Origin of the sequence: Streptomyces sp. NRRL F-525, assembly GCF_000716605.1 — a bacterium.
GTDB lineage: Bacteria > Actinomycetota > Actinomycetes > Streptomycetales > Streptomycetaceae > Streptomyces.
Genome location: NZ_JNXE01000034.1, coordinates 57,672 through 107,057, shown reverse-complemented (window position 1 = coordinate 107,057; position 49,386 = coordinate 57,672). Strand labels below are relative to the sequence as shown.

General features: G+C 71.8%; 36 protein-coding genes, 1 tRNA gene and 1 riboswitch. Of the genes, 12 read left to right on the top strand and 25 right to left on the bottom strand.

The features are described from left to right. Positions 1 to 526: NPCBM/NEW2 domain-containing protein (locus OO69_RS36375; RefSeq protein WP_033285165.1), on the top strand; the 526-nt coding region annotated here is incomplete at its 5' end. Here the strand turns inward: OO69_RS36375 and OO69_RS36370 are convergent. Beyond that, positions 513 to 3,779, bottom strand: coding sequence for a BTAD domain-containing putative transcriptional regulator (locus OO69_RS36370; protein ID WP_051801456.1), 3,267 nt, complete (start codon positions 3,777 to 3,779; stop codon positions 513 to 515). The two genes, OO69_RS36375 and OO69_RS36370, sit on opposite strands and share 14 nt — an antisense overlap. A 224-nt stretch (positions 3,780 to 4,003) precedes the next feature. Here OO69_RS36370 and OO69_RS36365 point away from each other — a divergent pair, with 224 nt between their 5' ends. Then, a complete protein-coding gene (locus tag OO69_RS36365) occupies positions 4,004 to 7,021 on the top strand; it encodes an AfsR/SARP family transcriptional regulator (RefSeq protein WP_033285180.1) in 3,018 nt (1,005 codons plus the stop codon). Between the two features lie 85 nt (positions 7,022 to 7,106). On the opposite strand, the gene OO69_RS52155 is transcribed toward OO69_RS36365, so the two are convergent. From OO69_RS52155 to OO69_RS36310, 11 genes are all read right to left on the bottom strand, one after another. Next, on the bottom strand, positions 7,107 to 7,262 hold the full coding sequence (locus tag OO69_RS52155) for a hypothetical protein (RefSeq protein ID WP_158713467.1): 156 nt from the start codon (positions 7,260 to 7,262) through the stop codon (positions 7,107 to 7,109). A 40-nt stretch (positions 7,263 to 7,302) separates the two neighbouring features. After that, positions 7,303 to 8,286: an ATP-grasp domain-containing protein gene (locus OO69_RS36360; RefSeq protein WP_051801452.1), complete on the bottom strand. Its 984-nt coding sequence runs from the start codon at positions 8,284 to 8,286 to the stop codon at positions 7,303 to 7,305. Next, positions 8,283 to 8,498: a tautomerase family protein gene (locus tag OO69_RS36355; protein ID WP_033285164.1), complete on the bottom strand. Its 216-nt coding sequence runs from the start codon at positions 8,496 to 8,498 to the stop codon at positions 8,283 to 8,285. Before OO69_RS36355 ends, OO69_RS36360 begins: the two co-directional genes overlap by 4 nt. A 1-nt stretch (position 8,499) precedes the next feature. Continuing rightward, a complete protein-coding gene (gene cysK / locus OO69_RS36350; RefSeq protein WP_033285163.1) occupies positions 8,500 to 9,459 on the bottom strand; it encodes a cysteine synthase A in 960 nt (319 codons plus the stop codon). 27 nt (positions 9,460 to 9,486) lie between these two features. Further along, a complete protein-coding gene (locus OO69_RS36345) occupies positions 9,487 to 10,752 on the bottom strand; it encodes a hypothetical protein (RefSeq protein WP_033285162.1) in 1,266 nt (421 codons plus the stop codon). Then, entirely contained in the window at positions 10,753 to 11,493 is a 741-nt protein-coding gene (locus tag OO69_RS36340) for a hypothetical protein (RefSeq protein WP_033285161.1), read from the bottom strand. Next, positions 11,490 to 14,000 carry an ATP-grasp domain-containing protein gene (locus OO69_RS51535; RefSeq protein ID WP_106971169.1) on the bottom strand — a complete coding sequence of 837 codons (2,511 nt, stop codon included), beginning with the start codon at positions 13,998 to 14,000 and terminating at the stop codon, positions 11,490 to 11,492. Before OO69_RS51535 ends, OO69_RS36340 begins: the two co-directional genes overlap by 4 nt. Positions 14,001 to 14,056: 56 nt before the next feature. Next, positions 14,057 to 15,328, bottom strand: coding sequence for an MFS transporter (locus OO69_RS36325; RefSeq protein WP_033285160.1), 1,272 nt, complete (start codon positions 15,326 to 15,328; stop codon positions 14,057 to 14,059). Then, on the bottom strand, positions 15,325 to 16,260 hold the full coding sequence (locus OO69_RS36320) for a PLP-dependent cysteine synthase family protein (RefSeq protein ID WP_051801450.1): 936 nt from the start codon (positions 16,258 to 16,260) through the stop codon (positions 15,325 to 15,327). The genes OO69_RS36325 and OO69_RS36320 overlap by 4 nt, the downstream gene beginning before the upstream one ends. 43 nt (positions 16,261 to 16,303) lie before the next feature. Then, positions 16,304 to 16,894: a serine O-acetyltransferase EpsC gene (gene epsC, locus OO69_RS36315; RefSeq protein ID WP_033285175.1), complete on the bottom strand. Its 591-nt coding sequence runs from the start codon at positions 16,892 to 16,894 to the stop codon at positions 16,304 to 16,306. Positions 16,895 to 17,076: 182 nt separating this feature from the next. Next, positions 17,077 to 17,652: an NADPH-dependent FMN reductase gene (locus OO69_RS36310; protein ID WP_051801449.1), complete on the bottom strand. Its 576-nt coding sequence runs from the start codon at positions 17,650 to 17,652 to the stop codon at positions 17,077 to 17,079. A 162-nt stretch (positions 17,653 to 17,814) separates the two neighbouring features. Between OO69_RS36310 and OO69_RS36305 the strand changes: the two genes are divergently transcribed. Continuing rightward, positions 17,815 to 21,657 (top strand): amino acid adenylation domain-containing protein, encoded by a 3,843-nt coding sequence (locus OO69_RS36305; RefSeq protein ID WP_033285159.1) that lies wholly within the window; start codon positions 17,815 to 17,817, stop codon positions 21,655 to 21,657. 90 nt (positions 21,658 to 21,747) lie between these two features. Here OO69_RS36305 and OO69_RS36300 read toward each other — a convergent pair whose 3' ends face one another. Continuing rightward, the gene (locus OO69_RS36300) at positions 21,748 to 23,826 is read right to left on the bottom strand and encodes an asparagine synthase-related protein (protein ID WP_033285158.1); all 2,079 of its coding nucleotides are present in this window, start codon (positions 23,824 to 23,826) and stop codon (positions 21,748 to 21,750) included. Between the two features lie 671 nt (positions 23,827 to 24,497). Between OO69_RS36300 and OO69_RS36295 the strand changes: the two genes are divergently transcribed. From OO69_RS36295 to OO69_RS36280, 4 genes are all read left to right on the top strand, one after another. Next, complete coding sequence (locus OO69_RS36295; protein WP_026151123.1) at positions 24,498 to 25,922, top strand: hypothetical protein; 1,425 nt, start codon at positions 24,498 to 24,500, stop codon at positions 25,920 to 25,922. A 119-nt stretch (positions 25,923 to 26,041) separates the two neighbouring features. Continuing rightward, the gene (gene lhgO, locus OO69_RS36290) at positions 26,042 to 27,328 is read left to right on the top strand and encodes an L-2-hydroxyglutarate oxidase (RefSeq protein WP_051801447.1); all 1,287 of its coding nucleotides are present in this window, start codon (positions 26,042 to 26,044) and stop codon (positions 27,326 to 27,328) included. A 102-nt stretch (positions 27,329 to 27,430) separates the two neighbouring features. After that, positions 27,431 to 28,219: a tRNA (guanosine(46)-N7)-methyltransferase TrmB gene (gene trmB, locus OO69_RS36285; RefSeq protein WP_033285156.1), complete on the top strand. Its 789-nt coding sequence runs from the start codon at positions 27,431 to 27,433 to the stop codon at positions 28,217 to 28,219. Positions 28,220 to 28,268: 49 nt separating this feature from the next. Next, entirely contained in the window at positions 28,269 to 29,576 is a 1,308-nt protein-coding gene (locus OO69_RS36280) for a PrsW family intramembrane metalloprotease (RefSeq protein ID WP_033285155.1), read from the top strand. Positions 29,577 to 29,588: 12 nt separating this feature from the next. On the opposite strand, the gene OO69_RS36275 is transcribed toward OO69_RS36280, so the two are convergent. The 6 genes from OO69_RS36275 to OO69_RS36250 form a co-directional block, all read right to left on the bottom strand. Then, complete coding sequence (locus OO69_RS36275) at positions 29,589 to 30,533, bottom strand: aldo/keto reductase (RefSeq protein ID WP_033285154.1); 945 nt, start codon at positions 30,531 to 30,533, stop codon at positions 29,589 to 29,591. A gap of 43 nt (positions 30,534 to 30,576) precedes the next feature. Then, on the bottom strand, positions 30,577 to 31,587 hold the full coding sequence (locus tag OO69_RS36270; RefSeq protein ID WP_033285153.1) for a M23 family metallopeptidase: 1,011 nt from the start codon (positions 31,585 to 31,587) through the stop codon (positions 30,577 to 30,579). An 11-nt stretch (positions 31,588 to 31,598) separates the two neighbouring features. Next, positions 31,599 to 31,755: riboswitch (cyclic di-AMP (ydaO/yuaA leader) on the bottom strand. 233 nt (positions 31,756 to 31,988) lie between these two features. Further along, entirely contained in the window at positions 31,989 to 33,146 is a 1,158-nt protein-coding gene (locus tag OO69_RS36265; protein WP_033285152.1) for a PP2C family protein-serine/threonine phosphatase, read from the bottom strand. Between the two features lie 124 nt (positions 33,147 to 33,270). Beyond that, positions 33,271 to 33,344: transfer RNA gene (locus OO69_RS36260), tRNA-Met, on the bottom strand. A gap of 52 nt (positions 33,345 to 33,396) precedes the next feature. Further along, positions 33,397 to 34,602 (bottom strand): alginate lyase family protein, encoded by a 1,206-nt coding sequence (locus tag OO69_RS36255; protein ID WP_033285151.1) that lies wholly within the window; start codon positions 34,600 to 34,602, stop codon positions 33,397 to 33,399. Between the two features lie 174 nt (positions 34,603 to 34,776). Then, the gene (locus OO69_RS36250) at positions 34,777 to 35,916 is read right to left on the bottom strand and encodes a dihydrofolate reductase family protein (RefSeq protein WP_033285150.1); all 1,140 of its coding nucleotides are present in this window, start codon (positions 35,914 to 35,916) and stop codon (positions 34,777 to 34,779) included. Between the two features lie 84 nt (positions 35,917 to 36,000). Between OO69_RS36250 and OO69_RS36245 the strand changes: the two genes are divergently transcribed. The 5 genes from OO69_RS36245 to OO69_RS36225 all read left to right on the top strand — a co-directional run bounded on the left by OO69_RS36245 (position 36,001) and on the right by OO69_RS36225 (position 42,578). Next, positions 36,001 to 36,498 carry a MarR family winged helix-turn-helix transcriptional regulator gene (locus tag OO69_RS36245; RefSeq protein WP_033285149.1) on the top strand — a complete coding sequence of 166 codons (498 nt, stop codon included), beginning with the start codon at positions 36,001 to 36,003 and terminating at the stop codon, positions 36,496 to 36,498. Positions 36,499 to 36,627: 129 nt separating this feature from the next. Further along, complete coding sequence (locus OO69_RS36240; RefSeq protein ID WP_033285148.1) at positions 36,628 to 37,269, top strand: GTP cyclohydrolase II; 642 nt, start codon at positions 36,628 to 36,630, stop codon at positions 37,267 to 37,269. A gap of 150 nt (positions 37,270 to 37,419) precedes the next feature. Beyond that, the gene (locus OO69_RS36235) at positions 37,420 to 39,624 is read left to right on the top strand and encodes an MMPL family transporter (protein ID WP_033285147.1); all 2,205 of its coding nucleotides are present in this window, start codon (positions 37,420 to 37,422) and stop codon (positions 39,622 to 39,624) included. Positions 39,625 to 39,795: 171 nt separating this feature from the next. After that, positions 39,796 to 40,749, top strand: coding sequence for an SGNH/GDSL hydrolase family protein (locus OO69_RS36230; RefSeq protein WP_033285146.1), 954 nt, complete (start codon positions 39,796 to 39,798; stop codon positions 40,747 to 40,749). A 149-nt stretch (positions 40,750 to 40,898) separates the two neighbouring features. Continuing rightward, positions 40,899 to 42,578 (top strand): carboxylesterase/lipase family protein, encoded by a 1,680-nt coding sequence (locus OO69_RS36225; protein ID WP_033285145.1) that lies wholly within the window; start codon positions 40,899 to 40,901, stop codon positions 42,576 to 42,578. 13 nt (positions 42,579 to 42,591) lie between these two features. Here OO69_RS36225 and OO69_RS36220 read toward each other — a convergent pair whose 3' ends face one another. The 6 genes from OO69_RS36220 to OO69_RS36195 all read right to left on the bottom strand — a co-directional run bounded on the left by OO69_RS36220 (position 42,592) and on the right by OO69_RS36195 (position 49,042). Then, positions 42,592 to 43,788 (bottom strand): FtsX-like permease family protein, encoded by a 1,197-nt coding sequence (locus tag OO69_RS36220; RefSeq protein ID WP_033285144.1) that lies wholly within the window; start codon positions 43,786 to 43,788, stop codon positions 42,592 to 42,594. Then, entirely contained in the window at positions 43,785 to 44,498 is a 714-nt protein-coding gene (locus OO69_RS36215; protein WP_033285143.1) for an ABC transporter ATP-binding protein, read from the bottom strand. Before OO69_RS36215 ends, OO69_RS36220 begins: the two co-directional genes overlap by 4 nt. Before the next feature lie 52 nt (positions 44,499 to 44,550). Further along, complete coding sequence (locus tag OO69_RS36210; protein ID WP_234444620.1) at positions 44,551 to 46,227, bottom strand: hypothetical protein; 1,677 nt, start codon at positions 46,225 to 46,227, stop codon at positions 44,551 to 44,553. 5 nt (positions 46,228 to 46,232) lie between these two features. Then, on the bottom strand, positions 46,233 to 46,697 hold the full coding sequence (locus tag OO69_RS36205; protein ID WP_033285142.1) for a hypothetical protein: 465 nt from the start codon (positions 46,695 to 46,697) through the stop codon (positions 46,233 to 46,235). Between the two features lie 258 nt (positions 46,698 to 46,955). After that, a complete protein-coding gene (locus OO69_RS36200) occupies positions 46,956 to 47,675 on the bottom strand; it encodes a leucine-rich repeat domain-containing protein (RefSeq protein WP_106971168.1) in 720 nt (239 codons plus the stop codon). 92 nt (positions 47,676 to 47,767) lie between these two features. Then, positions 47,768 to 49,042, bottom strand: a complete 1,275-nt coding sequence (locus tag OO69_RS36195) for a serine hydrolase domain-containing protein (protein WP_033285141.1) — start codon at positions 49,040 to 49,042, stop codon at positions 47,768 to 47,770. Positions 49,043 to 49,386: the final 344 nt, after the last annotated feature.

Sequence of the window (49,386 nt, the reverse complement as noted above, 5' to 3'; positions counted from 1 at the left end):
CCCGAAGTCCACCCCGACTCCGAAGCCGACCCCCAGGCCCACCCCGACGCCCACGCCCACCCCGACCCCGACGCCGACGCCCCCACCCGCGCCGACGATCTTCCAGGTCAGCGAGCTCTCGTACAACGTCAACGGCGACGGCACCGCGCCGGAGATCCAGCTCGGCCAGAGCAGCTGGGTGTGGCAGCGCTACGGCGTCTCGATCGGCGGCACGCGGTACGCGCACGGGGCCACCGTGCACGGCCGGTCCTCCGTCACGATCGACCTCAACCGCCCGTGCGTCTCCTACGACGCGACGGTCGGCGTCGACGACATGATGCTGGGGATCGGCAAGGTGTACTTCGCGGTGTACGCCGACGGGGTGCGGCTGTGGCGGTCCGGGGAGATCGACGGCGGGGATCCCGCGGTGCCGGTGCATGTGGACATCGCCGGGCGCAAGACTGTACGGCTCGTGGTCGAACCGCACAGCTCCTTCGACGACCTGGCGCTGGCGGACTGGGCGGAGTCCAAGTTCACGTGCACGTAGGGCGCGGTGTCGGGAGCGGTGCCGTGGTGGGCAGGTCGGCCAGGACCTCGTCCAGGGTGAGGGTCTCGCCGCGGGCGCGTTCGGCGGCGTAGCGCCCGGGGCCCAGGGCGGTGCGGGCCGCGGTCTCGGTGTGTTCGACGTGGGCGCGCTCCGGCATGGGGCGCGGGTGGCCGCCGCGCCAGTGGTCGCCCGCGGCCAACAGGCGTACCGCGCGCGGGAGTTCGCCGAGGTCGGCACAGAGCAGGGCCGTCTGGTCCACCAGCATCGCGATCACCGCGTCGGCGCAGCGCTCCTCGACGGCCTCGCGCAGGGTGGCGACCATCAGCTCCAGGCCGTGCGCCGGGCCGGACTCGGCGGCGGTGACCAGGGCGGCGACCGCGTTCAAGCCGGCCCTGAACTGCGGTGGGGGCGTGCCCTTCTCGCTCTCCGTCCGGGCCAGGTCGCTCAACTCCCGCGCGCGTGCGATCTCCCCGTCCTCCAGGGCGATGTGCGCGCGCAGCATCAGGACGAACGCGCGGGCGTCCACCACGCCGTGCCGGTCGGCCTCCTCGGTCGCCCGGTCGAGGCCGGCCATCGCACTGTCGCGGTCGCCCTCGCGGAAGGCGAGTTCGGCGAGGCGGGCGATGAGGAACGGGGTCTCGGTGTAGGCGCCGACCTCGTAGGCGAGCTCCAGCGCCTCCTCGTAGGCCGTCCGCGCCTCCTCGAAGCGGCCGCGGACCATGGCGGCCTCGCCGACCGCGCTGGACACCTGGGCGCGTACCCAGCGGTCGCCGACGCGGCCGCAGAGTGCCTTCAGCGTCTTCAGGTCCTCGTCGATGCCCGTCATGCCGCCCGGCGAGTCGACGAGGAGGTGGGTGCGGAACATCAGCATGACGGCGTTCTCCCAGTCGCCGCCGTGGGCGCGGACGTTGACGACCGACGCCTCCATGGCGGGCCGGATCTCCATCGACTCGGTGAGGAAGTAGGCGGTGAGCGGCCAGATGAGCCCCGGCATACGGGCCGACCGCGGGCCGCCGGCGGCGAAGTAGCCCTGGATCAGCTGCATGTACCGCCGCATCCGCTCGTCCGCCAGCTCGTCGTCCGTCCGGCCCAGGAGCTCGGACTCGGCCCTGAGGAAGAGGTTCAGCAGCCGGAGGTCCATCCGCAGTGCGTGCAGGGGGTGTCGGGCGTCCGCCTCCGGGTCGGCGACGTAGGCCTCGTACGGGTCCTGGGCGGAACCCTCCGGGGTGGCCAGGTCGAGGACGCGGATGACCCATTCGGCGCCCTCGGGGCGGAAGTTGCGCAGCCACCAGAACCAGCCGAGGGCGACGGCCAGGGCGCCCGCCTCCGCCTCGTCGCGCGCGGCGAGGGAGCGGGCGAGGGCGGCCCGGATGTTGTCCAGCTCGGTCTCCAGGCGGGCTATCCACGGGAGTTGGTCGCCGGAGCGGAGGAGCGGCTCGGCCTCCTCGGCGAGGGCGCGGACCCAGGCGCGGTGCCCGCGCTCGGCGGCGGCGCGCAGGCCGGGGGTCTCGGCGGCGCGCTCCACGGCGTACTCGTGGATGGTCTCCAGCATGCGGTAGCGCATGCCGCCGTCCGTGTCGCCCGGGGTGGCCACGATCAGGGACTTGTCGACCAGGGAGCCGATGAGGTGGGCCGCGGGGCCGGTGCACACGGCCTCGGCCGCCGCGAGGTCCCAGCCGCCGGCGAACACGGAGACCTCGAGCAGCACCGTCCGCTCCGCCTCGTCGAGCAGTTCCCAGGACCAGTCGACGACGGCCCGCAGGGTCTGCTGGCGGGGCAGGACCGTGCGGCTTCCCGAGGTGAGGAGGCGGAAGCGGTCGTCGAGGCGGTCGGCGATCTGGCGCGGGGTGAGCAACCGGAGCCGGGCGGCGGCGAGTTCGATGGCCAGGGGCAGGCCGTCGAGGCGGCGGCAGATCTCCGCGACGGCCTCGGTGTCCTGGAGCACGGCCCGCGCGTCGGGGCGGACGGCGGTGGCGCGCTCCGTGAAGAGGCGGTGGGCCTGGTCGGGGACGAGGGGTTCGACCGGGCGCACGGACTCGCCGGGGACGCCCAGGGGTTCACGGCTGGTGGCGAGGATCGTGAGCCCCGGGCAGCGGGTCAGGAGGGTCTCGGCGAGGTCGGCCACGGCGCCGATGACATGTTCGCAGTTGTCAAGGATCAGGAGTCGGCCGCGCGAGGCGCAGTACTCCACCAGCAGGGCGACCGGGTCGTCCTGCGTGCTGAGCGACTCGGTGGTCAGCAGCGCGGTCTCGCGCAGACCGAGGGCACTGACCACCGCGCCCGGCACCGCCTCCGGCCGGTCGAGCCGGGCCAGCTCGACGAGCCACGCCTGCGGGAGCCCGGCGGCGGCTTCCTCGGCGAGACGGGTCTTTCCGGAGCCGCCCGGTCCGGTGAGGGTGACGAGGCGGGCCCTGTGCATTTCGGAACGGATGGCGGCGATCTCGGGTTCCCGGCCGACGAAAGAGGTAAGCCGTGGACGCAGGTTGCCGTTGCGTTCGGGACGCCCAGGCGCCGGGGGCGTCGTACTGGCGGGTGCCGTCGACGCGAGCAACTCCCCGTGCAGGGCACGGAGTTCGGGCCCCGGGTCGGTGCCGAGCCCTTCGGCGAGCGCGCGCCGGGCCGCCTCGTACGCGGCGAGGGCGTCGGCCCCGCGGCCGCAGGCGCGCAGGGCGCGGATGAGGAGGGCGTGCAGGGGTTCGTCGTAGGGATGCGCCGTGGTCAGTTCCCTCAGTTCCGGTACGACGTCGGCGGCGCGGCCGAGCAGCAGGTCGGCCTCGGCACGCGCGCGTGTGGCCTCCTGGCGGAGCGCGTCGGGGCGGGCGGCGGCGGAACGGTCCGGGAGGTCGGCGAGCGCGGGGCCGCGCCACAGGGCGAGCGCCTCGGCGAGGTCGCGGGCGGCGGCGGTCGCGTCGCCCCGGTCCAAGGCGGCCGTACCTCTGCGGGTGAGGTGTTCGAAGACGAACAGGTCGACGTCGTCGCGGGTCGCCGTGAGGCGGTAGCCGCCGGGGTCGGAAACGATCGCTTCTTTACCGAGGGTGCGGCGCAGGCGGCCGACCAGGGCCTGGAGGGCGGCCGGGGCGTCCTGGGGAGGGTCGTCCGCCCACACCTCGTCGATCAGGGTGGCGAAGGGGATGTTCCGGCCCGGGTGCAGGGCGAGCGCCGCGAGCAGGGCGCGCAGGCGCGCACCGCCGAGGGGTACGCCGGTGCCCTGTTCGTCGTCCGCCCGGGTGCTGCCCAGGATTCTGTACCGCACCGGACCATTCTCGCCGGGCGGGCGGGGCGGGGGCACGGGGTTTCGCGGCGGGGCGGTCGGATGGGGTGGTTTGGGGTGTGCTGCCCATCACCTCCCGGATCTGTGCAACGACTATGTGTGAACAGTTAATGTCCGTATACAGCCAAAGCCTTCACAGGGGCCTAGGCTGCGCAGCCGAAGCCCCTACCTGGACTTCGGCACGTTTCATGGGGGCAGGGGACGCGTTGACCGGAGCAGCACCGCAGGCTGTGCACTTCAACATCCTGGGCGCGCTGGAGATCTGGGCCGACCAGCAGCGGCTGCGGCTCGGCGGGCCGATCCAGGAACGGGTCCTCGTCACCCTGCTGCTGGAGCCCGGACGTGTCGTGCCGGTAACGCGTCTCGTCGAGGCCGCGTGGAACGAGGAGCCGCCCGCGACGGCCGTCCACCAGATCCGCAAGGCCGTCGCCGACCTCCGCCGCCGGATACCCGGCGGGGCCGGACTGCTGGTCACCGACGGGCCCGGCTACCGTGCCGCCGTCGCCGACGAGCAGGTCGACCTCAGCCGCTTCACCCGGCTCACCGGCGAGGCCCGCGAGCAGTTCGCCGCCGGGGCCGCCGCGCAGGCCGCCGATCTGCTGCGCGGGGCGCTCGCGCTGTGGCGCGGGCCCGTCCTGGCGGGCTCCGGCGGAACCACCCTCGCCGCCGCTGCCACCGCCCTCGACGAGCGCAGGCTGGCCGCCGCCGAGCAGCTCTTCCAGCTCCGCCTCGACCAGGGCGAGAGCCGCGAACTCGTCGTCGAGCTACGCGAGTTGATCGTCGAGCACCCGCTGCGCGAGACCCTGCGCGGCCAGCTGATGCTCGCCCTGTACCGCTCGGGCCGCGCCGCCGAGGCCCTGGAGGAGTACGGCCGGGTCCGCGACCTGCTCGTCGCGGAACTCGGCATCGACCCGGGCCCCCGGCTGACCAAGCTGTACGAGGCGATCCTGCGCGACAGCGACGAACTGACCGGCCCGGAGCCGCAGTTGCCCGCCGCCGCGGGACCGCAGGCCCCCGCCACCGCCCCGTCGCTGTCCACGCTCCCCTACGACCTCTCGGACTTCACCGGCCGCGAGGAGGAGCTGCGCACCCTGCTGCGGCACGCCGCCGAGCCCTGTGACGGGACGCGGATCGTCGCCGTCGACGGCATGGGCGGCAGCGGCAAGACCTCCCTCGCGGTGCGGGCCGCCCACCAGCTCGCCGAGCAGTACCCGGACGGGCGGCTCTGCTTCGACCTGCGCGGCTACTCGCCGGGCGAGGAGCCTCTGCAGCCGACCGCCGTGCTCGGCGCGCTGCTGCGCACCCTCGGCGTCCCCGACCAGCGCGTCCCCGAGGACGAGGGCGGCCGGGCGGCCCTGTGGCGGGCCACCCTCGCGGGCCGGCGGGTGCTGCTCCTGCTGGACAACGCCAGTGACTCCAGCCAGGTCCGGCCGCTGCTCCCGGCCTCGCCCGGCTGTCTGGTCCTGGTCACCAGCCGGGCGCGGCTGATGGACCTGGACGGCGCCGAGTGGATCTCGCTCGGGGTGATGCCGCCCGAGGAGAGCCTGACCCTGCTCGCGGAGACACTCGGCGAGCGGCGGACCGCGGCGGAGCCGGAAGCCGTGGCCGAACTCGCGGAATTGTGCGGCCACTTGCCGCTCGCCCTGCGCATCGCGAGCGCCCGGCTGCGCAACCGCCAGCGCTGGACCGTGCAGTACCTGGTCGACCGGCTCTGCGACGAGACGCGGCGGCTGGGCGAGCTGAGTTCCGGCGAGCGCAGTGTCGCGGCGACCATCCAGCTGTCGTACCAGGCGATGGAGGAGGAACACCGCCGGGCCTTCCGGCTGCTCGGGCTGCATCCGGGGACCGAGGTCGACGTGCACTCCGGCGCCGCGCTGCTCGGCACGGACCGGCGGACCGCCGAGGACATCCTGGAGCGGCTCCTCGACGTGCATCTGGTGCAGCAGCACACGCTCGGGCAGTACACGCTGCACGATCTGGTGCGCAGCTTCGCGCAGAGCCTGCGCACCGACGCCGCCCGGGCCACCGACCACGCCGCCCTCGAGCGGGTCCTCGACTACTACGTGGCCGCCTCCGAGCAGGCGTGCGCGGTGCTGTTCCCGCGCCGGGCCCGGCACGCCACACCGGCCCCCGCCGACGTGGCCGAACTGCCGCCGCTGCAGGGGGTGGAGCAGGCGCGCGGCTGGTTCGACCAGGAGCACTCCGCGCTGCTGTCCGCGGTGACGGTGGCCCATGAGCAGGGCCTCGACGTGCAGACCGGGCAGCTCGCCCGCAACGCCATGTTCTATCTGAACCTGCGCGGCTCCTTCGACGAGTACGAGAACGTGGCCGTCCTCGCGGTGGCCTCCGCCCGCCGGCTCGGCGACCCCTCCGCCCTGCGCGCCGGCCTGTCGAACCTGACGTCCTCGCACTGGAAGCTCGGCAAGTTCCGCGACGGCCTCGCCTCGGCCGAGGAGGCCCTGCGGATCGCGCGGTCGGCCGGCGACCTCCACGGACAGGCCGTCAGCCTCGACCAGTTGGGGCTGCTGCACAGCTGCCTCGGCCATCTGAAGGAGGGCCGGGACAACCTGGTCCGCAGCATCGAGCTGCACGAGAACGCCATGCGCAAGGAGATGGCCCTGTGCAACCTCAGTACCGTCTGCGCCTGGCTCGGCCGGTACGAGGAGGCGGCGGCCGCGGCCGAGCGGGCCGTCGAGCTGCGCCGCGCGCACGGTGAGCCGGTCAGCCAGATCCCGGCCCTGAACGACCTGGCGATCGCCCTGCTCGGCCTCGGCGAGCCCGAGCGGGCCAGGGCGTGCCTCGGCGAGGCGATGTCCGTCGGTGACGAGTCCTCGTTCCCGGAGGACCTCGCGCTCACCCTCGCGCTCGCCGCCGACGCCGAGCAGCGTCTCGGCCGGCAGCGCTCCGCGTCGGCGTACGCGGAGCAGGCCCTGGACCTGGTGCGGGAGCGCGGTACGGCGCTGCGGTGCTGCGACGTCGAGAACATCGTCGGCCGGATGCACCGGCAGCGCGGCGCGCACGCGCAGGCCCTGGAGCTGCACCGGAGCGCCGCGCGGCGGGCCGGTGCCATCGAGTACCGGGTGGAACTGGCCCGCGCCCACGACGGGATGGCGCACGCGGCCGCCGCGCTCGGCGACGGCGCGACGGCGCGCCTGCACCGGACGCAGGCCGACGAGCTGTTCGCGTCGATGGACATGCCCGCCATGTCGGAGGGTCCTGGCTGACCTTCAACTGCCCACGACGGAGCTACGGTTGTGCCCCGCACCCGGACGTACGGGCGCGGGGCACTGTCGTGCCGTAGGCGTGCCGTCAGCCGGAGATGAAGTCCGGGCCGCCGTTGTTCAGCGGGGCCGCCACCGTCGCGTCGGGGCCTCCGTTGTTCGCCGGCAGCTCGGTGGCCGTCCCCCAGCCCAGTACCAGAACCGCCGCCACGATCCCTATGAGCCCGACCGTCTTCCTGCGCATCGCTCTTCCCCCCTGTGGTGGTGATGTCGTTCGACGTCCCTCATGGTGCCGTCGAGCGATCCCGAAGCGATACCGTGCGAGTACCACTGGTCACCGGCTGTTCCTGGGCGAGGGCGCGGAACAGCCACAGATCGGGATCGACCCCCCCGCCGACGCGCGGGAGTTGCGGTTCACGACAAACTAGGGACGCCTCGGCGGCGACCACGCGGGCGCCCCGTTCGGTGAGCACCAGCCGGGTGTACGCGGGCCCGGAGCGGTAGTCGGCCAGGTCGAGCAACGCCCGTGCCGCCGCCCGCAGTTCGGACCGCACGTGGGTGTCGAGCGGCGCCGGGTACAGCTCGGTGACGGGCCCGCCCGCGGGGTGCCGGGCCGTGAGGGCGAGGACGTGGTGGGCGCCGTCGACCGTCAGGGTGTGCACGCCGAAGACGGGCCCGGCGAGGTACTCCTCCAGCAGATAGGGCCCCGGCGCCGCGTCCGCCTGCCGACGGGCCGTCCAGGCCGCCAGGTCTCCCGGGCAGTTGATCCGGGTGACATGGTGACCGCCCGCCGCGTCGGTCCGCTTGACGACCAGCGGCAGCCCCAACGCCCTTACCAGAGCCGGGACTTCCCCCACCGAACGGGCCTCCCGGGCCCGCACCGCCGAGCGGCCGTCCTCGTTCAGCAGACGGCGCATCGCGGTGCGGTCGCGGATCCGCCGCACGGACTGCGGACTGGTCGCCGACGGCCCCGCCGCGTCGGCGGCGGCGAACGCGGCGGCTCTACGGCGCCGGTCGCCCAGGTGCAGCACCTGGGCGATGCCGTGCCGGCGGGCGGTCCTGCCCAGCAGGGCGGCGAGGGCCACCGGATCGCCGGTGTCGGTCAACAGCAGTGCCTGCGAGAGCCGTTCGGTCTCGGCGAGGCAGTGCGGTGCGCACAGCGCCGGGTCCTGCACCGACCAGACCCGGAACCCGGCGGCCACGGCCCTGACCACCGAGGTGTGACAGGGCTGGACGAGGAGCAGCCGCCGGTCGGCTCCGCACCTCATGTGCCGGCCGACGACCGGTCCGGTCCGACGAGTTCGTCGGCGAGGGTGCCGCCGCTGCCCCAGTGGTCGTGCGCCACGTCCCGGACGAGGACGGTCACGGCCTCCTTGGGACAGCCCGCGATACGGGAGGCGGTGGCGGTCAGTTCGGCCACGAGTTCGGCGCGGGCGGCACGGTCGTTGCCCTGCCACCAGTCGACGGTGATCACCGGCATGTCAATGCTCCTTGCTGTCAGGGGTGTTGGGGGTGGTGTCGTCCTGCCACAGGCTGAGGTAGCGCTCGCCGGTGTCGGGCAGCACGGTGACGACGGTCCGGCCCGCGTACTCGGGCTTGGCGACGAGCCGGGCGCAGGCGTGGACGGCCGCGCCGGAGGAGACGCCGACGAACACGCCCTGGCCGCGCGCGAGTTCACGGGCCGTGTGCAGGGCGTCCGCGTCGGTCACGGTGACGACCTCGTCGATGAGGGAGACATCGGTGGTGGCCGCGACGAAGCCGCCGTTCAGGCCGGGGATGCGGTGCTGGCCCGCCGAACCGCGCGACAGCACCGGGGAGTTCTCCGGTTCCACCGCCACGACGTGCACCGCCGGGTTCCGCTCCTTGAGGTAGCGGGCGATGCCGGTCAGGGTGCCGCCGGTGCCGACCCCGCACACCAGGACGTCGACCTGGCCGCCGGTGTCCGCCCAGATCTCGGGGCCCGTCGTCTCGTAGTGCGCACGGACGTTGTCCTCGTTCTCGTGCTGCCGGGTGAACCAGGAGCCGGGCGTGGCCGCGTGGATCTCCTCGGCCCGGGCGATCGCGCCCTGGTACCCCGCCTCGCGCGGGGTGCGGACGACCTCCGCGCCCAACGCGCCCAGCAGGGCGATGCGTTCGGCGGTGGCGCTGTCGGGCAGCACGATCACACAGCGGTGGCCGCGCGCGGCGGCAAGGGCGGCCAGTGCGATCCCCGTGTTGCCCGAGGTGGCCTCTACGACCGTTCCGCCGGGCCGGAGTTCGCCGCGTTCCTCGGCGGCCCGGAGCATGAACAGGGCGGCCCGGTCCTTGATGCTGGACAGCGGGTTCACGGACTCCAGTTTGGCCAACACCCGTACACCGTCGGCGGCTTCGTCAACGCGCAGGCGGATCAGGGGAGTTGAGCCGACCAGGTCGGCGATGCTGTCGGCGATGGGCTGGGGCACGGTGTCCTCACGTGGGTCGGGAAGGGGTCAGGCGTCTTCGAGCACGAGCTGCTCCAGGAACCAGGTCTCGACCTGCCGCAACCGCTCCTCCACGGCCGCCCGGTCGGGGCCCGAGACCAGCACCGTGCACAGGAAGTCGGAGGAGGTCCGGGCCGCCGCCAGGGTCTGACCGGGCTGCACGAAGACCCGGAACCGCTCGACCCAGGGGAACTCCGGCGGCACGGCGTCCGGTACGGCGGTCACCCGCCCCGGCCGCTTCATCAGCACCAGCTGGCCGGTCATGGTGCGCGGCAACGGCCGTTCACCGGCGGGGAGTTGCTCAACGGCCACCGGCAGGCCCAGTTCGGCGCGCAGCCAGCTCTCCGTCGGGTCCGCGCCGAACAGCAGCGTCACGATGTCGCGGATCGCGGCACCGCCCGTGCGGCAGGCGATCTCGCAGAGCACCAGCTCGTCGTCGGGCGTGTGGAAGACCTCCGCGTGGAAGGCGAAGTTCTCCGGTCCGGGCAGCGCCGCGAGCAGCTGCTCGGTGAACGCGAGCAGCCGGTGCGAGAGCGGGTCGTCCACGTCGAGGGTGAGGTCGATCCGGGGTCCGGTGTCGGTGGCGAAGGTGGCGAGGGCGTACTGGTACTGCGAGGGCCAGGCCAGCGCGAGCCGGCCGCCGAGCACCAGGCCGTCGATGTGGCAGAGCGGGCCGGGGACGTACTCCTCGGCGATGAGGTTCGGCAGGTCGGGGCCGTAGAGGTCGAAGTCCTCGGCGAGGTAGGTGTCCAACTCCTCGCGGCTGCCGAGGATATGGAGGCCGACCGAGCCCGCGCTGTCGCGCGGCTTGAGGACCAGGGGGAAGCCGTGCGCGTCGGCGAACGCCACGATGTCGGTCGCCGTCTCCATCTCCCGGTACGCGGCCACCCGCACCCCGGCCGCCGCCGCCAGCTCCTTCATCAGGGACTTGTCCCTGAACGGCAGGACGGTGTCGGTGCGTTGGCCGGCCAGGCCGAGTATCTCCCGCAGTACGGCGGCCCGTTCGAGGTCCCGTTCGTGCGGGGCGACGACGTGGGTGACGCCGTGCTCGCGCGCGAGGTCCAGGGCGCGTTCCTCCAGGCGGCCGCTCGTGTCGTAGCCGTCGACCGACTCGGCGTGCGCGTATCCGGCGCCGGGCGAGGGGAGTTGCTCCCCCACCCGGTCCAGGTTCTCGCGCGAGGCGAGCAGCAGGACGTCACCGGCGTGGTCGGCGAACCAGGTGTCGTAGGGGACCGCGTTCAAGGATCCGACCTGGTGCAGGACGAGAACACTCATTCAGACCGCCTCCACGCTCTCGAACTGCCGTGCCTGTGCGCACACGAGGTGGCGTGCGTCGGCGGTGTGTCCCGTGTAGCGGACGGTGTCGACGCGCCAGGTGCCGAACTCGTCGCGTACGGCGTCGACTTCGAGCGGATGACCCGGTACGGCGGGCAGCACCGCGAGGGCCGCGTCGGTGGCGGGGGTGCCGGGGCCGTGGTGCCGGGGTCCGCTCGTCGCGGGTTCGACGGTGAGCCCGGCGGTCGCTGCTGTGGCGCCCTCGGCGAGACCGCCCCGGGCGAAGGCACGCAGCGCGCTCTCGTCCGCGAGCTCGGCGACAACCGCCCGCTCGGGGCCGCGCCCGCGCCGCACCCGTAGGGGATATCCCCAGGCGTGGGCGGCCCGGTACAGATCGGGGATCGTGGCGGCGGGCACCCGCCGCACTACGGGCACACCGGCTCCGCCGAGCAGCTCGGCCGCTCGGATCGCGTCGGCGCCGACCACGGCCTCGTCCCGGGTCTGCCCGGCGAGACCCAGGTGGTCGCGGAGCGAACCGGCGCGGATCTGGTCGTCGGGGTGCAGGGCGACCAGGGCGGTGATGTGCGTGTTCGACGCGAGACTCAGGACGGCGAGTTCGGCGGTGGCCGAGTCGGAGTCGGCGGCGGTGCTGGAGGAGTCCACCACGATCGCGTCCCCGCCGAGCCACTCCCCGTAGGGCAGATCCCCCAGGGACCGCCGGTGCAGTACGACGACCGTCATGCCCGCGCCTCCTCTTCCGTCTCCATGCGTACCGTCAGGCCGGTCGCCGCCAGCTCCTCACACAGCAGCACCGCCTTGTCGGTGGTCGGGGCGGTGACGGCGATCAGGCCGAGGCGGTCCCAGTTGTCGCGGGCGGCGCGCAGGACGGAACCCTTACGGGCCGCGATGTCGACGGCGAGGACGTCCGGGTGGGCCCGGAGTTCCTCGGCGCCGGTGATCTCGGCGACCGTGCCGGGGCGGCCGATCAGACCGCGTACGCAGCCGGCGGCGCGTGGCTCGGGGCGGGCGGGCAGCGGCTCCACCAGGCCGAAGGGCCAGGCGAGGGCGTACCGGACGAGGTCGATGCCGTAGGCCGCCTCGACGAGGGTCTGGATGCGGCCGCCGCCGTTGCGGTTGTGGCCCTCGATGACGAGCGGCCCGCGCGGGGAGAGCCTCAACTCGGTATGTCCGGGGCCGTCCTTGAGGCCGACCGCGTCGAGGAACGCGGCCACGGCCGCCTCGATGCGCCGTTCGTCCTCGGCCCGCAGTCGAGCCGGCATGGCGTGGCCCAGTTCCGCGAAGTGGGTCTCGTCGACGAGCTTCTCGGTGATCGCGACGACGACGTGCCGGCCGCCGAAACTGAAGGTCTCGACACTGAACTCGGGGCCCGGGATGTACTCCTCCATGAGGTAGCCGCCGACCTGGTAGAGCGTGGTGCCCCGGTCGACGCCGTCGGCGCGCAGCGTCTCGATGTGCCGCCACACCTCGTCGACGTCCTCGGGACCCGACACCTTGAAGATGCCGAACCCGGCGGTCAGGTCGGTGGGCTTCACCACGAACGGGTAGCCGTGCGCGGGCCCGAACGCGGCGAGGCTCTCCCGGTCGGTCAGCGGACCGGCACCGATCGCGAACTCCGGTGCCACGTGCGCGAGATGGCGGCGCATCGCCAGCTTGTCCCGGAGCAGCCGTGCCGTCTCGTAGCCCGTTCCGCCCAGCCCGAACAGGTCGTTGATCCGGCCCGCGATCTCCAGTCCCGGCTCGGTCAGGGAGAGCGCGGCGGCGAAGTCCCACACCTGGTGGGCGGCCCTGGCCAGCGGTTCCACCACGGCCCAGTCCGTGAAGTCGGCGACGAAGGTGACATCGGCGAGCTTCGCCTGTTCCGGGTCGAACTTGTCCTTGTGCTGGATCAGGATCACGTTCAGACCGAGGGACTTGGCGATGCGCAGCGGCTCGGTGAGATGGCCGAGGAGGAGCAGGGTGCGCTCGGGCACCATCGGCTGCGTGGGCTGCGTGGGCTGCGGCTGTACGGCGTTCAGGAGCGCCGAGGTGTACGTCACCCGCAGCAACTCCTTTGCCGTGCGCGCCCGTTCCTCGGTCTCCCGTGCGTCGGCTCCCTCGACCACGACGAACCCGTGGCGGCTTCCGGAGTGCACGGTGACGGGGAGTTCGTCGCCGGGACCGTAGGGGAAGCGCACGTCGTGGACGTACGCCAACTCCCTGATGGAGTCCTCGCCTTCGAGCTTCTCGATACGGCCCGGTTCCAGTTGGAAGAAGGAGATCGCGGCCGAGCGGGCGGCGGCCCCGGGTGTGAAGGGGCGGCCCGCGAGTGCCTCGAAGATCGCGGCCTCGATGTCGAAGCCGGTGGCTACGCGGATCAGGTGCGGGATGCGGTCGCCGCCGAGCCGGGCCTGCGACTCCACGATGCGTGGGCCGTCGGCGGTCAGGATGATCTCGGTGTGGGCGGGGCCGAAGCGGTGTCCGGCCGCGTCGAGCAGTGCCGTCACCAACTCGCCCATTCCTACGGCCGTTTCGGCGGGCAGCGGGGCCGGGAAGAGCTGGCCGGTCTCCACGAACAGATCGCCGTCGGTGACCTGCTTGGCGGTGATGCCGACGACCTGGTGGACCCCGGCCGCGCTGAGCGTCTCGACGCTGAACTCGGGGCCGTCGAGGAACTCCTCCACGACCACGGGACCGTCGTAGGCGAAGGTCTGCAACTCCTGTTGCCAGGCGCGGAGTTCATCGGGGGTGCGGACCAGGCGGACGCCCGCGCTGCCCTGGAGACGGGTCGGCTTGACGATCGCCGGGTAGCCGAAGTCCCGTAGGAGGGCGGGGACTTCGGTGGGGGTGTCGGTCGTGGCGCTGCGCATCGGGGAGAGTGCGTGTGCGGCGAGGAGTTCGCGCATCGCCGCCTTGTCGTTGAGGCGGCGGACGGCCTCGGGCGGGTTGAGGGCCAGGCCCAGCGCGTCGGCCTCCAGTGCGGCCGGGAGCATCGTGGACTCCTTGCCGAGGTGCAGGACGTGGGCCACGTCGTGGGCGAGGGCGCTCTCGCGGATCAGGGTGCGCAGGGCGGGCTCGTCGGTGAAGTCGGCGTACAGCAACTCGGCCGAGTGACTTGCCACTTCGCGCAGGTACTCCTCCGACTGGAGGGTCGGGTCCCAGATCGAGACGACCTCGAAGCCGGCGGCCACGGCCTTCTCCACCAGCTGGCGGTACGGCTGGACCATGAGGATCCGGTTGTTCTCGGTCACTGCTGGGCCCTTTCAGGAAGATGCGCAGGAGGGGTGCGGGATACGGCTGTTGCTGCTCAGGTGGTGGTCGGCACCGGGTGGGCGACCGCGGCCGTGCGGGCGTCCTGGGCGCGGAACAGCGACTGGTACAGGGCCATCGCGGTGAGGCCGAAGACGGCGTAGACGACGGCCATGCCCCAGGGTGGGACGAGGGCACTGACGGTCACGCAGAGGGAGCCGACGAGGAGGCCGAGGCGGACCTGGAGGCCGTAGGCGGCCATGTACTTGGTGCGGGAGGCGTCCGGCACGGAGTTGGCCAACAGGGTCTGTTTAACAGGGGCGTTCATCAGCTCGCCCGCCGTGACCACGAAGGTCGCCACGATCAGGGTCCAGGCGTCGCCGCTGACCGCCCACACCATGTAGCCCGCGGTGAACACGACGATCCCGCCCATCAGCCGGCGCCGTTCGCCGACCTTGCCGAGCAGCTTGCCGACCCACAGCGCGCAGCACACGACCAGCAGGGTGTTGACGGCCCGCATGATGCCGAGCATGTTGACGCCGTTCACGCGGACGTGCCACGGGCCGAGGTCGATGAGGTCCTGGGTCGTGAAGTGGTCGCCGAGGCGTACCGCGATCGACGACGAGATCTGCACCTCGATGGAGCGGATCAGCAGGGCGGCGACGATGAGCCGTAGGAAGACCCGGTCGCGGACGACGGAGACGTAGCCGGTGAGCGCGGACCTGACCCCGCGCGGGTTCGCCACGCCGTCCTCGGGTGCCGTCTCCTTGATGCCGAGGAACGTGGTGGTGAAGACCGCGCCGAGGCATACGGCCGCTGCGGCGAGGAGTTGGAAGAAGTAGCCGTAGTAGAAGAAGCCGCCGACCAGCGAGCCCAGCATGAACGCCATGTTCGTGGACCAGTAGTTGATCGTGTAGATGGCGGTGCGGGACTCGACGGTGGTGACGTCGACGAGCATCGCGTCGTTCGCGGGCAGCGCGGTGCCGGCCGAGCAGGCGGCGAGCAGGTACAGCGCGTAGAGGACGACTCCGTTGCCGCCACCGGCCGGTGAGGCCACGAACGCGAGGCCCGCGTAGGCGAGACAGGCGCCGAGTTCGCCGCCGAGCAGGACCGGGCGGCGGCCGTAGGTGTCGGAGAGGTGGCCGCCGACGAGGTTGCAGGTGATGGCCGCGAGCGCGACGACCAGTGTCATGAGGCCGGCGGTCGCGGCGCCGTAGAGCTTCGCGAAGTGGATCACCATCAGCGGGACGAGCATGATGTCGAAGAACCGCTGGACGAAGGCGACGCCTATGCGCAGCCGGAGGTTGGGGTGCAGCTCCTTGAAGTTCACCGGTCGGCCTCCGCGTCCTCGGGCCACCAACTGAGGTACCGCTCACCGGTGTCGGGGAAGACGGTCACCACGGTGGCGTCCAACAGGTCGTGGCGGCGGGCCAGTTCGGCGCAGCTGTGGGCGGCGGCGCCCGAGGAGATGCCGACGAGGAGTCCGGTGCGGGCCGCGATCGCGCGGGTGGCGGCCGCCGCGTCCTCGTCGGAGACCGCGATCACCTCGTCGATCAACTCGACGTCGGTGACCGGGCTGATGAAGCCGCCGTTGAGACCGGGGATGCGGTGCGGGCCGGGCGCGCCGCCGGACAGCAGTGCGGAGCCGGTGGGCTCCACGGCGACGACCCGCAGCTCCGGGTTGCGTTCGCGCAGGTAGCGGGCGGTGCCGGTGAGGGTGCCGCCGGTGCCCACCGTGCAGACCAGATGGGTGACTTGGCCCTCAGTGGCCTGCCAGATCTCTGGTCCTGTGGTCGTGTAGTGGGCGCGTACGTTGTCGGGGTTGGTGTGCTGGCTCGCGTACCAGGAGTGGGGGAGGTCGGCCGCGAGCTTCTCGGCGTGTTCCACGCAGCCCGCGAACCCGAGGGTGTGGTCGGTGAATTCGACCTCGGCGCCGAGCATGCGCAGGGTCAGGACGCGTTCCTGGGTGGCGTTGTCGGGCAGCACGATCAGGCACCGGTAGCCGCGGGCGACGGCCAACGCGGCCAGCGCGATACCGGTGTTGCCGGACGTCGACTCCACCACGGTGTCATCCGGCCGGAGTTCGCCGCGTTCCTCGGCGGCCCGGAGCATGAACAGGGCGGCCCGGTCCTTGATGCTGGACAGCGGGTTGGCGCACTCCAGCTTGGCGAGCACCCGGGCGTCCGTGCCCTCAAGGGGCAGCCTCAGGAGGGGAGTTGAGCCGACGAGGTCGGCGATGCTGTCGACTACGGACAGAGGCATGGGCGGTCCTCGGTGGGAAGCGGGCGGTGGGCGGTGCGGGCGGTCACCAGGACCCCGCCGACGCGGTCACCGCGAACAGGTCCTCCATCAGGCGGGGTTGATGCCCCTTGGCCCGGATGACGGCGGTCGGTGCGAGGACCCGGGCGTACGCGGGCACGTCCTTGTTGACCAGCGCCTGGGCGCCGATGACGGCGTGGTCGGCGATGGTGACCGGGCCCAGCACGGTGGCGTTGGTGCCGAGCACGACGCCGTTGCCGACGCGGGGGTGCCGGCGCTCGCCCTCCGGCCGCTTCACGTCGCTCCACCAGCCGACCGCGCCGAGCGTCACCTGGTGGTAGATCGTCACGTCGTCGCCGACCTGCGCGGTCTCCCCGATCACCACGGCGGCGCCGTGGTCGATGAACACCCGCCGGCCCAGCTCGGCGCCGGGGTGGATCTCCACACCGGTCGCGCGCCGGGCACCGTAGGCCAGCAGGCGGGCCGTGATCCGGTGGCCACGGCGGTGCAGGCGGTGGGCGACCCGGTGGGTCCACAGGGCGGGCAGCGCCGGGTGCAGCAGGGCCTCGCGGCGGCTGCGGATGGACGGGTCGCGCTCGACGACCACGCGGAGGTCTTCGCGGAGCGTGCGGAGCAGGCCGTGCGCCGGGGGCGGGAAGGCGGGCTCGTGCGAGCCTTCCACCGGGCGCGGGAAGGCGGGTTCACGCGGATCGTCCGCCGGGCGCGAGGGAGCCGCTCCGCGCGGCCCCTCCGTCAGGGGCGGGACGGCCGGTCCGTACAGACCCGCCGTCGGCCCCGGCACGCCACGTTCGTGGTCCCTCATGCGTTCGCCTCCGCCGGTTCCCGCAGCGCCGCCAAGGTCACGTCGATCAGCCCAGTGAGGGCCGCGACGGTCTCCGGGTCCGTGAAGTCGCCCTCGGGGGTGCGCAGTTGGCCCGCGCGGCCGACGGCGACCGGCTCGTGGTCGACCACCCGCGCGCCGCACTTCGTCAGCACCCGGGCGAGCGCGGCCTGCGCGTCCACGGCGCCGCGCGCACCCGGCGAGGCGCTGGTGAGCGCGACGGTTCTGCCGGTCAGGGCGCTGTCGCCGTTCGGGCGGGAGAGCCAGTCGAGGGCGTTCTTGAGGACGCCCGGCATCTCGCCGTTGTAGGCGGGGGTGCTGATGAACAACGCGTCGGCCGCGCCCACGAGTTGCTTGGCGGCGCGCACGGCGGGCGAGTCGTCCGCCTGCTCGACGTCCCAGTCGAAGTGCGGGAGCAGGCCCACGGACAGCGACTCGATCTCGTACGTGTCCCCGTCCGGCCGCCCGGTCAGCAGGCGGCGCACGGTGGCGAGGACGGACGCGTTGAGCGAGTCCCTGCGGACACTCCCGGAGATGAGCACGATCTTGGTCACGGCGGCTTGCCCCTCAGTTCTCGGCTGGCTCCGAGCCTGACTCCCCCCGGTCCCGAACCCGTCCCGTGCCGGTCCCGCACCGGGCGGTACCGGCACGGGAAGCCTTCGGTAGCCCCCGCCCGCAACCTGATCAGCGGCTGATCAACAGGGGGAACCACGCCAATGAAGACCGCGAGTGCACTGACGTCCGGCATACCGCTCACGGGCAGCACCCTGCCCGACCTGCTGTCGCACCAGGCCGCCCTGCGCCCCGACGCGACGGCGGTCGACCACCGCGACACCCGGCTCTCCTACGGCGAACTCCAGCGCCGTAGCCGCGACTTGGGCGACCGTCTCGCCCGCCTCGGTATCGGCCCCGACACCCGGGTGGGCCTGTTCACGGAGCCGTCCCTGGACCTGATGGTCGGCGCGTGGGGCATCCTCGCCGCCGGCGCCGCCTATCTGCCGCTGTCCCCGGACTACCCGGAGGACCGGCTGCGCTACATGCTGGAGGACTCGGGGACCTCGGTCGTCGTCACCCAGCCGCATCTGCGCGACCGGGTCACCGCCCTGGCGCCGCGCGGTACGACGGTCCTCACCCCGCAGGACCCGCCCACCGAGGGCGACTTGGCACCGGTCGCGTCGGTGCCGGCCCCGGACCATCTCGCCTACGTCATCTACACCTCGGGCAGTACGGGTCGCCCCAAGGGCGTGATGATCGAGAACCGGGCCGTCGTCAACCAGCTCCGCTGGCTTGCCGACTGCGGTCATCTCGGCCCGCAGGTCACGGTGCTGCAGAAGACGCCGATGAGCTTCGACGCCGCCCAGTGGGAGATCCTCGCCCCGGCCGTCGGTGCCCGGGTGGTGATGGGCGCCCCCGGCATCCACCGCGACCCCGAGGCCGTCCTCGCGGCGGTACGGGCGGGCGGGGTCACCACCCTCCAGTGCGTGCCGACGCTGCTCCAAGCCCTGCTGGACACCGAGGAGTTCGGCTCCTGCACCTCGCTGGAGCGGGTCTTCTCCGGCGGCGAGGCCCTCACCCACCGGCTCGCCCGCGACCTCCTCGCCGAGCTGCCCGGGGTCTCCCTGATCAACCTCTACGGCCCGACCGAGACCACCATCAACGCGACCGCCCACCAGGTGGACCCCGACGACCTGGGCGGCGGCGCGAGCGCGACCGTCCCGATCGGCGTCCCGGTCGACGGCCTGAGCGCGTACGTCCTCGACGCGGACCGCGCGCCCGTCGACATCGGCGAGAGCGGCGAACTCCACCTGGGCGGCGTCCAGTTGGCGCGCGGCTATCTCGGCCGACCCGAGCAGACCGGGGAACGGTTCGTGGACTCGCCGTTCGCCGCGGGCGAGCGCCTGTACCGCACCGGTGACGTGTGCCTGTGGAACCCGGACGGCACGCTCCAGTTCGTCGGCCGTACCGACAACCAGGTCAAACTCCGTGGCTACCGCGTCGAGTTGGAGGAGGTCGCGGCCCGTATCGAGGAGCACACCTGGGTGCGCCGCGCGGCCACGCTCGTCACCGACGACGCCCGCACCGGCCACCAGGCCCTCGTCGCCTGCGTCGAGCTGAACCCCCGCACCGCCGCCGTCATGGACCAGGGCGCGCACGGCGCCCACCACCAGTCCAAGGCGTCGAAACTCCAGGTCAGGGCCCAGCTCTCCAACCCGGGCCTGCGCGAACCCGCCGAGCTGGCGGGCCGCCCGGTCATCGCCCTCCCGGGCCGCGAGGCGACCCCGGAACAGCGCCGCGCGGCCTTCGCCCGCAAGACCTACCGCTTCTACGAGGGCGGCCCGGTCACCCGCACCGACCTCCTCGACCTGCTCGCCCCGCGCCGGACGCCCCGGCACCCGCGCCCGCTCGCCGATCTCTCGATCGACCAACTCGGTTCTGTTCTCCGCTGGTTGGGCCCATTCCGCAGCGAGGAGCGGCTGCTCCCCAAGTACTCCTACGCCTCCCCCGGCGCCCTCTACGCCACCCAGCTGCACATCGAGTCCGGCGGGGCGGCGGGCCTCGCGCCCGGCGTGTACTACCACCACCCCGCCGACCACACCCTGGTCCGCGTGGGCGACCCGAGCGGCCACTGCCCGGACGGCGGGCTCGTCCTGCACTTCCTCGGCAAGCGGCGCGCGATCGAGCCGGTCTACAAGACCAACATCCAGGAGGTCCTGGAATTCGAGACCGGCCACATGGTGGGGGTCCTGGAGGAGGTGCTCCCCGAACACGGTCTGACCGTACGGCCGTTGGGCCACTTCCCCGCCGTCAAGGACTCCCTCGACGTCGCCGACGAGGACTACTACCTCGGCACGTTCGCGATCACGCCGGACGACGACGAGGAGCCGCACCACGACTCCACCGAGCTGTTCGTGCAGGCGCACCCCGGCCGCGTCGAGGGCCTGCCCGGCGGGCAGTACCGCTACCGCGAGGGCCGACTGGAGCCGCTGGGCGAGGAGTTGATCGAACCCCGGCACGTCATCGCCATCAACCAGGGCGTGTACGAGCGCGCGAGCTTCGGCGTCAGCGCGGTCGGCCGGGCCGCCGAACCCTGGCTGGAGTACGTCGAGTTGGGCACCCGGCTGCACCACCTCCAGCGCACCCCGGGCTTCGGCTTCATGTCCTCGGGCTACTCCTCGAAGACCGGGCACCCGCTGCCGGCCGCCCGCCGCCTGAACGACATCCTCGCCGCCGCCGGCATCGCGAGCGGGGCGTCGTACTTCTTCCTCGGCGGCCGGGTCAGCGCCGAGCAGGTCGCCAGCGAGGGCATGCGCGAGGACGCCGTGCACACCAAGGGTCCCGCCGAGATGATCCGCGACGAACTCGCCCGGTCCCTCCCGGACTTCATGCTCCCGAGCCGTGTCCTCGTCCTGGACGTGCTCCCCCTGACGGCCAACGGCAAGATAGACACGAAGGCCCTCGCGACCGCCCCCGAGGTCACTTCGGCCCGCGCGACGGGTCCGTACGTCGCACCGGAGACCCCCACGGAGGTCCGCCTGTCGGTGACTTGGGGCACGGCGCTCAAGTACCCCGACCCGGCCGAGGTCTCCACCGAGGACAACTTCTTCGCCAGCGGCGGCAATTCACTGATCGCGGTCGCCCTCGTCAACCGGATCAACAGGGAGTACGGCACGAAACTCCCCCTCCAGGCCCTGTTCGAGGCACCGACCCTGCGTGAACTGGCCGCGCGCATCGACGAGGCCCCGACCACTCCCGTGTCCCGCCTGATCCCCCTGGCCCGCGAGGGCGGTTTCGCCCCCGTCTTCTGCTGGCCCGGGCTCGGCGGCTACCCGATGAACCTGCGTCTCCTCGGCGGCCAAGTCGCCCTGGACCGCCCCTTCTTCGGCGTCCAGGCGCACGGCATCAACGCGGGCGAGACCCCGTACGCCACCATCCGCGAGATGGCGAGCGCCGATCTCCGCGAGCTCCGGCGCGTCCAGCCGAGCGGGCCGTACACCCTGTGGGGCTACTCCTTCGGCGCCCGGGTCGCCTTCGAGGCCGCCTGGCAGCTGGAGCGGGCGGGCGAGAAGGTCGAGCGCCTGCTGCTGATCTGCCCCGGGAACCCGGAGGTCCGCCGGGCGGACGGACAGACCTGGGGCCGCGACGCGTCGTACACGAACCCCGCGTACGTGACGATCCTCTTCTCCGTCTTCGCGGGCACCATCCACGGCCCGGCCCTGGACGCCTGCCTCGCCGCCACCCGGGACGAGGACAGCTTCGTGTCCTACGTGGGTGAGTTCCTCCCGGCCCTCGACGAGGAGACGATCCGCCGCATCACCCGGATCGTCGCGACGACGTACGAATTCGACTACACGTTCCGGGAGTTGGCGGAGCGGAGGGTCGAAGCGCCGATCACCGTGTTCAAGGCGCGGGGCGACGACTACTCGTTCCTGGAAGGTGCGTCCGGGTACTCCGCCAAGCCGCCGGTCGTGGTCGATCTGGAGGGGGATCACTACGAGGTGCTCAAGGAGCGGGGGGTGGGGGAGCTGGTGGCCGCGGTGCGGGCGGCCATGGGGAGTTGAGGGGTGCGGGGTGACCTTCTGGGCGTCGGGGCGGGCGGCTTCAAGTCCCGGCCCCGGGGCTCTCGTTCGAGCCCTGGCCACCGCTCCCGTTCACGCGCCCGAAGCCAACGCCCCCCGCTGCGGCCTGATCCCCTCCGGGACCGCACGCGCGCGGGCCGGTGTTCCCGTCCAACAAGTGCCCCGGCGGGCCAACAGCCGCCCCAGCCACAGTTCCAGGGACACCAGGTCGGCCAGACCGTCCAGCGGCAACGGCTCGCCCTGGGCCGCCGCGCGCAGCGCCTTGCGGACGACGCGGGCCTCCACCAGACCCGCCTGCGCGAGCAGCGGCGTGGCGAAGAGGTCCATCAGGGGGTCCGCCGCGACCCGTAGACCCTTACGGGCCGCGGCCGCCGCCGAGGCGTGGGAGGGGGCGCCCCAGCCTGGCGGGAGGTCGCCGACGCCGGCGCCCTCCAGGACCGTGCGCAGGATGGCCGCGCGGGCGCCCGGCTGGACCCGTAGCGCCTCGGGGAGGGAACGGCAGGCGCGGACCACCTGGTTGTCGAGGAAGGGCGTGTGCAGGCGCTGGGAGCGGATCTCGGCGGCCTGTTCCAGGACGCGGAGGTCGTTGGCGTGGCGGGCGAGGGCGGCACGCGCGCGGAAGTCTCCGGGGCGTTGGCCCGGGCCGCTGCCCTGACGGCTGGGCGCGCTCTGCAGGCGAACCGATACTTCAGCCAGGGCCTCACCGGTCAGCCAGCGCGCGGCGGGCCCCGGTCTGGCCCAGGTGAGCGCCGCGAGGGAGGCACCGACGGCGCCTCCGGGTTCGTCGAAGCGCTGGTTCATCAGCCGGTCGGCGAGGACCTCGAGTCCCGCGCCGTAGGGCGTACGGGCGAGGCGGCGGGCAGCGCCGTAGACGCGCCCCGGGACCATCACCGAACCGTCCGCCTTCGCCAACGCCGCGACCGGGCGCACCAGATGGCGCCGTTTGCGGTCCATCAGGAGGTCGGCGAGGCGGGCCGGGTGGGCGTCCAGGACCTGGCGGGCGCCGTAGCCGGTGAAGTGGTCGGCGCTGCCCGCGGCGAGCCGGGCGCGGTGGCGGGCGGCGACGATCAGGGAGGGGCCCGGTTCGTCGGTGAGGGGGCCGTCGAGTTCGGCGTACGGCAGGACGTCCTCGGCGCCGGTGACCACCACGTGGTGCAGGCGGGGGTTGGCCGCGAGGGTGCCCGCACGCTCCACCTCGGACTCGCGCCCGGGGACGGCGAGATCGTTGAACGTGACGGCGAGGAGCCGCTCGCCCGCGCCGGTGCCGTGCCCCAGGACCGTGCCCGGCGCCCCCGGCAGCCCGGCGGCGAGCAGGGCCAGCGTCCCGGAGGCGGGCCCACCGGAGAGGTCGGCCCCGATGCCGGGGACGGGCATCCCGCGCGCGGCACGTCGTTCGGCGGGACCCATGCCGGGTACGGGGCCCGGGTCTATGTCCGGGACGTGGCGAGGTGCGGAGAGCCGAGCCCGCACCGCGTCAACCAGCGCGTCCCGTACGGCGTCCACCGCGCTGTCCGGGTCGACGGCCGCCGCCGCGACCGCGAGGGAGGCGACCGGCTCGTACCCGGCGATCTCGCGCGCCCCGGCGCGCAGCACCAGCGCATGCCCCGGCGGAATGCGCCGTACGCCGTCGTAGGGCGTCGAGTCGTGCAGGGCGGCGGGCACGTCCGGGGCGGCGAGCAGCGCGGCGAGGTGGCCGAAGTCGAGGTTGGCCTCGATGAGGTCGGCGAGCGGGAGCGCGGCCGTGGAGTACGCCGTACCGCCGGCCCAGGGGGTGTAGAACACCGGCTTGGCGCCCGCGAGATCACCGCAGACCATGGTGCGGCGGCCGACCTTGACGACCGCCGTGTAACTGCCCGACCAGGCCGTCAGATGCCGAAGTGCCCCTCCGCGCGCGGAGAACAGGCTCAGGCGCAGCTCCTCGTCGGAGGCACCGCACGTACCGAGGACGGCGATCCGCGTCTCCGCGTCGACCTTCACGACCCGCACCTCGTCGGGCCGCCAGTCGCCGACCGCCCACAGCGGATCCGGGTCGCCCCACAGGAGTTGGGACCCCACCGGGTGGACCGTCTCACCGTCGAGTCCGGTCGCCCCCGCGGAACCGATCGCGGCGGCTCCAGCGGCGGTACTGCTCCATCCCACCAACCACCGCATCGACGCCTCCACAGGCTGTGGACAACCAGTGCACCGCACGAACTGGGCACCATGCTGCCATGAAGGACGCCTTCCGGAGGGCCGGAGAAGCCGCTTGAGATCGCGTGAAGACGCCCTGGACGAGGGACAACCGGACAAGGAAGACCCTACGTCCACGACGCGAATGCGCCCCCGATACGCTCCCCCAAAACACCTAACGCGCCCTCAACTCCCATGGTAGGAGCGGTATTCGACATCGGGAGGCAGGGGCGGTTTTCGGCCAAATCGGCGATACAGGGACAGGCTCGCGCACGCTCCGTACATGCCGTGCGCACCGCTTCGCACCGCACACAGTCCGGGAGGCGGAGTACGCCTCCCGGACCGGTCCGCCGCCCGCGGGGATGTAGGCGGCGGTGTCCCCCAGCCCACTGGATCCAGTACAGCGGGCCGACCCACGCACGATCCATCGAAGCGCTCCCGTGATGGCCGGAGAAGAGCGCACACACGGGCGCACGGCCACACGACGGGGGCACGTCGCAACCCTGCGTGCAAACCCCGCACTCGCGTACGGACCACAATCCCGCCAACCGGAACAATGCCCCTTAACGCTTGGGATGCGGCGAACTACGCTGGGTTTACGAATGCCGGGTGGTTATGCCAGCGCGGCAGCCGTCTGTGTCGAGGGGTGGCGCATGTCCAGGGAGCAACGCGGGCCGAACGAAAAACTCGGCACCGTTCTCGCCCTCGCGGGAATCAGCAACGCAGGACTCGCGCGTCGCGTCAACGATCTTGGCGCTCAACGCGGGTTGACACTTCGCTACGACAAGACGTCGGTGGCGCGCTGGGTGTCGAAGGGAATGGTGCCCCAGGGTGCCGCCCCGCACCTCATCGCGGCCGCCATCGGCCAGAAGCTCGGCCGCCCGGTGCCGCTCCACGAGATCGGCCTGGCGGACGCGGATCCCGCACCGGAAGTGGGCCTCGCCTTTCCCCGGGACGTCGGCCAAGCCGTGCGTTCCGCAACGGAGTTGTACCGCCTCGACCTCGCCGGCCGCCGTGCGGGAAGCGGCGGCATCTGGCAGTCCCTCGCCGGGTCGTTCGCAGTCAGCGCATACGCAACGCCCGCCTCACGCTGGCTGATAACCCCGGCCGACAGTTCGGTGGCGCGCGAGGCCAACTCCGCGGAGAGCTCCGGGACACCGCTCAAAGTCGGCCACAGCGATGTGCAGAAGCTGCGGGAGGCCGCGGAGGACGCCAGGCGCTGGGACTCCAAGTACGGGGGCGGCGACTGGCGTTCGTCCATGGTGCCCGAGTGCCTCCGGGTCGAGGCGGCACCGCTGCTGCTCGGCTCGTACTCCGACGAGGTCGGCAGAGCGCTGTTCGGTGCGAGTGCCGAACTCACCCGCCTGGCCGGGTGGATGGCCTTCGACACCGGGCAACAGGAGGCGGCGCAGCGGTACTACATCCAGGCGCTGCGTCTTGCCCGCGCGGCGGCGGACGTCCCGCTGGGGGGCTACGTACTGGCGTCGATGTCGTTGCAGGCGACGTACCGCGGCTTCGGCGACGAGGGCGTCGATCTCGCGCAGGCGGCTCTGGAACGCAACCGGGGGCTTGCGACCGCCCGCACGATGAGTTTCTTCCGGCTGGTCGAGGCGCGGTCCCATGCGAAGGCGGGGGACGCGCAGGCTGCCGGGGCGGCGCTGAAGGCGGCGGAGGGGTGGCTCGAGCGGTCCCGGGAGGGGGACAACGATCCGTCCTGGCTGGGCTTCTACGGCTATGACCGGTTCGCGGCAGATGCTGCCGAGTGCTACCGGGACTTGAAGGCGCCTCGTCAGGTGCGGCGGTTCACTGAACAGGCGTTGTCGAAGCCGACGGAGGAGTTTGTGCGGTCGCATGGGCTTCGGTTGGTCGTCTCGGCTGTGGCTGAGTTGGAGTCCGGGAATCTTGACGCGGCTTGTGAGCAAGGGGTTCGGGCGGTGGAGGTTGCGGGGCGGATCTCTTCGGCGCGTACGACTGAGTACGTGAAGGATCTGCTGCACCGGTTGGAGCCGTACGGGGATGAGCCTCGGGTTGTTGAGCTGCGGGAGAGGGCTCGGCCGTTGTTGATGGCGCCCGCCTAGGCGTCTGCCGGGCTTGTGCCGTCTTGCGGGTGCGGGTGCGCTGTGGCTGGTCGCGCAGTTCCCCGCGCCCCTTGCGGGGTTCTGGCTTCCCGGGGTTTGAAGGCATTGTCAGTGGTGCAGTGCACTATCGAAGCCGGGAGGTGGTGCACGTGCGGGCTGGGGTCGGGTACGACTGTGACGTGCTCGTGGTTGGTGGCGGGATCGTGGGGCTGTCCACGGCGTATGCGATCACGCGGGCCGCGCCGGGCACGCGGGTGACCGTGCTGGAGAAGGAGGCCGGGCCCGCCCGGCATCAGACGGGGCGCAACAGCGGGGTGATCCACAGCGGGATCTACTACCGGCCCGGGTCGCTCAAGGCGCGGTATGCGGTGCGCGGGGCTGCCGAGATGGTCAAGTTCTGTGCGGAGTACGGGATTTCGCATGCCGTCACCGGGAAGCTGATCGTCGCGACGGAGCGGGCGGAGCTGCCCCGGCTGCACGCGCTCGTGCAGCGTGGGCGGGAGAACGGCATTCCGGTGCGGGAGTTGGGCGCCGCCCAGATCGCCGAGTACGAACCGGAGGTGCGTGGCCTCGCCGCCATACACGTCGGGACGACCGGGATCTGCGACTACACCGCGGTCGCCCAGCACCTGGCGGACGCGTCCGGCGCCGAGATCCGCTACGGCGCGCGGGTCGCCCACATCGACCGGCGACCGGAGCGCGGGGTCGCCGTCCGTACGGTGACCGCGACCGGCGGTGACGTGGTCCGCGCCCGTGTGCTGGTGAACTGCGCCGGCCTGCACTGCGACGAGGTGGCCCGGCTCACCGGCGACGACCCGGAGATGCGGATCGTGCCGTTCCGGGGCGAGTACTACACCCTCACCCGCCCCGAACTGGTCCGGGGCCTGGTCTACCCGGTCCCCGACCCCGCCTTCCCGTTCCTCGGCGTCCACCTCACGCGCGGCATCGACGGCAGCGTCCACCTCGGCCCGAACGCGGTCCCGGCCCTGGCCCGCGAAGGCTACGACTGGGGCGTCGTACGCCCCCGTGAGATCGCGACGACGGCGACCTGGCCCGGCACCTGGCACATGGCCCGCCGGCACTGGCGCTACGGCGCGGGCGAGCTACGCCGGTCCCTCTCCAAGACCGCGTTCACCGCAGCCGTACAACGCCTCCTCCCGGCGGTGACCCCGGACGACCTGACCCCGTCGGCGGCGGGCGTACGCGCCCAGGCGGTCCTCCGCGACGGCACCCTGGTGGACGACTTCCTGATCAAGGAGGGCCCACGGGCCGTACATGTGCTGAACGCCCCCTCGCCCGCGGCCACGGCCTCGCTGCCGATCGGGCGGGAGGTAGCCCGCCGAGCATTGGCTGTACTGCACCAAGACCGCCGCCCACTCCAAACCCCGGACAGGGCAACCCCTTAAGGGGCGCGGGGAACTGCGCGACCAGCCACAACGCCCCCGCACTCGCCAGACCACACAAGCCACGCAGACGCAAAGGCGCACGCCCAGTAAAATCACCGCATTGTGTCTGACTCCCCCAACACCCCCGAACAGCGAACCCGGCCCAAGGGCGAACCCCGTTTCCCCGGCGGGCCGACACCCGACCCCGCCGGCTCCCACCACGAACGCCGCATCCGAAGCTTCCAGCCCCGCAGAAGCCGCGTAACAGCCGGCCAAGCAGACGCCCTGGAACGCCTGTGGCCCAAGTGGGGCCTCGACATCGACGGCCAACGGAACCTCGACCTCCCCGAGCTGTTCGGAAACGACAACCCGGTCGTCCTGGAGATCGGCTTCGGCATGGGCGAGGCCACCGCCCAGATGGCCGCCGACGCCCCCGCGACGAACATCCTCGCCGCCGACGTACACACCCCGGGCCAGGGCAACCTCCTCGGCCTGGCCGACCACCACGGCCTGACCAACATCCGGGTCGCGAACGGCGACGCGATCATCCTGCTCCGCGAGATGCTCACCCCGGACGCGCTCGACGGCCTCCGCGTGTACTTCCCGGACCCCTGGCCCAAGAAGCGCCACCACAAGCGCCGCCTGATCCAGCCGGAGTTCCTCACCCTCGCCGCGACCCGCCTCAGGCCAGGGGCCACCGTGCACTGCGCGACGGACTGGGAGCCGTACGCGGAGCAGATGCTCGAAGTCCTGGACGCGCACCCGGACTTCGAGAACAGCCAACCCGACGGCGGTTTTGCGCCCCGTCCGGAGTTCCGGCCGCTGACCCGTTTCGAGGGCCAGGGACTGGACAAGGGACATGTCGTGAACGATCTGCTCTTCCGTCGCGTACCCCACGACGACCAGCGCTGACGCCAGGCTCCCTCGCGGGCCGTGCCCTTACCTCGTTAGGGTCGATGCCGTGGCCACCTTTCCGCCGTACCCCCCACACCCCGGCCACCCCGCCGGTGGTGTGCCCGGGCACGGGCCGCGGGTGCGCTGGTGGCAGCGGAACTGGGTCCGCTACGGCGCGCTGATCGCCCTGCTCACGCTCTCCGGGCTGGTCATCCTCGCGCTGGTCCGCCAACAGACCGGCACGGAAGGGTTCTTGGTCGGGCTCGGGCTCGCCGTACTACCCGTACCCCTCCTCGTCGCCGCCTTCCGCTGGCTGGACCGCGTCGACCCCGGCCCCTGGCGGAACCTGCTCTTCTCCTTCGCGTGGGGCGCCTGCGCCGCGGCCCTGATAGCGATCGTCGCCAACAGCTTCGCGACGAGATGGATAGCGACCACGACCGCGGACCCCACCAGCGCGGACACCCTCGGCGCCACCGTCATAGCCCCGATCGTCGAGGAGTCGGCGAAGGCCGCGGCCGTCCTGCTCGTGTTCCTGTTCCGCAGACGGGACTTCACCGGGATCGTCGACGGGGTGGTGATAGCCGGGGTCACCGCCACCGGCTTCGCGTTCACCGAGAACATCCTCTACCTCGGCACCGCCTTCGGCACCGACCAGCTCACCGGCGACCGCGGCTTCACCTCCGTCACCGCGGCGACCTTCTTCGTGCGCATCGTCATGTCCCCTTTCGCGCACCCCCTGTTCACCGTCCTCACCGGCATCGGCTTCGGCCTCGCCGCCCTCTCCCCCGACCGCCACCACGTCCGCCGCGTTCTGATCCCCCTGACCGGCCTCCTCCTCGCGATGGGCATGCACGCGATCTGGAACGGCTCCTCCACCTTCGGCCAGTACGGCTTCTTCGAGGTCTACGGCGTCTTCATGGTCCCCATGTTCGGCCTGCTGACCTGGCTCGCGGTCTGGACCCGGCAACGCGAACTGCGCAGTGTGCGCGAGGAGTTGCCCGCCTACGTGTACGCGGGCTGGCTGATCCCGGCCGAACCGTTCGTGCTCGGCTCGATGAAGGCACGGCGCCTGGCCCGCGAGTACGCCCGCCACCACCTCGGCAGGCAGGCGGCCCGCTCGGTCGCCCAGTACGAGGCGTACGCGACCTCCCTGGCGTTCCTCCGGCACCGGGCCGGGCGGGGCCGCGCCGGCGCCGATTTCGTCGTACGGGAAAGGGAGTTGCTGCACGAGCTGTGGCTGCGCCGGGAGGTGGCGCGGCCCGCGCTGGACTACGCGGCGCGGCGGACGGCGCCGCCGGTACCGGTGGTGGTGCCGCCGTGGCCGCCGGTGTACGGGTCGTACGGGACTCCCCTGTACAACCCGTACCGGTCATAGCCGCGAGGGCACTTACGCCGACGCCTCCGTGAGGCGGGCGATCTCCGCGTCCGTCAGCTCCAGTTCGGCCACGCCCAGCAGGGCGGGGAGTTGCTCCACCGTCCGGGCCGACGCGATCGGGGCCGCGACCGTGGGCTGGGCGGCGAGCCAGGCGAGGGCCACCGTGGCGACCGGGGCGTCGTGGGCCTGGGCGACCTCGTCGAGGGCGGTGAGGACCTTCTGGCCGCGCTCCGATTCGAGGTACTGGGCCGCACGCCCGGCGCGTGGGCTGTCGACCGTCGTACCGGGGCGGTACTTGCCGGTGAGGAAGCCGGCTGCCAGCGAGAAGTACGGGAGGGCCGACAGGCCGCCGCGTTCGGCGACGTCCCGCAGCTCGCCCTCGTAGGTGTCGCGGGAGACGAGGTTGTAGTGGGGCTGGATGGCGACATAGCGCGCCAGGCCCTCGCGGTCGGAGAAGTCCAGGGCCGCCTGGAGGCGCTCGGGCGAGATGTTGGAGGCGGCGATGTGCCGCACTTTGCCCGCCTTCACCAGCTCGTCGAGCGCGCCGACGATCTCCTCGACCGGCACTTCCTCCTTGTCGAAGTGCGGGTAGTACAGGTCGATGTAGTCGGTGCCCAGGCGGCGCAGCGAGGCGTCGGCCGCGGCCTTGATGTTGGCGGCGGACAGGCCGGGGTACTCGGGGTGCTGGCTGACCTTGGTGGCGATGACGACGTCGGAGCGGTTGCCGCGGGCCTTGAGCCACTTGCCGATGACGGTCTCGGACTCACCGCCCTTGTTGCCCTCGATCCACGCCGTGTACGAGTCGGCGGTGTCGACGAAGTTGCCCCCGGCGGCCGTGTAGGCGTCGAGCACGGCGAAGGAGGCCGCCTCGTCGGCGGTCCAGCCGAACACGTTGCCGCCGAGGTTCAGCGGGAAGATCTCCAGGTCGGACCGGCCCAGCTTGCGAAGAGAAGTCATGCTTCACCTCAACCGCCGGACCGGAACCGGATATTCCAGACCCTCAGGGGTTGAGGCCCTTGCTGCGCAGCCAGGGCGCCGGGTCGCTCGCGGTGGCGGCGCCGTTGATGTGCACCTCCAGGTGGAGGTGCGGCCCGGTCACGTTGCCGGTCGCGCCCACCCGGCCGATGACCTCGCCGGTGGAGACCTTCTGCCCGACGCTGACGTTGATCGAGGACTGGTGGCAGAACCACAGCTCGGTGCCGTCGTCCAGGGTGAGGATCGTGCGGTACCCGTACGACCCGGCCCAGCCCGCCTCGGTGACCGTGCCGCTGTGGATGGCCTTGATCAGCGTGCCGGTGGGCGCGGCGAAGTCGAGGCCCGTGTGATACCCGGAGGACCACATCGAACCGGCCTGGCCGAAGGTGCCGGTGATCGTGTACGAGCCGACCGGCAGCGTGTACTGCTTGGCCAGCGCGGCGAGCTTCGCGGCCTCCGCCTTCTTCGCGGCGGCGGCCTCCGCGGCCTTCTTCGCGTCGGCGGCCTTCTTCGCGGCGTCCTTCTCGGCCTTGGCGGCGGCGTCGTCGACCTGCTTGGCGACGGCGGCCTCGACTGCGGCCTTCGACTTGCCGTCGACCTGCACCTGCTGCGACTCGGCCTGCGCCATGATCCGGTTGCGCAGCAGCTCACCCGCGTCCGAGGCGCCCTTGGCGGTCTCGGTGGTGGAGACGCCGACACTGCTGAGCGCGGTCGCGGAACCCTTGGGGGTACTGCTGGACGAGTCGTCCAGCAGATGGCCCACCGAGGGCAGGTCGGGCAGGGAGATCGAGACCGGCGGCTTGCCGGTGTTGGCGCTGGCCATGCCGCCCGCGCTGACGGCGGCTATGACACCGACGCCCAGGACGGTGGAGCTGCGGGCGAATCCCCCGCCACCACGCTGCTTGGCGACACGGTGCTTGCCGCGGTTGGGAGCAACGGACTCCGCGCTGGGATTCCACTCCTCCCAGGGGCCCTCGTCGGGGCGGTAACCGCCGTAGACGACAGGGGCTTCTGGGGCAGCCTGGTTGGACGCCACGTGGGCGTGCTCCTTTCCTTCCTTCTCGCCTACCGGGTTAGCTGACGGGTTCGGAGCAGGAAGGTCTCCTACGCGCGTAAACCGGCCGTGTTTCCACGGCAGTCGACGAGCGATTCACCCCAAGTGGTGGTTCCCCGGTTCCCTCGCGGGATTCGGCGCGTGCGCACGGAGCCATCTCTTGTGACGGCTGGGACGACCGCGCTGCGTTATCGAACGTTAATAGACACGGGCGCCCGTTTCCAAGCTGTTCGGCTTGATCATTAACCTTTCCTTGCTGGACGAAGGGCCCACCACCGGCGAAAAACGGGCGAGTTGGCCAAGTCTCAGAATTCCCACAGGTATTGACGGCATGTCAGTTGTTATGCGGAGGGCTCCCACCCGATCACCCCCCGTAGTAACGGTCATGGATGGCGTACGGCGATCATCGCCATGTCGTCCGTCATCCAGCCCCCGGAGTACCGGCGCACCTCCTTGGCGAGGATGCCGAGCAGTGCCCCGGGGGTGCGGAAGGTCCGGCCGGCCAGCCGTGCGGCCGGGTCGTAGAAGACCCCGCGGGCGTCCCGCGCCTCGGACAGCCCGTCGGTGTACACGAGAAGAGTGGCCCCGCCCGGGAACGCGAACTCCTCGGCGCGGTCGGGCCAGACCCCCAACTCACCCATTCCCAGGGGCAGTGCGGGCTCCTGGACCTGCAACGTGCTTACGGTGCCGTCCACTTGAAGGAGCAGCGGCGGCGGGTGCCCCCGGTCGACGATCCGTACGACGCCGTCGCCGTGCGGGAGTTCGGCGAGGACGGCCGTGGTGAACCCCTCGAAGGCGTCGAGCCCGTCGCGCCGGGTGCCCTCGCGCGCCAGCGCCCGCTCCAGCCGCTGCGCGACCGCCTCCAGGGTGGCCTCCTGCTCGGCGGCCTCCCGGAACGCCCCGATGACCACGGCGACGGCGGCAACCGCGCCCATGCCCTTGCCGCGCACGTCCCCGACGACCAGCCGTACGCCGTGCGGGGTGTCCTGCACCGCGTACAGGTCGCCGCCGATGAACGCGCCCTCCTGCGCCGCCTCGTAGCGGGCCGCGATCTCGAACCCGCCGATGCGCTCGGCCGGTTCGGGCAGGACGGCGCGCTGGGCGGCCTCGGCGATCTCGCGCGCGGAGGCGAGCTGTTCGCTGCTGCGGCGGACCAGGGCGTTGATCAGCACGGCGAGGACGGCGACCGTCGCGACGGTGGCCGCCTCGGTGATCGCGTCGGTGTGCAGGACGATGCCGAGCCTGAGGTGGATCGCGAGGACCACGGCGACGGAGGCCAGACCGGTGAGCACGGTGCCGCGCCGCGAGTAGAGCGGGGCGGCGACCAGCGGGGCGGCGGTGAAGAACGGGGCCGCGGTGAAGTCCTGCGGGGTGAAGTAGTCGTAGAACGCCCCGACGATCAGCAGCAGCGCCGGCAGCCGGTGGACGAAGGTGCGGGCGTAGGAGATGCGCCGTCTCTCGACGGGGCCGAGGCCCGGGTCGGGCACGGGATCGCCGGGCAGGCGCCCGCCGGCTCGCACGTACGGACCCTCCTCCTCCACGGATCCAGTTTTTCGTGGTGGGGAGGGGGCGGCGAGCGGTGTGGGCCGATCGAGGAGACCGAGAGGGAAGGGGAGAAACACCAAGGGCCGGAATCCATTTCTGGATTCCGGCCCTTGGCCTTAGTAGCGGGGACAGGATTTGAACCTGCGACCTCTGGGTTATGAGCCCAGCGAGCTACCGAGCTGCTCCACCCCGCGCCGTTGTGATTGCAACTATACGCCATCCGCGGGGTCCGATGTCACACAGGTTTCAGTCGGCGGTGTTACCGGCGTGCGTGAGGGTCTCCCAGGAGACGAAGAGGTCGTCGCTGCCGGCCGGGCGGGTGGACTCGACGAGCTTGTGCGCGGCGGGCACCTTCACGCCGAGCCTGCCCTCCAGGTGGTTGACGGCGACCTCCAGGTCGGGGCCCATGTTCCGGTCGACCTTGCCGCCGCAGAGCCAGGCGGGCGCGGGCTCGCCGAGCTGGTAGCGGGCGTGGAACTCGAGCGCCGCCTTCAGCCGGTCCTTGACGCCGTCGTAGAGGTCGACGCCCTGGTGCCAGGCGGTCTCGGCGATGTGCGCGGTGGCGGCGAGGGAGTACCCGACGTGCTTGAAGTTGCGGCAGGTCTCCTGGGCGACGCCGTCCTTGAACGTCGTCTGCTTGAACCAGTACGTCGTCAGCTTCTGCGGGGTGGTGAGTTTGGAGCCCACCGGGGTGAGCGGGACCTTGCCGTCCTTGGCGAGGTAGAAGTAGGCGGGCACGCGGTCCTGGAAGCGTTTGACGGCGGCGTCGAAGGCCTTGTGGTCGTCGAGGAAGACGGCGATGCCGATCGCCGCGTCCGTCATCGCGAGGTCCCAGTTGCCGTTGTAGTCCGGCAGGTCCTTGGTGACCTCGGGCTCGTAGGCGGTGCGCAGCATCGTCCCGAACCGCTTGACCCGGTCCGCCGGCCAGCCCGCGCCGGGCGCGTACCGCACGATCTCCGCCGCGCGCGCCCAGGTCGAACCGGCCCACGCGGTCTGCAGTCCGGCGTCGTCGGAGGTGTGCTCCTTCATCTTCGCCGACCAGTCGTCCATGATCTCGCGGGCCTTGAGCGCGTGGTGCTGCTTGCCGGTGATGCTGAACAGCAGGGCCTGCGTGTACGCCGCGATCGCGTCCTCGCGCTCCTCGACGCAGCCGTGCGCGGCCTTGCCGTTCCAGGGGCAGTCGACGTCGGCGTACGGCTTCGCCGTGTACTTGTACGACCCGTACTTGCTGTCCCGCATCCCGAAGTACGCCTTCAGCCAGGGCTGTTTGCCGGCGGCCACGTTCTTGCGTACGGCGTCCAGCTGGCCCTTGCTGACGAGCACCCCGGGGTGGGTGAACGCGGCGCTCGCGGGGAGTGCCCGGGCCATGGTCCGGCTACCGGTGTCCGCCGATCCGCAGGAGGCGAGTAGCCCTACGGCTACGGAAGCGCCCAGCACCGCGACTGCCCTCATGTGTCCTACCTCCGCGTCGTCCTCCGCACCGGTCCTTTGTGAGCGTTACCTGGGGGGCGGTGGGGCGCAGGATTTGATGGGCCGGTCGGGGAGCCGGGGGGGGAGGTAGGTGTTCTGGAAAAGCGTGACACTTTTCGCGGAAGTGTCACACTTTTCCGGGGAAGGGGTCCCGGGTCAGCCCAGCAGATGACGGTTCGGCGCCTTCGCCCGCTCCCCGTGCTCCGGCAGTACGACCACGGAGACCCCCCGCGCCGCCAGCATCCCGCTGCCGTCGGCCGCCGTCACGAACGTGTCCGGCTCGCGCCAGGCCGTCACCACGCGCCGTACCCCCGCGTCGAGGATCAGCCGGGCGCAGGGCTTGGGGCGGGAGGCGCGGTGGGTGCAGGGTTCGAGGCTGGTGTAGACCGTGGCCGTGGGGAGGCGGGGGTCCGCCGGGTCGATCTTCGCCAGCGCCGCCTCCTCCGCGTGGACCACCGGGTCGCCGGCCTCGCGGGAGTGGCCCCGGGACAGTTCCGTGCCGTCCTCCGCCACCACCACCGCGCCGACGCTGAACGCCGTCTCCGAGGGCGGGCACTCCGCCGCCAGGTCGCAGGCGAGGTCGAGCCAGTGGTGGTCGGCGGCGGAGGGAAGGGCGTCGGCGCCGGGGGCGGTGGGCTCGTAGCGCATGAGTACTACGTCCTCGATGGGGCGGGTCTCGACGAGACGCAGGCGGCCTGACTGGTACCTGCCCGGGCCGAAGAGGCGGGGGGCCTTGTCGTCGCCGACGAACAGGGGGGAGAGGACCAGGTGGAGTTCGTCGGCCAGGCCCTGCTGGAGGAGCTGGGTGTGGACCGTGCCGCCGCCCTCGACCATCAGGCGGTCAACTCCCCTTACCGCGTGCAGGTGTTCAAGGAGGGCGCGCCAGTCGAGGGTCGGGCCGAGCGACACCACGTCCGCCGCCAGGGCCAGTTCGCGTACCCGGTCCGCGCCCCCGTCCGTCGTATAGACGAGCTTCTCGCCGCCCGTGTGCCAGAAGTTGGCCGTCGGGTCGAGGTCGCCGGAGGCGGTGACCGTGACCTTGAGGGGGTATTCCGGCTTGCCCTCGGCTACTCGACTCGCCCTGCGCTCAGGCGAGTTGACCAGGAGGCGGGGGTTGTCCGCGCGGATCGTGCCGGCACCGATGAGGATCGCGTCGACCGATGCCCGGACCTCGTCGACGCGGTCGAAGTCGGCGGGGCTGGAGAGGAGCAGGCGGTCGGGGCCGGTGTCGTCGAGGTAGCCGTCGAGGGAGACGGCGGCGGACAGCAGGACGTAGGGGACGTACGGGTGGGGCATCGACGCGCTCTCTCTCCGAGGCGGGCGGGGCTGGGCGGAACGGTGGGGCTTGGTTCAAGTTTGAAACAAAACTACACTGGGGGCATGACGACCCGCTGGCTCACCGCCGAGGAGCAGCGCGCCTGGCGCGCGTACATCGCCGCGACGCACCTCCTGGAGGACGCGATCGACCGGCAGCTCCAGCAGGAGGCCGGCATGCCCCACCTGTACTACTCCATCCTCGCCAACCTCTCCGACGTCCCGGACCGCCGGCTGCGGATGACCGACCTCGCCGAGAAGTCGAAGATCACCCGGAGCCGGCTGACGTACGCCGTGACCCGGCTGGAGAAGGACGGGCTGGTGCGGCGGGAAGGGTGTCCGAGCGACAAGCGCGGCAGTACCGCCGTCCTGACCGACGCGGGGATGGAGGTGCTGGAGCGTACGGCGCCGGGGCATGTCGAGACCGTACGGGCCGCGATCTTCGATCACCTCACCCCGGAGCAGGTGGGGCAGCTGGAGGAGATCAGCGCGGGGATCGCGCGGGCGCTGGAGGAGCCGGAGGACGTGCCGTGGCGGCGCCGTTCCACTCCCTCCTGTTCGTGACCCGTCCCACAATTCTGTTGCTTCAAATTTCAAGCATGAGGTAGTCTCCGTGATCGTGGATGTGTTTCAAAACTGAAGCACATCAATGACGCACATCCGCGTACCTGCCGCCGGACCACGGAGACCCGCATGCCCGACTTCCCCGCCGCCACCCCGCGTGCCCGCGTCCGGGTACCGCTGCGCTTCCAGGACGGCTACGGCGTCGACGCCGAACTCGTCACCTTCCACGGCCTGACCGACGGCCAGGAACACGTGGCGGTCGTCCTCGGCAACCCCGCGCCCGGCACCACCCCGCTGGTCCGGCTGCACTCCGAGTGCCTGACCGGCGACGTCTTCGGCTCCGCCCGCTGCGACTGCGGCCCCCAGCTGCGCGAGGCCGTCGAGCGCATCGCCGACCGCGGCGGTGTCCTGCTCTACCTGCGCCAGGAGGGCCGCGGCATCGGCCTCTACAACAAGCTCGACGCGTACGCCCTCCAGGACCAGGGCCTCGACACGTACGCCGCGAACACCGCGCTGGGCCTGCCCGAGGACGCCCGTGACTACACGGCCGCCGCGCAGATGCTCACCGCCCTCGGGATCACCTCCCTGGACCTGCTCTCCAACAACCCCGACAAGGCCGACCAGTTGCGCGGTCTCGGCATCGACGTGCACGACCGCGTCCCGACCGGCGTGTTCACCACCCCGCACAACGTCCGGTATCTACGCGCGAAGGTCCTGCAGACCCAACACACGCTGCCGCTGGGCCAGTTGACGGAGCTGAACGCGGGCTGACGGGGCCGGGCGGGGGCTGAGCCGCGCGGCGATGGTGTAGCGGGCTACACCATCCATTCGGGAGGGCACTCCCTCGTGCCGTGGAGCGGCCGACGGAAGGGTTGAGACCACGATCTCGACCGACCGCCGACGTGGAGGCCTTCCCCAGCCATGGCTACTCTCCTTTACCGCTTGGGCCGTGTGGCCTTCCGGTGGCGCTGGTTCGTCACCCTGTTGTGGGTGGCGGTCCTCGGCGCCGTCGGTTTCGCCGCCGCCAAGGCCCCGGCCGCCCCGGACGACGGCTTCACAATGCCCGGCATCGAGTCGCAGCGCGCCTTCGACCTGCTGGAGCAGCGCTTCCCCGGCACCGCGGCGGACGGCGCGAACGCCCGGATCGTCTTCGTCGCCCCGAACGGCGAGAAGGTCACCGCGACGGAGAACAGGGCGGCGATCGAGAAGCTGGTCACGGAGGCGGCCGACGGTTCCCAAGTCGCCTCCGCCGTCGACCCGTTCGCCGCGAAGGCGGTGAGCAAGGACGCGTCGACGGCGTACTCCACCGTCACCTTCAAGGTGAAGGCCGACGACCTCACCGACGCCGCCAAGACCCATCTGGAACGGGCCATCGACACGGCCAAGAAGGCGGGCCTGACCGTCGAGGTCGGCGGCGACGCCCTCGCCACCCAGCCCGCCGCCGGCGGCAGCGCCGAGGCGATCGGCATCGCGATAGCGGCCGTGGTCCTGCTCATCACCTTCGGTTCGCTGGCCGCGGCCGGCCTGCCCCTCCTCACCGCGATCCTCGGCGTCGGCATCAGCATGTCCGCGGTCCTCGCCCTGGGCAGCGCCTTCGGCCTCTCCGAGACCACCGGCACACTGGCCACGATGCTCGGCCTCGCCTGCGGTATCGACTACGCGCTGTTCGTCGTCTCCCGCTACCGGGAGGAGCGGGAGAAGGGCCACGCGCCGCGCGAGGCGGCGGGGCTCGCGGCCGGTACGGCGGGTTCGGCAGTGGTGTTCGCCGGACTGACCGTTGTCATCGCCCTGGCCGGTCTGTCCGTCGTCGGTATCCCGATGCTGACGAAGATGGGCCTGGCGGCGGCGGGCGCGGTCCTCCTGTCGGTCCTGATCTCCCTCACCCTGGTCCCGGCCGTCCTCGGCTTCTGGCCGAACGCCGTCCTCTCGCGCCGCGAACGGAAGGGCAAGGCCAAACGGGGTAACGGCGAGAACGGGGGCAGCCGTTGGGCCCGCCTGGTCGTCCGCCGCCCGATCCCCGTCCTGCTGCTCGGCGTCGTGGGCCTCGGCGCGATGGCCCTGCCCGCCCTCAACCTCCAGCTCGGCATGCCCGGTGACGAGGCCAAGTCCACGGCCACCACCGAACGCCGCGCCTACGACGACCTCGCGAAAGGCTTCGGCCCCGGCTTCAACGGCCCCCTGACCATCGTCGTGGACGCGAAGAAGGCGGACGACGCGAAGAGCGCTGTAGCGACGATCTCGAAGGAGATCGCGGCGACGGACGGGGTGGTCTCCGTCTCACCCGCGCACTTCAACTCGGCAGGCGACACAGCGGTGTTCAGCGCGACCCCCGCGACCAGCCCCACCGACGAGAAGACGAAGGAGCTCGTCCAGACGATCCGCGGCGAACGGCCCGGTATCGCCTCCGACGCGGGCGCGAGCTTCGAGGTGACCGGCACCACCGCGCTGAACATCGACGTGGCGCAGAAGGTCCAGGACGCGCTGATTCCCTACCTGGCACTGGTGGTCGGCCTGGCGATCGTCCTCCTGCTCCTCGTCTTCCGTTCCCTCCTCGTCCCGCTCAAGGCGGCACTCGGCTTCCTGCTCTCCGTGCTCGCGGCGCTCGGCGCGGTCGTCGCGGTCTTCCAACAGGGCCACGGAGCCTCGCTGTTGGGCGTCGACCAGACCGGCCCGATCATGAGCCTGATGCCGATCTTCCTGGTGGGCATCGTCTTCGGCCTCGCCATGGACTACGAGGTGTTCCTGGTCTCCCGGATGCGCGAGGCGTACGTCCACGGGGACGGGCCCGGTCAGGCGATCGTCTCCGGGTTCCGGCACAGCGCCCGGGTGGTCGTGGCCGCCGCGCTGATCATGATGGCGGTGTTCTCGGGCTTCATCGGCGCGGGCGCCTCGATGATCAAGATGATCGGCTTCGGGCTGGCCATCGCGGTCCTGTTCGACGCGTTCGTGGTCCGGATGGCGATCGTGCCGGCCGTCCTCTCCCTGCTGGGCAACAAGGCCTGGTACCTGCCGAGTTGGCTGGACCGCCTCCTCCCCCGCATGGACGTCGAGGGCGAGGCCCTGAGCCGCAAGGTCCCGGCGCCGGTCACCGACCCGCCCACCGCCCGGCTCACTCCGGTCCCCTGACTCCCCCCAGACCGGGGCCGCCAAGAGCGGAGGCGGCCTCGCGGTGCCGGATCCCGTGGGGACGGGGACCGGCGCAAGTCCCGGGCCCGGCGACGGGGCACTCCCCCCGCCCGTCGCCGGGCCCGCGGACGTCCACACCTCACCAACTCGCCCACCAGAGAGGGCACTTCGATGAAAACCTCAGTGCAGGCCGGCGTGGCCGGGCTCCTCGCCTGCGGCACCCTGCTCACCGTCGTCCTGGTCACCCGCGACGGCGACGGCAACGGCGACAGCCACACCGGCATCGCCTACTCGGCCCAGTCCAAGGGCCCGTACGTGGCCCTCGGCGACTCCTACACGGCCGGCCCCGGCATCACCGACCCCACCGGCACCCCGGCGGGCTGCGACCGCTCCGCCGGCAACTACCCGGCCCTCGTCGCCGCCGAACTCGGCCTGAAGGGCGGGAACTTCCGCGACGTGAGCTGCAGCGGCGCCACGACCGCCGACCTCGCGGGTTCGCAGCACACGGACGACGGCACCAACTCCCCCCAGCTCAGGGCACTTTCGTCCACCACCCGCCTGGTCACCGTAGGCATCGGCGGCAACGACATCGACTTCAGCTCGATGATCAAACGGTGTGTGGCGATGGGCGCGCTGTACGAGATGACGGGCAGCGGCAAGTACATCACCGAGGACGCACCGTGCGAACGGAACTACGTCAGGGGCGACTCCGACGCGGTGAAGACGAAGATCGCCACGGCGGGCGAACGCCTCACCCGGGTCCTGACCGAGGTCAGGCGCCGCGCCCCCGAGGCCCGGGTCTACGTCGTCTCGTACCCGGCGATCCTGCCGGCCGACAGCGCCGACTGCGGCCGGGAGATGTCCCTCGCACCGGGCGACGTGACCTTCCTCCGCGAGAAGGAGCAACAGCTCAACTCGATGCTGCGGCAACGGGCTTCGGAGGCGGGAGCGGCCTACGTCGACACGTACACGCCCTCCGCCGACCACAACGCCTGCACGGCGAAGGACACCCGCTGGATCGAACCGCTCGTACCGCAGAGCCCGGCGGCGCCGGTGCATCCGAACGCGCGGGGTGAGCGGGGCATGGCGGACGCGGTACTGCACACGATCAAGTCGGCGCTGTAGGGCGCTAGTTCACGCTCCAAGATGTCAACCCGCGAGTACGCAACCTAAGTTGCACCCGTGGGCACTGTGAGTCACGACAACTCCCTAGGCCGTACGGCCAAGCCCGGCCCAGCATGAGGCGACTCGTCCTCAAGTGATCGGGAGACCCAGTGAACTCCTCCCCCACCGGTACCGGCCGCCGCGCCTTCCTCGGCCGCACGGCAAGTCTCACAGCCGGCGCGGCCCTGCTCAGCACCCTGCCCTCCACCCTGGCATCAGCCACCCCCCACCACGACACGAGCCACCCGGTAAGAACCCAGTCCGGCCTGGTCACAGGCACCGCGTCCGCCCTCCCCGGCGTCACCGTCTACAAGGGCATCCCGTACGCCGCCTCCACAGCAGGCGAGAACCGCTGGCGCGCTCCGCGACCGCCCGCGCCCTGGCAGGGCATCCGCAAGGCAGACACCTGGGGCGCCGCCTGCCCCCAACCGGTCACGGGCATCACCGCCGACAAGGTCCCCCCACTGAGCGAGGACTGCCTGAACCTCAACATCTGGACAGGGGCGGGCAGTTCGACATCCTCCCGGGACCTCCGCCCGGTCTTCGTCTGGATCTACGGCGGCCGCAACAGCGCCATGTGGGCCTCGCAGCCGGTGTACGACGGGGCGAACCTGGCGGCCAAGGGCGCGGTCGTGGTGACGTACAACCACCGCGTGGGCGCCTTCGGCAACCTCGCGCATCCGGCGCTGAGTTCGGAGGGCGGGCACGGTGGTTCCGGGAACTGGGGCGTGCGGGACACGGTCGCGGCGCTGAAGTGGATCCGCCGCAACATCGCGGCGTTCGGGGGCGATCCGGAACGGGTGACGCTCGCGGGCTGGTCGCACGGCTCGTCCTTCGTGAACATCCTGATGATCTCGAAGCTGGCGAGGGGCCTGTTCCACCGCGCCGTGCTCTCGGCGGGCGTGCAGTACACCAAGGACCCGGCGCTGGGCCATGTGGCGGGCGGCTACGCGGAGTTGGCGACGGCGGAGGCCAACGGCACAGCGTTCGCAACGTACATGGGCGCGTCCACACTGTCCGACCTGCGCGCGCTGCCGGCCGACGAGATCGTGACCAAGGTGTACGCCCAGGGCGCCCCGGCGGCGGGCACGAGCTTCGGCAACGTCCTGGACGGCTACGTCCTCCCGAAGTCGTACACGGCGGCGATGAAGTCCCGTACCGAGTACGACATCCCGGTCCTCACCGGCAACAACAAGGACGAGAACGGCGCGTCCCCGACACTGACGATGACGGTCGCGGCGTACGAGGCGTACGCGGCGACGACGTTCGGCGATCGGGCGGCCGACTTCCTGTCCCCCTACCCCGCGACGACGGACACGGAGGCGGCAGCCCAGTACAACAACTACGCCCGCGACGAGGAACGGGTCTCCACGTTCCTCTGGGGCACGCAGTTCAAGGTCACGGCCGCCAACCGCAGCCCGGTCTACACTTACTGGTGGACCCACGTCCCCCCGGGCCACGACACCACCAACCCCATCGAACCGGCGGACGGCGTCGGCGCCTACCACGGCGCCGAGAAGTACTACTTCTTCGGCAACCTGTACGGCACGGACCGCCCGTGGACGTCCACCGACTACGCCATCGCCGACCGGACGTCGTCGTACGTCGCGAACTTCGTGGCAACAGGCAACCCGAACGGCCACGGCCTGCCGACATGGCCGGAGTTGCGCACGTCGAGGCCGGTGTCGATGGAGTTGGGCGACCATTTCGCACCGTTGCCCGCGGCGGACACGGACGCCAAGTACGCGTTCTTGAAGGGGTACTTGGAGTCTCAGGTGACGGAGTACTGAGCGCGGTGTCGAGTCAACCGTGCGCTCGTGCGGTGAGATAGGGGTCCCGGCGGAGGGCTTCGCGGCTTCCGAAGAGGGTGCCGACGGCCAGGCCGGCAGCGGGCAGCAGCAGCGCCGCTCCGGCCCAGGCGGGCCCGGGCAGGGCGTCCGTGACGGTGATGGGCAGGCCGAGCACATCGCTGAGCGGGCCGGCCAGCGACGCGGACAACGCCGTGCCGACGGCCGCGCCGAGCACCCCCGCCACCCCGCCGGACAGCACGGCCTCGCCGAGCAGGATCCGGCGTAGTTCGGGCCGTCCCGAACCGAGGATCCGTAGGACGGCGAACTGGCCGATCCGTGCCCGCGCGCTGTCCGCGGCCCGGACGACACCGAGCGCGAGGGCGCCGAGCGCCAGGACCAGCACCCCGACGCGCATCGCGAGATCCGCCGCACCGAACAGACCGGGCAGGTTGCGGACCCGGTCGGAGACCGCGGAGGCCGAAAACCCCTTGTTCTGCAGGGCCTTGGTGACCGCGGCCACCTGCCGCTGGTGCTCGACCACCACGACGGCGGACTGCGCACCCTCCCGGTCCCGGAAGGCTTCCGCCGGTTGACCGGCGCGGGCTGCGGCCAGCAACGCGGCGGTGTCCTGCGAGAGATAGGCGACGCCGGGTCCGTCGGCCTGCCAACTCGGGTCGTACAGGGCGACGATCCTCAGCTTGATCACAGCGCTGGTGCCGGACGCGGCACCCGTCGCCCTGGTGTACCCGAAGGCGACGGACCGGCCGAGGAGCGGGGCGAAGTCGGTCCCCTGCGCGACGGCGGGCAGTACGACCTCGTCCGGGCCGAGGGGCGCGGAGACCTTCCCCTTGGTGAGCGGCAGATCGTCACCCGGGGTCAGGGTGTGGCTCGCCAGGTCGTACGTCCCGTTCTCCTCGGCGTACAGCACGGAGGAGTAGTCGGCGACAACCTGCCGAACTCCCTTTGCCCGCGCGGCTTCCCGCAGTGCCGAGGTGGTGAGCGGGCGGACCGACGCATCGCCCTCGAAGGAGGAGAGTTCGATCTGCGTGAGGCCGCCGGAGCCCAGCACGTCCCGCTCCACGGCACCGGCGGCACCGGCCGCGACCCCGGCGGACGTGGTCAGCAGCGCGGCCAGCACCGTGAGCGTGGGCAGCGCCCGGCGCAGCGAACGCCCGTCGCGCTTCCAGGTGTAGAGACTCCAGCGACTCATCCCAGCGTCTCCCTACGGGCACTTCCCTGACGGAGGTTCTCCTCGCGGACGGGCGACAGCACGCCGTCGTCCAGCACATAGCGCTGATCGCAGGCCTCGGCGACCGCGGATGCGTGCGTGACGAGCAGTACGGCCGCGCCCCGTCCGGCGCACGAACGCAGCGCATCCATCACGGAGTTGGCGTTCTTCGGGTCCAGTCCCGAGGTGGGCTCGTCGGCGAGGACGAGCAGCGGTTCCTTCACGGCCGCCCGGGCCACCGCGATGCGCTGCCGCTGGCCGCCGGAGAGTTCGGTGACCGGGGAGTCGGCCAGGTGCTCCATGCCGAGGTCGCCGAGCAGCGCCCGGGCCGTCGTACGGTGCCTCGACAGCCGCGGTCCGAAGGCGGCGGCGACGTTCTCCCAGGCGTTGAGGAACGTGAGGAGCCCGAGGTCCTGCAGCACGATGCCGATCGAGCGCAGGCGCAGCGCGTCCCGGTCGGCGGGTGACAGCGCGCCGGTGTCCGTGCCGCCGATGTGGAGGGAGCCCGCGCTCGGCGAGAGGATGAGCCCGAGGAGGGCGAGCAGGGTGCTCTTGCCCGAGCCGGACGGCCCCTCGACGGCGGCCATCGTTCCCGCCCGGAGGGTGAGATCAGCCCGGCTCAGACCACCACCGGCCGCGTATCTGAAGGACAGGCCTTCGCCCAGGACGATCGGCGGGGAGGCGGTGTTCATACGGCGGGTGCCCTTCTGGGGTGAGGAAGGCGGGGCGGGTACGAGGGAGGGCTCAGGCGAGGAGGTAGTACGCGGCTCTCGTGGCGTCGGCCGAAGCGGCACCGCCCGGTGAGTCGGCGTAGAGGTCGGGGAACTCGGCGTCGCGGTAGGGCTTCAGCAGTGCCGGAAGGTCGTTCCAGAAGGTCTGCGTGACGTTCTGGTCGGCGGCCAGGGCCGCCTGGATCGCGTCGGAGGCAGTCACCAACTCCCCGTCGCGCAGGGCCTTTTGGGCTTGCGCGACGAGGTCGGTCCCCGCCGTGAGCCGTCGCGCCTGGGCCGCGCACCCCGCGTCGGCGAGCACCACCACGACGCGCAGGGAAGGGGCGGGAAGAGCGCCGCCCCCGTGCGCGAGCGACTCGACGGAGGTGCGCGGACACCCCAGTCCGAACTCGGCACGAGCGGCCGTGGCGCCGTACCAACTGTGCTGGTTCGCCGTGGTCAAGCGCGCCGGTACCGCGCGTTCGGCCGCCGCGGCCCTGGCCCCCTCGGCGGCCCGCGGTCCGCAGCCCAAGGACAACCGGTGGCAGGTCATGGCGAGCAGCAGCCGGTCGGACGGGTCGAGCCCGGGGTCCGAGCCCAGCCGCTTCAGCCCCTTCTCCAGCCAGTCCGGTGCTCGCTCCCGCCCGCCGCTGGCGGTCAGGGCCCGCGCGGCGTTGTACGTGGCGGTCAGCGTGCCGAGTTGGGTCGGGGACTTGGCCACGAGACCGTCGGACCGAACGGCCGCCGTAGGCGCGGGAATTGGCGGGTCAGACGCGCCGAGGGCGAGCGCCCGCCGGACCAGCCACCGGGTCTGCGTGTCGGGATCGTGCAGCGCGGGCAGCAGACAAGCACGCGTCTGGGGCGTCAACTCCCGCCGCAGCAGGGCTGATGCGGCCCGCTGGATGGATTCGGACCCGGCGCAGTCGGCCCGCCGGAGATCAGCGTCGGCGTGGCGGAGAACGCGTGTGGCACGGGCCCGCACCCCGACGGCCCGGAGCGCCTCGACCGCGTACAACGCCGGTACGGGCTGGTCGACTTGAGCGGTGTCGGCGGCGAGGCGGGTCAGCGCGGCGGGGGCCACCTGGTCGTCGCGGCCGAGGCAGGCCAGGGTCTGCAGGAAGGCGGCGCGGGTGGCGAGCGAGGTCGTGGCGTCGTCCTCGGGGTCCGGCGCCCGGAGATAACCGAGCGCCTCGGCCTCGGCCTGCGCGAGAAGCCCCGCCCGTTCCAGGACAGCGGCCGCGCTGGTGGCTCCGGGGGCGCCGGAACCTTGGGGAACCCGTGAGGCTTCAGAGGCCGGGGAGGTTCCGGCGGCCGACAGCGACAGGCACACGTACTGCGCCCGCCAGGCGGGGGTGTCGAGCATGTCGGTGCGGGCGAGCCGGGCCAGGGCGGCCGGGCGGATCCCGGGGACGGGCGGCTCGGCGCCGGTCCGGTGCCCGGCGGGGAGCGCGGCCTCCAGGCGCCCGTACGCGGTCGGGTACAGCGCGGGATCACGTCCGACCTCGGCACGGGTGGCTCGTACGAGATCGTTCGCTCCGCGCAGAGCGCCGAGTTGCGCGGCCAGTTGACTGCCGGGCCGGTCGGGCCGCTCCACCGGCCCGCCGCCGAACTTCGAGACGCCGAGGGCGGCCACCCCGGCGATCGTCGCGGCCGCGGCGACCACGACACGGCTACGGCGGCCGGTACGCCCTGGCAGGAGGTCGCGCTGCACGGCGCTCAGTCGTTCGCGCAGGCCGAGGCGAACGCCTTGACGCCGGACTTGAAGGCGCCGCCGTCGGAGCAGGTGGTGATGCTCGTGTTGAGCGAACCCCCGGGGTCGGCGATGCCGCTGACGTCGGCGATCCAGGTGTTCTGGTTGGTCCAGCTGACCTGCCGGGTGCTCTCACTCACCTGCGTACCGCTGGGACTCAACGCGAGCGTGGCCTGCCACCCGTTGGCCTTCACGGTCGCCGTGTTGCTGATCTTGCTGACCTTGTACTTCGCGTTGCCCTTCTTCGTCTTCGTGGACGTCTTGAAGGAGCACTTGTCGGCGTAGGCGTTGCACTGCCAGGCGGTGACCTCGACCTTCGCACCCGTGCCGGGCAAGGGCGTCGATCCGGAGTCGGAGATGGCCATGGTCGGCGCGGCGGTCGCCACCGTCAGCAACGCGACGAGTCCTGTGGTCAGCAGGATCTTCTTCACCCGGTTCTCCCCGTTTTCGTTCCGCGTTCGTCCCCAACTGGGCGTCGAACTGTATATGTTGCGGGAATATCCACGAGTGACCGAAAAGTGCCGCCAAGTGGGCGTGGGATATCCCGGTTTCGGTGAATGAGATGCCCATCGGGGCGGCGGGCTCGACGTCTACAAATGGGGCCCTACGACCCGTTTCAGCCACCCCGGAGGCGGCCTGGTTCACACCTGTGGGTCAAAGGGGACGGCTGCCCGCCGCACTCAAGGCGCTCACGAGAGCACGACGCACCCGCGCCGCTCCAACTCCGTCAGCAGCCCCGCGGGCGGGTCACAGTCGTTCCACCGCAGGTCCAGCTTCTCCAGCGACGGCATGGCCAACACCCAGTCCGGCAGCACGGTGAGGCGGTTGCTTCGGAGGTCGAGTTGGCGGAGGAGGGGCAAGTCGGCCAGTGACTGCGGGAGTTCGGCGAGGGCGTTCTCCCGTAGGTCCAGGTGACGGAGTTCGTGGAGGTCGGCCACGGATGGCGGGAGGCGGGTGATCTCGTTGCCCCGGAGCCAGAGTTCGCGCAGGGTGCCGAGGGCGCCGATGGTGTCGGGCAGGGTGGTCAGCCGGTTGTGCTGGGCGCGGAGTTCGATGAGACCGGCCATGCGGCCGATGACCTCGGGCAGGGCGGTGAGGGTGTTCTCGCCGACGTTGAGATAGCGCAGGCGGGTCAAGTTCCCCAGGGTGTGCGGGAGTTGGGCCAGGTCGTTGTCGTGCAGGTAGAGGCAGCCGTCGAGGGCGGTCAGGTCGCCGAGTTCGTCGGGGAGCGAGGTGAGGTGGTTGTGACCGAGGTCCAGGGTGGTCAGCCCGTGCAGGCGTCCGATCGCGGGCGGGAGGTCGGTGAGCCCGTTGTCCGCGAGGATCAGGACCTGGAGTTCGGTTCGCTGCCAGACCGACTCGGGTACTTTTCCGAGCTGTTGACGCCATAAGTTCAGTACGTGGGGCACTGGTTGCTCCGCTCTTCTCGTCTTCTACGGGCGGACGGCGCCGGTCGCCGAGGCTGAGGGCATTGCCTGCCCGGCGGAGAGTCCCCGGTGGCTCAGCCCCCCGAACCCCCGTCGGCCGGGGCCCCGGTGACGGCCTGCGTCTCCTGGCCGATCATCTCCTGGAGCGGCACGCCGTCGTGGTTGCTGAGGATGATGCCGACCCAGCCGGTGTCCGGGTAGATGTCCCAGTTGGCGCCGACGCCGGGGTTGCCGCCGGCGCGCTGGTACATCCACTGGCCGCCGACGATGGAGACCGGGATCCCGTACGCCCCGAACGACGCCGATCCGTGGGGGATCTTGGCGGCGGTGAGCACGTCGGCCCAGGGCCGGTCCAGCAGCGTGCCGTCACCCAGCGCGTGCGCGAACCGGACCAGATCCGGCGCGGTGGCGAAACCGCCGTCCCCGGGGGCGTCGATGAAGGCGCGGCCAGGATTCTTGCCGAGGACGTTCGGGTCCGGGCTGCTCTCGTCCAGGTTGCGGACGGCGTCCACCACACTGCCGTCGGCCAGCTCCATGTACGGGTGCGCGATGTGCCCGTCGGTGAGCCACTGCGGCCGCGTGTAGAACCCGGAGCCGGTCATGCCGCAACGCGCGAAGACGTTCTCCCGCACGTAGTCCCAGTACGGCCGACCGCTCACGGCCTCCACGATCAGCGCGGCGAGGGTGACCTCCGCCTCCTCGTGGTCGGTGTCGGGCACGCCCGGGATGCCCACAAGTCTCGCCTGCCGGGCCCGCCGCTCGTAGTACGCGTGCACCTCGTCCCGGCTCCGGAAGACCCGTCGTACGTCGTCGTCGGCGACGTCCAGCCCGGAGGTGCCGGACAGCAGGTGGTGGACGGTCACCTGCTCGGCGATCTCCTTGGCGAGGCCCTTCAGATGGGTTCCCACCGGGTCCGACAGCCTCACCTTGCCCTGCTGCGCCAACTGCAACACGGCCACCGTGCCGAACGGCTTCCCCGCCGAACTGAGGCTGAACGCGACGCCCTCGTGATTGGCGGTCCCCTTCTCCTCGTCGGCCATGCCGTAGCCGCGGGACAGCACGGTCCGGCCCCGGTGCGACAGCAGCACCACGCCGGAGAACCTGCCCTCGGCGGCCAGCTTCGCCACGTATCGGTCGTAGGCGCCGCCGGGGCGGGTGTCGGCCGGAATCGGGTCGGTCGAGGCCTGGCCAGCCGAGGCGTGACGGCCCTGGTCGGCGTAACCGGCCTCGGCGGCGTAACCGGGCTGGGCGCCCACCAGCGACGCCCCTGCCACCCCGCCGACGGCCGCCAGCCCGCTCCACCCGAGCAGCCTCCGCCGACCGACACCGCGTACGGAATCCGAGTCCATGCGCACAGTCCTTTCCCGTTCCTGTTCCCGTTCCCTATGGACGAACTGACCGTTGCCGCACGGTGGTTCGTGCCTCCACTGAAGGCGGGGGACTGTTGCGGGGGCGTATGCGCTTTTCGATACGTCGGCGATACGCGTTCCGGTCGCGGGAAGATCGCCGGTCGTCGTACCGGTCGCCGTGCCGGCAGTACTGGACCTGCTCGCCCCCGAAAACAAAGCAGCGCCCGAGCCGACCGAAGTCGAATCAGACGCTGCACAGCAGGTCAGAGGCCATAACCCCCGCCTGCCACCGGTAGACCCTGTGGGACTCGAACCCACAACCAATGGATTAAAAGTCCTGACCA

Coding starts and splice junctions, on each gene's coding strand:
- OO69_RS52155 (WP_158713467.1), bottom strand. CDS start 7,262: ATGCGCAGGAAGACGGTCGGGCTCATAGGGATCGTGGCGGCGGTTCTG.
- OO69_RS36345 (WP_033285162.1), bottom strand. CDS start 10,752: ATGAGTGTTCTCGTCCTGCACCAGGTCGGATCCTTGAACGCGGTCCCC.
- OO69_RS36250 (WP_033285150.1), bottom strand. CDS start 35,916: ATGCCCCACCCGTACGTCCCCTACGTCCTGCTGTCCGCCGCCGTCTCC.
- OO69_RS36230 (WP_033285146.1), top strand. CDS start 39,796: ATGAAAACCTCAGTGCAGGCCGGCGTGGCCGGGCTCCTCGCCTGCGGC.
- OO69_RS36195 (WP_033285141.1), bottom strand. CDS start 49,042: ATGGACTCGGATTCCGTACGCGGTGTCGGTCGGCGGAGGCTGCTCGGG.
- OO69_RS36220 (WP_033285144.1), bottom strand. CDS start 43,788: ATGAGTCGCTGGAGTCTCTACACCTGGAAGCGCGACGGGCGTTCGCTG.
- OO69_RS36240 (WP_033285148.1), top strand. CDS start 36,628: ATGCCCGACTTCCCCGCCGCCACCCCGCGTGCCCGCGTCCGGGTACCG.
- OO69_RS36235 (WP_033285147.1), top strand. CDS start 37,420: ATGGCTACTCTCCTTTACCGCTTGGGCCGTGTGGCCTTCCGGTGGCGC.
- OO69_RS36360 (WP_051801452.1), bottom strand. CDS start 8,286: ATGAGGTGCGGAGCCGACCGGCGGCTGCTCCTCGTCCAGCCCTGTCAC.
- OO69_RS36305 (WP_033285159.1), top strand. CDS start 17,815: ATGAAGACCGCGAGTGCACTGACGTCCGGCATACCGCTCACGGGCAGC.
- OO69_RS36355 (WP_033285164.1), bottom strand. CDS start 8,498: ATGCCGGTGATCACCGTCGACTGGTGGCAGGGCAACGACCGTGCCGCC.
- OO69_RS36300 (WP_033285158.1), bottom strand. CDS start 23,826: ATGCGGTGGTTGGTGGGATGGAGCAGTACCGCCGCTGGAGCCGCCGCG.
- OO69_RS36295 (WP_026151123.1), top strand. CDS start 24,498: ATGTCCAGGGAGCAACGCGGGCCGAACGAAAAACTCGGCACCGTTCTC.
- OO69_RS36255 (WP_033285151.1), bottom strand. CDS start 34,602: ATGAGGGCAGTCGCGGTGCTGGGCGCTTCCGTAGCCGTAGGGCTACTC.
- OO69_RS36320 (WP_051801450.1), bottom strand. CDS start 16,260: ATGCCTCTGTCCGTAGTCGACAGCATCGCCGACCTCGTCGGCTCAACT.
- OO69_RS36245 (WP_033285149.1), top strand. CDS start 36,001: ATGACGACCCGCTGGCTCACCGCCGAGGAGCAGCGCGCCTGGCGCGCG.
- OO69_RS36215 (WP_033285143.1), bottom strand. CDS start 44,498: ATGAACACCGCCTCCCCGCCGATCGTCCTGGGCGAAGGCCTGTCCTTC.
- OO69_RS36340 (WP_033285161.1), bottom strand. CDS start 11,493: ATGACGGTCGTCGTACTGCACCGGCGGTCCCTGGGGGATCTGCCCTAC.
- OO69_RS36275 (WP_033285154.1), bottom strand. CDS start 30,533: ATGACTTCTCTTCGCAAGCTGGGCCGGTCCGACCTGGAGATCTTCCCG.